General features: G+C 41.0%; 17 protein-coding genes and 2 tRNA genes (2 of these 19 running past the window's edge). 17 read left to right on the top strand and 2 right to left on the bottom strand.

The features are described 5' to 3' along the window. On the top strand, positions 1-171 hold the final stretch of the coding sequence (locus tag HN014_RS02485; RefSeq protein ID WP_176027324.1) for a Gfo/Idh/MocA family protein. Its footprint begins 1197 nt before the window's first position; only the last 171 of its 1368 coding nucleotides appear in the window; the start codon falls outside the window, past its left edge; it ends in the stop codon at positions 169-171. A 57-nt stretch (positions 172-228) separates the two neighbouring features. Here HN014_RS02485 and HN014_RS02480 read toward each other — a convergent pair whose 3' ends face one another. After that, positions 229-1371: an acyl-CoA dehydrogenase gene (locus HN014_RS02480; RefSeq protein WP_176027323.1), complete on the bottom strand. Its 1143-nt coding sequence runs from the start codon at positions 1369-1371 to the stop codon at positions 229-231. A gap of 476 nt (positions 1372-1847) precedes the next feature. On the opposite strand from HN014_RS02480, the gene HN014_RS02475 reads away from it, so the two are divergent. The 16 genes from HN014_RS02475 to HN014_RS02400 all read left to right on the top strand — a co-directional run bounded on the left by HN014_RS02475 (position 1848) and on the right by HN014_RS02400 (position 45348). Beyond that, positions 1848-3074, top strand: a complete 1227-nt coding sequence (locus HN014_RS02475) for a Glu/Leu/Phe/Val dehydrogenase dimerization domain-containing protein (protein ID WP_176031018.1) — start codon at positions 1848-1850, stop codon at positions 3072-3074. Between the two features lie 64 nt (positions 3075-3138). Beyond that, positions 3139-4611 carry a sodium/proton antiporter NhaB gene (gene nhaB / locus HN014_RS02470; RefSeq protein ID WP_176027322.1) on the top strand — a complete coding sequence of 491 codons (1473 nt, stop codon included), beginning with the start codon at positions 3139-3141 and terminating at the stop codon, positions 4609-4611. Between the two features lie 85 nt (positions 4612-4696). Next, positions 4697-5383, top strand: a complete 687-nt coding sequence (locus tag HN014_RS02465; RefSeq protein ID WP_176031017.1) for a MotA/TolQ/ExbB proton channel family protein — start codon at positions 4697-4699, stop codon at positions 5381-5383. A gap of 3 nt (positions 5384-5386) precedes the next feature. Next, positions 5387-5779 carry a biopolymer transporter ExbD gene (locus HN014_RS02460; RefSeq protein ID WP_176027321.1) on the top strand — a complete coding sequence of 131 codons (393 nt, stop codon included), beginning with the start codon at positions 5387-5389 and terminating at the stop codon, positions 5777-5779. A gap of 9 nt (positions 5780-5788) precedes the next feature. Continuing rightward, complete coding sequence (locus tag HN014_RS02455; RefSeq protein WP_176027320.1) at positions 5789-6637, top strand: energy transducer TonB; 849 nt, start codon at positions 5789-5791, stop codon at positions 6635-6637. Between the two features lie 29 nt (positions 6638-6666). After that, the gene (locus HN014_RS02450; RefSeq protein ID WP_176027319.1) at positions 6667-7884 is read left to right on the top strand and encodes a folylpolyglutamate synthase/dihydrofolate synthase family protein; all 1218 of its coding nucleotides are present in this window, start codon (positions 6667-6669) and stop codon (positions 7882-7884) included. Between the two features lie 70 nt (positions 7885-7954). Beyond that, positions 7955-8029 (top strand) — tRNA-Val (locus tag HN014_RS02445). Between the two features lie 51 nt (positions 8030-8080). Then, positions 8081-8155 (top strand) — tRNA-Val (locus HN014_RS02440). Positions 8156-8665: 510 nt separating this feature from the next. Then, positions 8666-18685: an Ig-like domain-containing protein gene (locus tag HN014_RS02435; RefSeq protein ID WP_176027318.1), complete on the top strand. Its 10020-nt coding sequence runs from the start codon at positions 8666-8668 to the stop codon at positions 18683-18685. Positions 18686-18778: 93 nt separating this feature from the next. Continuing rightward, a complete protein-coding gene (locus tag HN014_RS02430) occupies positions 18779-19732 on the top strand; it encodes a type IX secretion system membrane protein PorP/SprF (protein ID WP_176027316.1) in 954 nt (317 codons plus the stop codon). A gap of 411 nt (positions 19733-20143) precedes the next feature. Continuing rightward, entirely contained in the window at positions 20144-34864 is a 14721-nt protein-coding gene (locus HN014_RS02425) for an Ig-like domain-containing protein (protein WP_176027317.1), read from the top strand. Positions 34865-34957: 93 nt separating this feature from the next. Then, positions 34958-35911 (top strand): type IX secretion system membrane protein PorP/SprF, encoded by a 954-nt coding sequence (locus tag HN014_RS02420; RefSeq protein ID WP_176027316.1) that lies wholly within the window; start codon positions 34958-34960, stop codon positions 35909-35911. Positions 35912-36443: 532 nt separating this feature from the next. Further along, positions 36444-39599, top strand: a complete 3156-nt coding sequence (locus HN014_RS02415) for a TonB-dependent receptor (protein ID WP_176027315.1) — start codon at positions 36444-36446, stop codon at positions 39597-39599. Positions 39600-39758: 159 nt separating this feature from the next. Continuing rightward, positions 39759-41435, top strand: coding sequence for a RagB/SusD family nutrient uptake outer membrane protein (locus tag HN014_RS02410; RefSeq protein WP_176027314.1), 1677 nt, complete (start codon positions 39759-39761; stop codon positions 41433-41435). Between the two features lie 200 nt (positions 41436-41635). Then, complete coding sequence (locus HN014_RS02405) at positions 41636-44602, top strand: GH92 family glycosyl hydrolase (protein WP_176027313.1); 2967 nt, start codon at positions 41636-41638, stop codon at positions 44600-44602. 122 nt (positions 44603-44724) lie between these two features. Then, a complete protein-coding gene (locus HN014_RS02400) occupies positions 44725-45348 on the top strand; it encodes an alpha-ketoglutarate-dependent dioxygenase AlkB (RefSeq protein WP_176027312.1) in 624 nt (207 codons plus the stop codon). Here HN014_RS02400 and murF read toward each other — a convergent pair. Continuing rightward, a protein-coding gene (gene murF / locus HN014_RS02395) for a UDP-N-acetylmuramoyl-tripeptide--D-alanyl-D-alanine ligase (RefSeq protein ID WP_176027311.1) crosses the window boundary here: on the bottom strand, positions 45341-45784 show its end. The gene runs 834 nt beyond the window's last position; only the last 444 of its 1278 coding nucleotides appear in the window; the start codon falls outside the window, past its right edge; it ends in the stop codon at positions 45341-45343. The two genes, HN014_RS02400 and murF, sit on opposite strands and share 8 nt — an antisense overlap.

Raw genomic sequence — 45784 nt, 5'->3', positions numbered from 1 at the left:
CAAAATATCGCACCCCCGTTAGATGTGTATGATGCTGCTGCATGGAGTGCGATCACTCCTTTGTCAGAAGTCTCGATAGAAAATAATGGGGAACCGCAGAATTTTCCGGATTTTACCCGAGGGATGTGGGTGAAAAGGAAGCCTTATGATTGGATAAAAGACACCTATTAAGTATAAAAAAGCCATTGTAAAACTACAATGGCTTTTTGTTTAAGAGAGTCTGGATATTTAATCCTTTAAAATGCTTCTGGAGATTACTATTTTCTGAATCTCAGAAGTACCTTCATATATCTGCGTGATTTTAGCATCTCGCATTAAACGTTCTACGTGGTATTCTTTTACAAACCCATTTCCTCCGTGAATTTGAACAGCTTCAACAGAAACATCCATGGCTGCCTGTGATGCATATAGTTTTGCCATCGCTCCAGAAAGGTCGTAGTTTTCGTGATTGTCTTTATCTTTTGCCGCTTTGTAAACCAGCATTCTAGCGGCCTCTATCTGTGTATGCATATCTGCTAGTTTAAAAGCAATGGCCTGATGATTCATGATTTCTGTACCAAAAGCTTTTCTTTCTTTAGCGTACTTTTTTGCCAGTTCATATGCTCCGGCAGCAATTCCCAATGCCTGAGCGGCGATTCCAATTCTTCCTCCTGACAGGGTTTTCATAGCAAACTTAAAACCAAATCCATCTTCACCTATTCTATTTTCTTTAGGGACTTTTACATCATTAAAAATAAGAGAGTGTGTGTCACTACCTCTGATTCCTAATTTATCTTCTTTAGGCCCTATCTCAAAACCTTCCCATCCTTTTTCTACAATAAAAGCGTTAATTCCTCGGTGCTTTTTTTCTTTATCGGTTTGAGCAATAACTAAATAATAATCTGCGGATGCTCCATTGGTGATCCAGTTTTTAGTACCGTTTAATACATAGTGATCTCCTTTATCGATAGCGGTTGTACGCTGAGAGGTTGCGTCACTTCCTGCTTCTGGTTCAGATAAGCAAAAAGCACCAATTGATTCCCCTGTTGTAAGCTTGGATAAATATTTTTCTTTTTGTTCCGGAGATCCATAGGTGTCCAGTCCCCAACATACTAAAGAATTATTAACTGATACGATAACAGAGCAGGAAGCATCTACTTTTGATAGCTCTTCCATGGCAAGAACATAAGAAATTGTATCCATTCCTCCTCCTCCATATTCTGGAGAAGCCATCATCCCAAGAAAGCCAAGTTCTCCCATTTTTTTTACCTGTTCGGTAGGGAATTCTTGTTTGTTATCTCGATCAATGACACCAGGAAGTAATTCTGTTCTGGCAAAATCACGAGCTGCATCTCGTATCATTATTTGTTCTTCCGTAAGTTTAAAATCCATATTTTCCTGTTTGTTGCTATGCGTGCATAATATACTATTTTGAGATTTAATGAGAAAAAATAGATATATAGCCCATATTTTTATTAATACTACAAATATAAGTTTAAAAATGATAGTTTTAATGTTTTATTTGTTTTTTGCGTCTTTCTTTATTTTTTGACTTTTTTTCTGCGAAATCTGCTTTTTTTTGATGTGTTTATACAAATAGAATGCGATGTCTACGAATGCGGTAATTTGTTACATAAATTTGATTTTATTTTAGTGTTGACCATACTTAGTTTTTTTATATTTGTGAAATTGCATTTTAAGCAGAAATAATTCATTGTATTAATAGTATAAATTATGACACAGCTCTAACCTCCGTAAGGGGGAATATGAAACAAAGACTTTGAAAAGACAGATGATGATTGCTAATATAGATATAGCAATTAAACCTAATGTAACAATGAATTAAAGTTTAAAAGAAAATGAAAGACATAAAAGAACTATTATATACTTACGAGAATAAATCACCTGAAATTGTTTTTAACTGGAAAGACTCTGAGACAGATGCAGAGGGTTGGACGGTTATTAATTCACTTAGAGGAGGTGCTGCTGGGGGAGGAACCAGGATGAGAAAAGGACTGGATATGAATGAAGTACTTTCACTGGCAAAAACAATGGAGGTAAAATTTACAGTTTCAGGTCCTGCCATAGGGGGTGCAAAATCAGGGATTAACTTTGATCCGAATGACCCTCGAAAAGAAGAAGTGCTAAAACGATGGTATAAAGCAGTTTCTCCATTGCTAAAAAGCTATTATGGAACTGGGGGAGATCTTAATGTAGATGAAATTCATGAGGTAATTCCCATTACAGAAGGATGTGGAGTCTGGCATCCGCAAGAAGGAGTGTTTAATGGTCATTTTCAGCCTACCGAAGCAGATAAGATTAATAGAATAGGGCAATTAAGGCAAGGAGTTATAAAGGTGTTGGAAAACACAACTTTTTCTCCTGATGTAAATAGAAAGTATACGGTGGCAGATATGATTACCGGATATGGAGTAGCAGAAGCTGTAAAACATTATTACGAGGTATACGGAGGCGAAGTAAAAGGAAAAAGAGCTGTGGTTCAGGGATTCGGAAATGTAGGGTCTGCTGCTGCGTACTATTTAACAGCAATGGGAGCCAAAGTAGTTGGGATTATCGATCACGTAGGAGGGTTGATAAAAGAAGAAGGATTTACAGTTGCAGAGATGAAGGAGCTGTATTTAAACAAAAAAGGAAATAAATTATATGCAGAATCTCTTATTCCTTTCGAAGAAATGAATGAAAAAGTTTGGTCATTGCAAACTGAGATTTTTGCACCTTGTGCAGCTTCCAGGCTGATAACAAAGGATCAAATAACCCAAATGATTGATTCAGGTTTAGAGGTCATCTCATGTGGGGCAAATGTACCGTTTGCAGATAAAGAGATCTTCTTTGGACCTATTATGGAATATACAGATAGTAAAGTAAGCTTAATCCCGGATTTTATTTCCAATTGCGGGATGGCCAGAGTATTTGCGTATTTTATGGAAAGAAAAGTTCAGATGACTGATGAAGCCATTTTTAAAGATACATCAGAAACGATTAAAAAGGCAATTCAGGATACATTTAATCATAATAACAAAAAAACAAATATAAGTAAAACTGCCTTTGAGATTGCCTTGCAACAGTTGGTGTGATAGACACAGTTTAGTAAGATTAAGTGCAATCGAAAGGTTAGTGTAATCAGTTAATTTTTTAAGTATGTTCAGATATTTTTTAGGTAGTAGTCCGAAGTGGTTTAAGATGGTAATGATCGGATTCCTTATTTTTAATGTTTTCTCCTATTTTGTACTAGGAGCAAAAGTAACCTCATGGTTATTTATCGGGGAGTTTATTTTTACATTAGCAATGGCACTAAAGTGCTATCCGTTACAATCAGGAGGGTTGCTGGCTATAGAAATTCTGGCACTTAATCTTACAACTCCAAAGAATGCTTATCACGAGGTAGAACACAATTTGGAAGTAGTATTGTTACTGGTGTTTATGGTAGCCGGGATTTATTTTATGAAACCATTATTGATGTATATTTTTAGTAAAGTTTTTACCAAAATTAAATCAAAATTGGTGATTTCGTTACTGTTTGTATTTCTATCAGCAGTATTATCAGCCTTTTTGGATGCCTTAACAGTAACTGCGGTTTTAATCAGTGTAGCAGTAGGGTTCTATGGAGTATATCACAAGATTCATTCAACACCAACGGCTGACTATGACCAGGATGGTTCTTTGGATACTAAAGAATTAAGTGGTGAAACACTGGAAAAATTCAGAGGATTTCTTAGAAGTTTGATTATGCATGGAGTAGTAGGAACTGCTTTAGGAGGGGTTTGTACACTGGTTGGAGAGCCTCAAAACCTGTTGATCGGGGACAGAATGGGATGGGATTTTATCACATTCTTTATTCAGATGGCTCCTATAACGATTCCGGTTTTATTTGCAGGAATGTTGACGACTGCATTGTTAGAAACTACAGGATGGTTCGGATTTGGGGATAAATTACCAAATGTGGCCAGACAAATTATAGAAAACTATACAGAGCAGGAAGATGCAAAACGCTCTGAAAAATCTAAATACGGATTGATTGTTCAGGCAGTTTCGGCAATTCTTTTGATTATTGGATTGGCTACACATGCAGCTCCTGTAGGATTTATAGGGTTGGCATTGATTATCGTGCAAACGGCTTTTATGGGGATTACAGAAGAACATCAGTTAGGAAAGTCCTTTGAAGAAGCCTTACCTTTTACTGGGTTATTGGTTGTTTTCTTTGTGATTGTAGCAATGATTCATGATCAGCACTTGTTTTCTCCGGTAATAGACTGGGTGTTGTCTTTACCATTAAAAGATCAACCGGCAATGTTTTATGCTGCGAATGGAATTTTATCCATGATTAGTGATAATGTGTTTGTGGCTACCGTATATATAGGAGAGGTAGAGGCAGCTTTTAAATCGGGAGCAATAACAAGAGAGCATTTCGAGAAATTAGCGATTGCTATTAATACAGGAACAAACTTACCAAGTGTGGCGACTCCAAATGGACAAGCAGCTTTCTTATTTTTATTAACCTCTTCTTTGGCTCCGTTAATCGGATTGTCATATGGAAGAATGGTAAAAATGGCATTGCCTTATACAATTGTGCTTGGAGGGGTAGGATTAATAGGGATACTAATGATGCTTTAATAGTAAGTAAAAATATACTTATACGTTATAATTCACGTTATATAATAGAAATAAAAACCAAAGACAATTTATGATGAACTTATTTATGCTTGGATCTTTAGCCCAGAAGACCAAAGAAGTTGAACCGGAAATTGAGGAAAAATCACTTTCCATTATAGAATTGTTACTTAGTGGAGGAACAGGTGGAGTAGTGATCATAGCCATTCTGTTTATCCTTCTTTTTGTAGCAGTATACATATATTTCGAACGATTATTCGCTATAAAAGCAGCTTCCAAGTTTGATGATAATTTTATGAATCAAATTAGAGAAAAGGTCTCAAGTGGTAAAATTGAGGCAGCTAAGATTTTGTGTGCTCAAACGAATAATCCGGTTTCTAGATTAACAGAAAAAGGAATCTCAAGAATAGGAAGTCCTTTGGATGATATTAATACCGCTATTGAAAATGCAGGTCGTCTAGAAGTATATAAACTGGAAAAGAATGTCAGTATTCTAGCGACTGTTGCAGGAGCTGCGCCCATGATTGGTTTTCTTGGAACTGTTATTGGTATGATTTTGGCATTCCATAATTTAGCATCAAGTTCAGGAAGTGCAGATATGGGATCATTAGCAGAAGGGATATATACTGCAATGACCACCACTGTTGCGGGATTAGTTGTCGGGATTGTTGCTTATATAGGATATAATCACCTGGTTGTAAAAACGGATAAGGTAGTGCACCAAATGGAAGCGACTGCAGTTGATTTCTTAGATTTACTTAACGAACCTGCTTAACAGATGAACTTAAGAGGAAGAAATAAAGTAAGTCCGGAATTTAGCATGTCTTCAATGACAGATATTGTATTTCTGTTATTGGTATTCTTTTTGCTGACATCCCCGGCAGTAACACCAGAAGCCCTGGATTTAATTTTGCCAAAGGCTAAGGGAAAGAGCTCTAATGTTCAGAATATATCGGTAAGCATAACGAATAAGCTTCAATATTATGTAGATAATGAACGAATCAGTCAGAGCAGGCTGGAAAGTACATTAAAATCAAGATTGGCAGGACAACATGAACCTACTGTGATTCTAAGGGCAGAAGAAGGAGTGCCTATTGAAAAAGCAGTAAGCGTTATGGATATAGCGAATAGAAATAAATTTAAAGTTATTCTGGCGGTAAAACCCGATTGAGAATAGTATATGTTAAAATTAGATACAAAACATAAAAAAAGGTCTATGATTCTCACTGTGATTGTACATGTGGGAATCATCCTTTTGTTGTTTTACTTAAGTCTTTCATACCTGGATCCAGCTCCCGAAAGTGGAATTGCTGTAAATTTTGGGACAACAGAAACCGGAAGAGGAAGGCAGCAGCCGACAAAACCGATTAAGTCAGCCCCCAAAGAAACGGTGGAAGAAGAAGTAGAAGAAGTACAAGAAAAAACTCCTGAGGTTTCAGAAAAAGTCATTACTCAAGATTCAGAAGATGCTCCGGTGATTACTGAGAAACCTGAGAAAAAAACGAGTGTAAAAAAAGAAGAAAAGAAAAAGCCTGAAAAAAAACCGGCAAAGAAAAAACCTGTAGAGAAAAAACCAGATCCTAAGCCGGACAAATCAACCTTGGATATTCTTAATAGTTTTTCTAAAGGACCTAAGAGTGATGGAACAGCTAAAGGAGGAGAAGGAGATGATAATAATCCGGGAGATAAGGGGAATCCGAATGGAGATCCTAATGCTCGCTCCTATTATGGAAATGGAAAAGGATTGGATGGAGATGGAAATTATAGATTAGGTGGGAGAAAAGCACTTAATAAAGAAAAGTTTAGACAAGATTGTAATGAATCGGGGATTGTGGTGGTAAAAATACAAGTAGATCAAAATGGTAGAGTTGTCAAAGCTACTCCAGGAGTAAAAGGGACAACGAATAGTGCCTCTTGTTTATTAGCACCTGCAAAAAAAGCAGCCTTGGCGACACGATTCAATAGTGATTCAAAAGCTCCTGTGAAGCAGGTAGGAACAATTGTATACGAGTTTAAGCTATCGGAATAGGCTTGTAGGATTATATTTTATTATATACAATGAATTATAAAGAAACGCTGGATTGGTTGTATGTCCAGTTACCTGTCTACCAAAAACAGGGAAAAAGTGCATATAAGGCTAACTTAGATAATATTGAGCAATTAACTTCTTTTCTGCAACATCCTGAAAAGAAATTCAGAAGTATTCATGTAGGAGGAACCAATGGAAAAGGTTCCACAAGTCACTTATTAGCTTCTGTTTTTCAAGAAGCAGGATATAAAGTAGGTTTGTATACTTCTCCACACTTAAAAGATTTTAGAGAACGTATTCGTGTTGATGGGGATTGTGTCAGGGAGGAGTATGTAGTTGATTTTGTGACAACCCATAAAGCATATTTTGAAAGCCATCAGTTGTCTTTTTTTGAAATGACAGTAGGAATGGCATTTCAGTATTTCTCGGATCAAAAAGTGGATGTGGCAATAATAGAAGTAGGGTTAGGAGGGAGATTAGATGCTACGAATGTTATTACCCCGGAAATCTCTGTGATTACAAATATAGGAATAGATCATACCCAGTTTTTAGGAAATACAATTACTAGTATTGCAAGAGAAAAAGCAGGAATTATAAAAACGGGAGTACCAGTTGTAATTGGAAGAAAACAGGAAGCATCCAGTGTGGTTTTCGAGGCTGTAGCGAAAGAAAAAAAAGCGCCATTAATTTTTGCAGAAACATTTGAAGGAGAACAATGTATATCTTCACTTAAGGGAGGCTATCAAAGAGAAAATGAACGCACGGTTCTTCAGGTTTTAGCGATATTAAGAGAAAGAGGATGGGAACTTCCGACTAAATGTATAAAAGAAGGCTTTTCTAGAGTAGTAGAAAATACAGGACTACTGGGGAGATGGCAAATACTGAATGAGGCACCTAAAGTAATTTGTGATACGGCTCATAATGAAGATGGACTCCGGGAGGTAATGAAGCAATTGGTTAAGGAATCATTTAGAGATTTGCATATTGTAGTAGGAGTAGTGGATGATAAAAAATTAGAAACAATTCTTCCTCTTTTCCCCAAAAAAGCACGTTATTATTTTTCGTCTCCTGATATTTCAAGGGGGTTGGATGCAGGGCTACTCAAAGAAGAAGCTGCTAAGTTTGATTTACATGGTGAGAAATATGACGCTGTAAAAGAGGCTTATATGTCTGCATTACAGTATGCAAGAAAAGAAGATGTGATTTATGTAGGAGGGAGTACTTTTGTTGTAGCGGAAATTATTTGATTTTTTTGTTGAAATATTTTGCTGAAGAATAAAACTATCTTATATTTGCACCCGCAATCACAATGATAGCGGGCGCGTAGCTCAGTTGGTTCAGAGCACTTGGTTTACACCCAAGGGGTCAGGGGTTCGAATCCCTTCGCGCCCACAATGTGTAAAAATTGTATAATAAGTTCTTTTTACATACAGTAAGTTATTAGGGCGCGTAGCTCAGTTGGTTCAGAGCACTTGGTTTACACCCAAGGGGTCAGGGGTTCGAATCCCTTCGCGCCCACATCCTAATAAAAAAAGCCAGATCATATATGATCTGGCTTTTTTTATTTTTAATAGGTTCAATATTTCCCTCTGTTTTTTTAGAAGTTAGGCTTTTTGAAAGTGTATAATTCTCATTTTTGTCCTTCATTTTTTTATTGCACGATAAAAAAACAAGCAAAATATCATTAAAAAACCTCGCTGGGGTAACCGTTTTTTAGATAAAATGCATTTTATCTGGTTTTGATGTTTTTAATCGATTTGTTTATGGTTAATCCGTAAAATATATTTTTTACTTCTGTTTTTATAAGCATCTTTGAATCATAAACTTAACGAAACAAAACTTAAAAGAATTATTTATACGATATAAAATTACATTATTTATTTACGAAATTTTATGAAGTCCTTTCCTTCAAAAGGAGTCATAAGAAGTTTTATGTTCTTATAAGATAGTACCTTTAAAGGGTGTTTATTTTATGAGGGTAACTAGCTGTATATAATATTGTTTTTTTAGTCGTTAACCCCGCGAATTATGAGAACAATTTTACTTCCCAGAATTTTCCTCATTAGTATTTTTTTGTTTTTTACATCGATACTATCTGCGCAATATATAGATATTGCCATCACAGGAGGACCAACAGGTACAAACCCACAAATATTCCCAGCTACATCAACTGCGAATCCAGTAATTACGCAGGTAAGGGTGAATATAATAAGTGGTACGGGATCATTTGCACAATCAGGAGACAACTTAACATTTGCACATCAGAATGCAACAGACGTGGTTGTAGAAATTGAATTCCTGGATGCTAGTAATACTCCGGTTGCAGGGAATTATTCTTTTGTGATTAACGATATTGATGGCCCTTCATTTGAAAGTGTTTCTATTCCTTGTACGGATCGGATAGCATTTATTAGGGGAGAACCTAATATTGCATTATCAGAAACCGGAGGAGAGATTTTGGCAGACGGACAAGCACAATCAGATAATGATGCGCAGTTTACCTATTTAAATGTAAATAAGGTAAATGTAACACTTCGAGCGACATCATCTGGATGGGTTAAAAACCTGGATTTAAATCTCAATGACTTTCCGGTAACCAATGGTTCAGTGATTCAATGTTCTAATTCGGATATAGACAATGATAATGTGGTAGATTTAGATGATGAAGATGATGATAATGATGGAATTTTAGATATAAATGAAGCGAATGGGAATAATCCTAATGGGGATGAAGATGGAGATTCCATTCCTAACTGGTTAGATCTGGTAGATAATGGAAATGGGGGAGATGGTTCTACTACTGATTATACAGATGCCAATGCAGATGGGGTTCCAGATGTATATGATACTGATGGAGATGGAGTTCCTAACCATTATGATTCTGATTCCGATAATGATGGGTGTGGAGATGCTATAGAAGCGGGGCATACAGATCCTGATAATGATGGTTTTTTAGGAAGTTCTCCTGTGACAGTAAATGTTACTAATGGTCGGGTGACTGGTCAGGGAGGTTATACAGGAGGAAATGTGAATGCGGTTACAGCTGGGACAGCTCCTGCTTTTACAACTCAGCCTTCTGATCAAACAGTGTGTTTGGGAGATTCAGCTAATTTTTCGGTTGCTGTTTCTGGTTCAGGCTTGCAATTTCAATGGCAAGAGAATACAGGAAGTGGCTGGAGCGATATTTCGAATGGAGGAAGTTACTCAGGTGCTACTACAGCTTCTTTAACAATTAATCCTGCAAATACACAAGATGGAAATGAGTATAGAGTAGAAGTGTCAAAAACGGATTATTTATGCCCGGAAACTTCTAATGAAGTGGCACTTACAGTTAATAATTTTACAACAGAAGGAGTTGTTAGTTCAGATCAAACGGTATGTACAGGAGGAGATCCTAGTGTGTTAACGGTTACGACTTCTACTGTAGCAGATGGAACATTGACACATCAGTGGCAAAGTAGTGTTACTAACGAAACTACTGGTTTTTCGAATATATCAGGGGCTACAGGGACTACATTTGATCCGGGAGTATTGACGCAAGATACTTGGTTTAAAAGAATAGATACATCGGTATTAAATGGAGTAAGTTGTACAGATGAGACGAATGTGATAAAAGTAACTGTGAATGCTCCACCTATTTTGAGTATTGATGATATCACTGCAGATAATATAGTAAATGAAACAGAAGCCGGAGGTACGATTGCGGTAACAGGAACTGTTGGAGGAGGATTTACTGCTGGAAACACAGTAACCTTGACAGTCAATGGTAATACATATACAGGAACAGTAAATGCCAGTGGTAATTACAGTATTAATGTGCCGGGAAGTGATTTGGAAAATGATGCAGATGCTACTGTTGATGGTAGTATTACTATAGCAGGACAGGATAATTGTGCTGATTCGGATACACAAGTATATAGTGTTGATACAACGGATCCAAGTGCTCCTACAGTTGCGATCACAGAAGATGCAAACAATGACGGTTTGATAAGTGAGGATGAATTAAGTGGTGATGTTGATGTTAGTGTAGGGCTACCAGCAGATGCTGTAGCTGGTGATATAGTTACAGTTACCGATGGTAATGGGAATACAGAAACGATTACTTTAACAGCAGGCGATATTACCAATGGAAGTGTTAGTACAAGTTTCCCAAGTCCGGGAGATGGAGGTAGTGTGAATGTTACTGCTACAGTTACCGATGCTGCGGGTAATGTAAGTCCAGATGCTACCGATAGTGCTACGTTGGATCTTACCGATCCAAGTGCTCCTACAGTTGCGATCACAGAAGATGCAAACAATGACGGTTTGATAAGTGAAGATGAATTAAGTGGTGATGTTGATGTTAGTGTAGGGCTACCAGCAGATGCTGTAGCCGGTGATATAGTTACAGTTACCGATGGTAATGGGAATACAGAAACGATTACTTTAACAGCAGGCGATATTACCAATGGAAGTGTTAGTACAAGTTTCCCAAGTCCGGGAGATGGCGGTAGTGTGAATGTTACTGCTACAGTTACCGATGCTGCGGGTAATGTAAGTCCAGATGCTACCGATAGTGCTACGTTGGATCTTACCGATCCAAGTGCTCCTACAGTTGTGATCACAGAAGATGCAAACAATGACGGTTTGATAAGTGAGGATGAATTAAGTGGTGATGTTGATGTTAGTGTAGGGCTACCAGCAGATGCTGTAGCCGGTGATATAGTTACAGTTACCGATGGTAATGGGAATACAGAAACGATTACTTTAACAGCAGGCGATATTACCAATGGAAGTGTTAGTACGAGTTTCCCAAGTCCGGGAGATGGTGGTAGTGTGAATGTTACTGCTACAGTTACCGATGCTGCGGGTAATGTAAGTCCAGATGCTACCGATAGTGCTACGTTGGATCTTACCGATCCAAGTGCTCCTACAGTTGCGATCACAGAAGATGCAAACAATGACGGTTTGATAAGTGAGGATGAATTAAGTGGTGATGTTGATGTTAGTGTAGGGCTACCAGCAGATGCTGTAGCCGGTGATATAGTTACAGTTACCGATGGTAATGGGAATACAGAAACGATTACTTTAACAGCAGGCGATATTACCAATGGAAGTGTTAGTACAAGTTTCCCGAGTCCGGGAGATGGCGGTAGTGTGAATGTTACTGCTACAGTTACCGATGCTGCGGGTAATGTAAGTCCAGATGCTACCGATAGTGCTACGTTAGATCTTACCGATCCAAGTGCTCCTACAGTTGCGATCACAGAAGATGCAAACAATGACGGTTTGATAAGTGAAGATGAATTAAGTGGTGATGTTGATGTTAGTGTAGGATTACCAGCAGATGCTGTAGCTGGTGATATAGTTACAGTTACCGATGGTAATGGGAATACAGAAACGATTACTTTAACAGCAGGCGATATTACCAATGGAAGTGTTAGTACAAGTTTCCCAAGTCCGGGAGATGGCGGTAGTGTGAATGTTACCGCTACAGTTACCGATGCTGCGGGTAATGTAAGTCCAGATGCTACCGATAGTGCTACGTTGGATCTTACTGATCCAAGTGCTCCTACAGTTGCGATCACAGAAGATGCAAACAATGACGGTTTGATAAGTGAAGATGAATTAAGTGGTGATGTTGATGTTAGTGTAGGATTACCAGCAGATGCTGTAGCTGGTGATATAGTTACAGTTACCGATGGTAATGGGAATACAGAAACGATTACTTTAACAGCAGGCGATATTACCAATGGAAGTGTTAGTACGAGTTTCCCAAGTCCGGGAGATGGCGGTAGTGTGAATGTTACCGCTACAGTTACCGATGCTGCGGGTAATGTAAGTCCAGATGCTACCGATAGTGCTACGTTGGATCTTACTGATCCAAGTGCTCCTACAGTTGCGATCACAGAAGATGCAAACAATGACGGTTTGATAAGTGAGGATGAATTAAGTGGTGATGTTGATGTTAGTGTAGGGCTACCAGCAGATGCTGTAGCCGGTGATATAGTTACAGTTACCGATGGTAATGGGAATACAGAAACGATTACTTTAACAGCAGGCGATATTACCAATGGAAGTGTTAGTACAAGTTTCCCAAGTCCGGGAGATGGAGGTAGTGTGAATGTTACTGCTACAGTTACCGATGCTGCGGGTAATGTAAGTCCAGATGCTACCGATAGTGCTACGTTGGATCTTACCGATCCAAGTGCTCCTACAGTTGCGATCACAGAAGATGCAAACAATGACGGTTTGATAAGTGAAGATGAATTAAGTGGTGATGTTGATGTTAGTGTAGGGCTACCAGCAGATGCTGTAGCCGGTGATATAGTTACAGTTACCGATGGTAATGGGAATACAGAAACGATTACTTTAACAGCAGGCGATATTACCAATGGAAGTGTTAGTACAAGTTTCCCAAGTCCGGGAGATGGCGGTAGTGTGAATGTTACTGCTACAGTTACCGATGCTGCGGGTAATGTAAGTCCAGATGCTACCGATAGTGCTACGTTGGATCTTACCGATCCAAGTGCTCCTACAGTTGTGATCACAGAAGATGCAAACAATGACGGTTTGATAAGTGAGGATGAATTAAGTGGTGATGTTGATGTTAGTGTAGGGCTACCAGCAGATGCTGTAGCCGGTGATATAGTTACAGTTACCGATGGTAATGGGAATACAGAAACGATTACTTTAACAGCAGGCGATATTACCAATGGAAGTGTTAGTACGAGTTTCCCAAGTCCGGGAGATGGTGGTAGTGTGAATGTTACTGCTACAGTTACCGATGCTGCGGGTAATGTAAGTCCAGATGCTACCGATAGTGCTACGTTGGATCTTACCGATCCAAGTGCTCCTACAGTTGCGATCACAGAAGATGCAAACAATGACGGTTTGATAAGTGAGGATGAATTAAGTGGTGATGTTGATGTTAGTGTAGGGCTACCAGCAGATGCTGTAGCCGGTGATATAGTTACAGTTACCGATGGTAATGGGAATACAGAAACGATTACTTTAACAGCAGGCGATATTACCAATGGAAGTGTTAGTACAAGTTTCCCAAGTCCGGGAGATGGCGGTAGTGTGAATGTTACCGCTACAGTTACCGATGCTGCGGGTAATGTAAGTCCAGATGCTACCGATAGTGCTACGTTGGATCTTACTGATCCAAGTGCTCCTACAGTTGCGATCACAGAAGATGCAAACAATGACGGTTTGATAAGTGAGGATGAATTAAGTGGTGATGTTGATGTTAGTGTAGGGCTACCAGCAGATGCTGTAGCCGGTGATATAGTTACAGTTACTGATGGTAATGGGAATACAGAAACGATTACTTTAACAGCAGGCGATATTACTAATGGAAGTGTTAGTACAAGTTTCCCGAGTCCGGGAGATGGTGGTAGTGTGAATGTTACTGCTACAGTTACCGATGCTGCGGGTAATGTAAGTCCAGATGCTACCGATAGTGCTACGTTGGATCTTACCGATCCAAGTGCTCCTACAGTTGCGATCACAGAAGATGCAAACAATGACGGTTTGATAAGTGAGGATGAATTAAGTGGTGATGTTGATGTTAGTGTAGGGTTGCCAGCAGATGCTGTAGCCGGTGATATAGTTACAGTTACCGATGGTAATGGGAATACAGAAACGATTACTTTAACAGCAGGCGATATTACCAATGGAAGTGTTAGTACGAGTTTCCCGAGTCCGGGAGATGGTGGTAGTGTGAATGTTACTGCTACAGTTACCGATGCTGCGGGTAATGTAAGTCCAGATGCTACCGATAGTGCTACGTTGGATCTTACCGATCCAAGTGCTCCTACAGTTGCGATCACAGAAGATGCAAACAATGACGGTTTGATAAGTGAAGATGAATTAAGTGGTGATGTTGATGTTAGTGTAGGGCTACCAGCAGATGCTGTAGCCGGTGATATAGTTACAGTTACCGATGGTAATGGGAATACAGAAACGATTACTTTAACAGCAGGCGATATTACCAATGGAAGTGTTAGTACAAGTTTCCCAAGTCCGGGAGATGGCGGTAGTGTGAATGTTACTGCTACAGTTACCGATGCTGCGGGTAATGTAAGTCCAGATGCTACCGATAGTGCTACGTTGGATCTTACCGATCCAAGTGCTCCTACAGTTGTGATCACAGAAGATGCAAACAATGACGGTTTGATAAGTGAGGATGAATTAAGTGGTGATGTTGATGTTAGTGTAGGGCTACCAGCAGATGCTGTAGCCGGTGATATAGTTACAGTTACCGATGGTAATGGGAATACAGAAACGATTACTTTAACAGCAGGCGATATTACCAATGGAAGTGTTAGTACGAGTTTCCCAAGTCCGGGAGATGGTGGTAGTGTGAATGTTACTGCTACAGTTACCGATGCTGCGGGTAATGTAAGTCCAGATGCTACCGATAGTGCTACGTTGGATCTTACCGATCCAAGTGCTCCTACAGTTGTGATCACAGAAGATGCAAACAATGACGGTTTGATAAGTGAGGATGAATTAAGTGGTGATGTTGATGTTAGTGTAGGGCTACCAGCAGATGCTGTAGCCGGTGATATAGTTACAGTTACCGATGGTAATGGGAATACAGAAACGATTACTTTAACAGCAGGCGATATTACCAATGGAAGTGTTAGTACGAGTTTCCCAAGTCCGGGAGATGGTGGTAGTGTGAATGTTACTGCTACAGTTACCGATGCTGCGGGTAATGTAAGTCCAGATGCTACCGATAGTGCTACGTTGGATCTTACCGATCCAAGTGCTCCTACAGTTGCGATCACAGAAGATGCAAACAATGACGGTTTGATAAGTGAGGATGAATTAAGTGGTGATGTTGATGTTAGTGTAGGGCTACCAGCAGATGCTGTAGCTGGTGATATAGTTACAGTTACCGATGGTAATGGGAATACAGAAACGATTACTTTAACAGCAGGCGATATTACCAATGGAAGTGTTAGTACAAGTTTCCCAAGTCCGGGAGATGGTGGTAGTGTGAATGTTACTGCTACAGTTACCGATGCTGCGGGTAATGTAAGTCCAGATGCTACCGATAGTGCTACGTTGGATCTTACCGATCCAAGTGCTCCTACAGTTGCGATCACAGAAGATGCAAACAATGACGGTTTGATAAGTGAGGATGAATTAAGTGGTGATGTTGATGTTAGTGTAGGGTTACCAGCAGATGCTGTAGCCGGTGATGTGGTTACAGTTACCGATGGTAATGGGAATACAGAAACGATTACTTTAACAGCAGGCGATATTACCAATGGAAGTGTTAGTACAAGTTTCCCGAGTCCGGGAGATGGCGGTAGTGTGAATGTTACTGCTACAGTTACCGATGCTGCGGGTAATGTAAGTCCAGATGCTACCGATAGTGCTACGTTGGATCTTACCGATCCAAGTGCTCCTACAGTTGCGATCACAGAAGATGCAAACAATGACGGTTTGATAAGTGAAGATGAATTAAGTGGTGATGTTGATGTTAGTGTAGGGCTACCAGCAGATGCTGTAGCCGGTGATATAGTTACAGTTACCGATGGTAATGGGAATACAGAAACGATTACTTTAACAGCAGGCGATATTACCAATGGAAGTGTTAGTACAAGTTTCCCAAGTCCGGGAGATGGTGGTAGTGTGAATGTTACCGCTACAGTTACCGATGCTGCGGGTAATGTAAGTCCAGATGCTACCGATAGTGCTACGTTAGATCTTACCGATCCAAGTGCTCCTACAGTTGCGATCACAGAAGATGCAAACAATGACGGTTTGATAAGTGAAGATGAATTAAGTGGTGATGTTGATGTTAGTGTAGGGCTACCAGCAGATGCTGTAGCTGGTGATGTAGTTACAGTTACCGATGGTAATGGGAATACAGAAACGATTACTTTAACAGCAGGCGATATTACCAATGGAAGTGTTAGTACAAGTTTCCCAAGTCCGGGAGATGGCGGTAGTGTGAATGTTACTGCTACAGTTACCGATGCTGCGGGTAATGTAAGTCCAGATGCTACCGATAGTGCTACGTTGGATCTTACTGATCCAAGTGCTCCTACAGTTGCGATCACAGAAGATGCAAACAATGACGGTTTGATAAGTGAGGATGAATTAAGTGGTGATGTTGATGTTAGTGTAGGGCTACCAGCAGATGCTGTAGCTGGTGATATAGTTACAGTTACCGATGGTAATGGGAATACAGAAACGATTACTTTAACAGCAGGCGATATTACCAATGGAAGTGTTAGTACAAGTTTCCCGAGTCCGGGAGATGGCGGTAGTGTGAATGTTACTGCTACAGTTACCGATGCTGCGGGTAATGTAAGTCCAGATGCTACCGATAGTGCTACGTTGGATCTTACCGATCCAAGTGCTCCTACAGTTGCGATCACAGAAGATGCAAACAATGACGGTTTGATAAGTGAGGATGAATTAAGTGGTGATGTTGATGTTAGTGTAGGGCTACCAGCAGATGCTGTAGCTGGTGATATAGTTACAGTTACCGATGGTAATGGGAATACAGAAACGATTACTTTAACAGCAGGCGATATTACCAATGGAAGTGTTAGTACAAGTTTCCCGAGTCCGGGAGATGGCGGTAGTGTGAATGTTACTGCTACAGTTACCGATGCTGCGGGTAATGTAAGTCCAGATGCTACCGATAGTGCTACGTTGGATCTTACCGATCCAAGTGCTCCTACAGTTGCGATCACAGAAGATGCAAACAATGACGGTTTGATAAGTGAGGATGAATTAAGTGGTGATGTTGATGTTAGTGTAGGGCTACCAGCAGATGCTGTAGCTGGTGATGTGGTTACAGTTACCGATGGTAATGGGAATACAGAAACGATTACTTTAACAGCAGGCGATATTACCAATGGAAGTGTTAGTACGAGTTTCCCAAGTCCGGGAGATGGTGGTAGTGTGAATGTTACTGCTACAGTTACCGATGCTGCGGGTAATGTAAGTCCAGATGCTACCGATAGTGCTACGTTGGATCTTACTGATCCTACAGCTACATTATCGATAGATGATATTACGACAGATAATATTGTTACAGGGGAGGAAGCAGAAGGAGTTATAGCTATTACGGGAGTTGTAACAGGAGAATTTAGTGAAGGAGATATTGTTACTTTGGTTATTGACGGTTTTGTTTATACGGGTACAGTTGATGGTTCAGGGTTATTTTCTATAGAAGTTCCGGGACCGGTTTTACTAAGTGATCCAGATGTAACAATAGAAGGAAGTGTTTCCGTTACAGATGTAGCAGGAAATGTTACCGAAGTAATTTCGGAGAAGGAGTATATGCTTGATCAGGATGGAGATGGTTTAACAGATGAGGAAGAGGAAGATCTTGGTACAGATCCGACAAATCCAGATACAGACGGAGATGGTTATACAGATGGTGAAGAAGTTTTAGTAGAAGATGATCCGGATACCTCAGTAGTTCCATTAGTAGAGAGTGACCCGCTAAATGCATGTGATCCAAATGGAGTTCCTACAGGAGATTGTGATGGCGATGGTATAGAGAACCAGTACGAGGATATTGATGGTGATGGTGATTATACGAATGATGATTCTGATAATGATGGTATTCCGGACTATTTAGATGAAGATGATGATGGAGATGGTATTGCTACCATTGATGAACGTCCAGATCCTAATGGAGATGGAAATCCAGATGATGCTGTAGATTCAGATGGCAATGGTATTCCAGATTATTTACAGCCTAATTCAGTAGATCCTACAGCGGAGGATGGTATAGAAGTTTATACAGGATTTTCTCCCAATGGAGATGGGATTAATGATGTTTTTGTGATTCGAGGTTTGGAGAATATAACCAATACTGTCACGATTTATAATCGTTGGGGGGTCAAGGTGTATGAGGCAGAATCTTATGGTAAAGATGGAGCGTTTTTCCGAGGTCAAAGTAATGGTCGAGTTACGGTTCAAAAAGGTGATAACCTCCCAGTTGGAACTTATTATTATGTAATCGAATATACATTGCCTACAGGAGAACATAAGAGTAAGACAGGTTACTTATACATAAACAATTAATAGTAAGTCCCTCCTTTTTGTAGCAAACAGATAGGAGGGTTGTTTTTTAAAAAAGTAATATTTTTGACAAGTAAAATATTTTAAATCAGACAGATGAGATTTCAATATAGTATAAGTATTCTTTTCTTAATGCTTCATATTGTGTTAGGGTATTCTCAGCAAGATGCTCAGTATACCCAATACATGTATAATACGATAAGTGTCAACCCTGCATATGCGGGTAGTCGGGGAGTGATGAGCATCAGTGGTCTTCACCGGAGTCAATGGGTAGGATTGGATGGAGCACCCCGTACTCAGACCTTATCGATGAATACGCCTATAGGAGAGAGTAACCGGGTAGGTTTGGGAGTTTCTATCGTCAATGATGAGATAGGTCCTACTCAGGAGACCTATTTTGATATTGATTTTTCATATACAATACCTACTTCAGATGTTGGGAAGTTAAGTTTTGGATTAAAAGCAGGAGGTCATTTACTGAATGTAGATTTTCAGCGATTGAGCAAATTTGATGTTAATGATCCGAGTTTCGAAAATAATATAGACAATAAATTTAGTCCTAATGTTGGGATTGGTTTGTATTATCATACCCCTCGTTTTTATTTAGGATTGAGTGCTCCAAACTTATTGGAGACGGAGCATTTTGATGAGAGTGCTACGGTTGGGGGTAATGATTCTTCAGCCTTTGTAGCTAAGGAGCGTATTAATTATTATTTAATTACAGGTCATACGTTTGATCTCAGTAGTGATGTTAAATTTAAACCAGCTTTGCTGACAAAATTGGTCTTGGGAGCCCCTTTACAGGTAGATTTATCCGCAAGTTTTTTATTGTATGAGCGATTGAGTTTTGGAGTTGGTTACCGTTGGGATGCAGCATTGAGTGGTATGGTTGGCTTTCAGGTCTCAGATGGTTTGATGGTTGGTTTTGCTTATGATCGAGAGACTACTGAACTAGGTAAGGCAGTGTTTAATGATGGTAGTTATGAAGTATTGCTTCGATTTGAACTCTTTAAGAAATACAACAGAATGTTAACCCCTCGTTTCTTTTAAAAGAAAGAGAAAAAAGATCTCAATGATTTTTTGGGTAAAATTTACTAAAAATGCTTTTTAAACATAAAACCTTAATTTTTCTGAGGTTATGTTAATTTTTTTAACATTTATGTTTATTTTTGCTTTTACTAGTTGGAATACAGAATTAAAGAACTTAACTTGTTAGTGAATGAAATACAATTACTTATGATAAACCTAGTTATTAAAAGCCCCGAATAGATCAATTTATGTTGAAAATAAAGAATATCTCTTTTTTAGGATATTTTACTTATTAAGAATTTTATCTAATTATTTTTTCGGTCTTTAAAGACCCTTAAATTTTTTAAGGGAAGCTTTCTATATGCGTATATGTGAAAGTTTAAGGTTGTTGTTCGGTATGTAATTCAATTTCTCACAAGAAAAAATGTGATTATGAACAGTAAGCTTTTAAAAAAAACAGGAAGAGGGATACAAAGTATTGTACCATTACTTTTTTTTATTGTTACGAGTATTTCAAATGCTCAGATAACAGGAACCTGGAGTCAATATGGTGGAGCTAATGAATGGGAAGCTTCAACAGGCACAATAAAAGTTAGAACCACTACTACAGGATCTATGGGAGGGTTCGGAACAGATACATTTGGATGTGCTGGTGCATATTCTACGACTTCGGTAGATAATATTTCTTCGCTAAGATTTTACCATGATGTTTTAAATCAAACAGGAACCATTACTTTTTCGTTTGTAGATACCTCAAACAATCCAATTGTAGTTAGAAACCCGATCATTCATGTGGATAGGTTAGGAGGGTTTAGTGGGACAACTTCAGTTGCAACGCTATTTACTTTACAAGGAGGGCTAACATGGAATGAATTATCTGAAAATGGAAATCATTTTGTTTCTACGACCAATACATTAGTTAGAACTATTAATCAGGCTTTAACTGCTCCTGTAGGAGAATGCGGACCTTCAAACTCAGGCACAGCAGCAGGAACTTTACAGATTATAGGAGATATCTCTTCATTTACACTACAAGCTACAATGCCTTCAGGATCTATTGGGACTTTAGGGGATGAGATCGAAGTGGTTTTTTCCGGTTTGATGCAGCTTGTCGATACTGATGGTGACGGCGTATTAGATGTTACCGATTTGGATGATGATAATGATGGTATATTAGATGTCGTTGAATGCCCTTCTACGAACTCATTAACCAATGGAGATTTTGCTTCGGGAAATTTGTCAGGATGGACAGAAGGAGGAGCAGGGAATTGGTTTTATACAGGAGCCAATGGAGGTAGTGGAATGGTTAATAGTGATAGTAATGGGACGAATACGCTTTCTCAAACTATTTCTGTAGATGCGGGATATGTGAACGAACTCACTTTTGATGTAGGGGCCTATTTTGCACATGCAGTCCCCATGGTATTAAATGTGTATGTTGATGGAGATTTATTATATACGGAGACATCTGATCAAATTGGAGCGACAAATGGCGGTCCTTCTCATACGTTGGGTGGAAGATCGATAAGCTTTCTTCCTTCAGCCTCTACAGCAACAATAACTTTTGAAACAGTTAAAGCTACAAGCGGTACAGGAGACGATATCTCTATAGATAACGTATTTGTACAAGGGCAAAGACAAAATACAGATGGAAATGGATTACCAAATTGTCTAGATCTAGATAGTGATGGAGATGGTATTCCTGACAATATAGAAGCCCAATCGACAACAGGATATATCGCGCCTAATGGGGATAGTGCGGCAACATACACAGCAAATAATGGGGTGAATTCTGCTTATTTAGGAGGATTAACTCCTGTTAATACGGATGGTACAGATGAACCGGATTATCTCGATTTAGATTCGGATAACGGTGGCGCAAATGATACAGTAGAAGCAGGGCTAACCTTAAGTGGTACCGTTGGAGCTAATGGATTAGATAATAATTATGATAATGGTGATGATTATGCAGATGTCAACGGTAGTTTTGATAACACCCAAACAGATAACTTTCCTGATGAAGATGGTGATGTAAATTCAGGAGGTGATGTAGATTATAGAGATGGTTTAGATGATACAGATACAGATGGAGATAGTGTTCCGGATCGAGTAGATTTAGATGATGATAATGATGGGATTTTAGATACAGAAGAATGTACCCAATCTTTATTACTGGACTTAGGAGCTTTTGATGGTTTATCTGCCACAGCGGGGACTTCTGTGAATAATGCGGTTTCACAACCTGGAGTTACTGCAGGAAATACAATAACATTAAATCTTGATGCAACTACTGCTACTGGAACAATTGCGGCAATAGCTACTGGAGGAGTGTTTAGTGGTAGAGACCCATCTGGAGATGGAAGTATTATTCAGATTGGAACAATGAATTTGACCAATAGTCAGGAAGCAAAAGCAATCTTTGTATTTGATGTCGCTGTTACGGATCTTACATTTCATATGACAGATATTGATGGAGGAAACTTAAGTGGTCCTGAACAAGCTGATATTGTAGGTAGTTTGGGAGGAACTCCAGTTATTCTCACAGAAGCTAATATAGAGGTTGTAGCAGGACCTCCAGCACCAACACAGACGAATAATCAATTTGTAGGAGGAGGATCTTCCAATGTGATTAAAGTTTCTTTTAAAACAGCAATTGATCGGTTAGAAATAACGGCCAAAGGAACGCAAAGTTCTGCGGTAAGTTTAACGCAGAGTATTTTTAATTTGTCATGGAGTTGTGATACCGATGGAGATTTAATTCCGGATGCTAAAGATTTAGATAGTGACGGAGATGGTATTCCTGATAATATAGAAGCCCAATCGACAACAGGGTATATTGCCCCTAATGGGGATAGTGCTGCAACGTACACAGCAAATAATGGGGTGAATTCTGCTTATTTGGGAGGATTGACTCCTGTCAATACAGATGGTACAGATGAAGTGGATTATCTGGATTTAGATTCGGATAATGATGGAGTAACAGATACGACTGAAGCAGGGCTCACTTTAAGTGGTACCGTTGGAGTTAATGGGTTAGATAATAGTTATGATAATGGAGATAGTTATGCCGATGTCAATGGTAGTTTTGATAATACGCAGACAGATAATTTTCCTGATGCAGATGGAGATGTAAATTCAGGAGGCGATGTGGATTATCGTGATATTGTAACTCCTACCGTGGTTAGTCAGACCACCAATGATACAACCCCGGTGATCACGGGTACACATGATTCGTCTACAACTTTAACAGTGACAGTAGATGGGGTTACTTATACCGAAGGAGATGGGAATTTAGTAGATAACGGGGATGATACCTGGAGTTTAACGATTCCTGCGGGTAATGAGATCAGCCCTGACGGCACCTATGATGTGACGGCTACTTCAACTTCTGGAAGTATTTCTGTTTCAGATACCACTTCCGGAGAACTGATCATCGATACAGTCGCCCCTACAGTTCCAACAGTAGTTAGTCAGACCACCAATGATACAACTCCGGTGATCACAGGTACAGCGGATTCTTCAGATAGTTTAACAGTAACAGTAGATGGGGTTACCTATAGCGAAGGAGACGGGAACCTGGTAGACAATGGCGACAATACCTGGAGTTTAACAATTCCTGCGGGTAATGAGATCAGTCCTGACGGGACCTATGATGTAACCGCTACAGCTACCGATACAGCTGGTAATACGGCTACGGATACCACTTCCGGGGAACTGATCATCGATACAGTCGCCCCTACAGTTCCAACAGTGGTTAGTCAGACCACCAATGATACCACCCCGGTGATCACAGGTACAGCGGATTCTTCAGATAGTTTAACAGTAACAGTAGATGGAGTTACCTATAGCGAAGGAGACGGGAATCTGGTAGACAATGGCGACAATACCTGGAGCTTAACGATTCCTGCAGGCAATGAGATCAGTCCTGACGGGACCTATGATGTAACCGCTACAGCTACTGATACAGCTGGTAATACGGCTACGGATACCACTTCCGGGGAATTAACAATTGATACAGTAGCGCCTACAGTTCCAACAGTAGTTAGTCAGACCACCAATGATACAACTCCGGTGATCACAGGTACAGCGGATTCTTCAGACAGTTTAACAGTAACGGTAGATGGAGTTACCTATAGCGAAGGAGACGGGAACCTGGTAGACAATGGCGACAATACCTGGAGTTTAACGATTCCTGCGGGTAATGAGATCAGCCCTGACGGGACCTATGATGTAACCGCTATAGCTACTGATACAGCTGGTAATACGGCTACGGATACCACTTCCGGGGAACTGATCATCGATACAGTCGCGCCTACAGTTCCAACAGTGGTTAGTCAGACCACCAATGATACAACTCCGGTGATCACAGGTACAGCGGATTCTTCAGACAGTTTAACAGTAACGGTAGATGGAGTTACCTATAGCGAAGGAGACGGGAATCTGGTAGACAATGGCGACAATACCTGGAGCTTAACGATTCCGGCAGGTAATGAACTAACTACAGATGGCACCTATGATGTAACGGCTACAGCCACTGATACAGCTGGTAATACGGCTACGGATACCACTTCCGGGGAATTAACAATCGATACAGTCGCGCCTACAGTTCCAACAGTGGTTAGTCAGACCACCAATGATACCACCCCGGTGATCACAGGTACAGCGGATTCTTCAGATAGCTTAACAGTAACGGTAGATGGGGTTACCTATAGCGAAGGAGACGGAAACCTGGTAGACAATGGCGACAATACCTGGAGCTTAACGATTCCAGCGGGTAATGAGATCAGTCCTGACGGGACCTATGATGTAACCGCTACAGCTACCGATACAGCTGGTAATACGGCTACGGATACCACTTCCGGGGAACTGATCATCGATACAGTCGCCCCTACAGTTCCAACAGTGGTTAGTCAGACCACCAATGATACAACTCCGGTGATCACAGGTACAGCGGATTCTTCAGACAGTTTAACAGTAACGGTAGATGGAGTTACCTATAGCGAAGGAGACGGGAATCTGGTAGACAATGGCGACAATACCTGGAGTTTAACAATTCCTGCGGGTAATGAGATCAGTCCTGACGGGACCTATGATGTAACCGCTACAGCCACCGATACAGCTGGTAATACGGCTACGGATACCACTTCCGGGGAACTGATCATCGATACAGTCGCGCCTACAGTTCCAACAGTGGTTAGTCAGACCACCAATGATACCACCCCGGTGATCACAGGTACAGCGGATTCTTCAGATAGCTTAACAGTAACGGTAGATGGAGTTACCTATAGCGAAGGAGACGGGAATCTGGTAGACAATGGCGACAATACCTGGAGTTTAACAATTCCTGCGGGCAATGAGATCAGTCCTGACGGGACCTATGATGTAACCGCTACAGCTACTGATACAGCTGGTAATACGGCTACGGATACCACTTCCGGGGAATTAACAATCGATACAGTCGCCCCTACAGTTCCAACAGTGGTTAGTCAGACCACCAATGATACAACTCCGGTGATCACAGGTACAGCGGATTCTTCAGACAGTTTAACAGTAACGGTAGATGGAGTTACCTATAGCGAAGGAGACGGGAATCTGGTAGACAATGGCGATAATACCTGGAGTTTAACAATTCCTGCGGGTAATGAGATCAGTCCTGACGGGACCTATGATGTAACCGCTACAGCCACCGATACAGCTGGTAATACGGCTACGGATACCACTTCCGGGGAATTAACAATCGATACAGTCGCCCCTACAGTTCCAACAGTGGTTAGTCAGACCACCAATGATACCACCCCGGTGATCACAGGTACAGCGGATTCTTCAGATAGTTTAACAGTAACAGTAGATGGGGTTACCTATAGCGAAGGAGACGGGAACCTGGTAGACAATGGCGATAATACCTGGAGTTTAACAATTCCTGCGGGTAATGAGATCAGTCCTGACGGGACCTATGATGTAACCGCTACAGCCACCGATACAGCTGGTAATACGGCTACGGATACCACTTCCGGGGAATTAACAATCGATACAGTCGCCCCTACAGTTCCAACAGTGGTTAGTCAGACCACCAATGATACCACCCCGGTGATCACAGGTACAGCGGATTCTTCAGATAGTTTAACAGTAACAGTAGATGGGGTTACCTATAGCGAAGGAGACGGGAACCTGGTAGACAATGGCGACAATACCTGGAGTTTAACAATTCCTGCGGGTAATGAGATCAGTCCTGACGGCAGCTATGATGTAACCGCTACAGCTACCGATACAGCTGGTAATACGGCTACGGATACCACTTCCGGGGAACTGATCATCGATACAGTCGCCCCTACAGTTCCAACAGTGGTTAGTCAGACCACCAATGATACCACCCCGGTGATCACAGGTACAGCGGATTCTTCAGATAGTTTAACAGTAACAGTAGATGGGGTTACCTATAGCGAAGGAGACGGGAACCTGGTAGACAATGGCGACAATACCTGGAGTTTAACAATTCCTGCGGGCAATGAGATCAGTCCTGACGGGACCTATGATGTAACCGCTACAGCTACTGATACAGCTGGTAATACGGCTACGGATACCACTTCCGGGGAATTAACAATTGATACAGTCGCGCCTACAGTTCCAACAGTGGTTAGTCAGACCACCAATGATACAACTCCGGTGATCACAGGTACAGCGGATTCTTCAGACAGTTTAACAGTAACGGTAGATGGAGTTACCTATAGCGAAGGAGACGGGAACCTGGTAGACAATGGCGACAATACCTGGAGTTTAACGATTCCGGCAGGTAATGAGATCAGCCCTGACGGGACCTATGATGTAACCGCTACAGCCACCGATACAGCTGGTAATACGGCTACGGATACCACTTCCGGGGAACTGATCATCGATACAGTCGCGCCTACAGTTCCAACAGTGGTTAGTCAGACCACCAATGATACAACCCCGGTGATCACAGGTACAGCGGATTCTTCAGACAGTTTAACAGTAACGGTAGATGGAGTTACCTATAGCGAAGGAGACGGGAACCTGGTAGACAATGGCGACAATACCTGGAGCTTAACGATTCCTGCGGGCAATGAGATCAGTCCTGACGGAACCTATGATGTAACGGCTACAGCCACTGATACAGCTGGTAATACGGCTACGGATACCACTTCCGGAGAATTAACAATCGATACAGTAGCGCCTACAGTTCCAACAGTGGTTAGTCAGACCACCAATGATACAACCCCGTTGATCACAGGTACAGCGGATTCTTCAGACAGCTTAACAGTAACGGTAGATGGAGTTACCTATAGCGAAGGAGACGGGAATCTGGTAGACAATGGCGACAATACCTGGAGTTTAACAATTCCAGCGGGTAATGAGATCAGCCCTGACGGGACCTATGATGTAACGGCTACAGCTACTGATACAGCTGGTAATACGGCTACGGATACCACTTCCGGGGAATTAACAATCGATACAGTCGCGCCTACAGTTCCAACAGTGGTTAGTCAGACCACCAATGATACAACCCCGGTGATCACAGGTACAGCGGATTCTTCAGACAGTTTAACAGTAACGGTAGATGGAGTTACCTATAGCGAAGGAGACGGGAACCTGGTAGACAATGGCGACAATACCTGGAGCTTAACGATTCCGGCAGGCAATGAGATCAGCCCTGACGGAACCTATGATGTAACGGCTACAGCCACTGATACAGCTGGTAATACGGCTACGGATACCACTTCCGGAGAACTGATCATCGATACAGTCGCGCCTACAGTTCCAACAGTGGTTAGTCAGACCACCAATGATACCACCCCGGTGATCACAGGTACAGCGGATTCTTCAGATAGCTTAACAGTAACGGTAGATGGAGCTACCTATAGCGAAGGAGACGGGAACCTGGTAGACAATGGCGACAATACCTGGAGCTTAACGATTCCTGCGGGCAATGAGATCAGCCCTGACGGCACCTATGATGTAACGGCTACAGCCACTGATACAGCTGGTAATACGGCTACGGATACCACTTCCGGAGAATTAACAATCGATACAGTAGCGCCTACAGTTCCAACAGTGGTTAGTCAGACCACCAATGATACCACTCCGGTGATCACAGGTACAGCAGATTCTTCAGACAGTTTAACAGTAACGGTAGATGGAGTTACCTATAGCGAAGGAGACGGGAATCTGGTAGACAATGGCGACAATACCTGGAGCTTAACGATTCCTGCGGGCAATGAGATCAGCCCTGACGGCAGCTATGATGTAACGGCTACAGCCACTGATACAGCTGGTAATACGGCTACGGATACCACTTCCGGAGAACTGATCATCGATACAGTCGCGCCTACAGTTCCAACAGTGGTTAGTCAGACCACCAATGATACAACCCCGGTGATCACAGGTACAGCAGGTTCTTCAGACAGTTTAACAGTAACAGTAGATGGAGTTACCTATAGCGAAGGAGACGGGAACCTGGTAGACAATGGCGACAATACCTGGAGCTTAACGATTCCTGCGGGCAATGAGATCAGCCCTGACGGCAGCTATGATGTAACGGCTACAGCCACTGATACAGCTGGTAATACGGCTACGGATACCACTTCCGGAGAACTGATCATCGATACAGTAGCGCCTACAGTTCCAACAGTGGTTAGTCAGACCACCAATGATACCACTCCGGTGATCACAGGTACAGCAGATTCTTCAGACAGTTTAACAGTAACGGTAGATGGAGTTACCTATAGCGAAGGAGACGGGAACCTGGTAGACAATGGCGACAATACCTGGAGCTTAACGATTCCTGCGGGCAATGAGATCAGCCCTGACGGAACCTATGATGTAACGGCTACAGCCACTGATACAGCTGGTAATACGGCTACGGATACCACTTCCGGAGAACTGATCATCGATACAGTCGCGCCTACAGTTCCAACAGTGGTTAGTCAGACCACCAATGATACAACCCCGGTGATCACAGGTACAGCAGATTCTTCAGACAGTTTAACAGTAACAGTAGATGGAGTTACCTATAGCGAAGGAGACGGGAACCTGGTAGACAATGGCGACAATACCTGGAGTTTAACAATTCCTGCGGGTAATGAGATCAGTCCTGACGGGACCTATGATGTAACGGCTACAGCCACTGATACAGCTGGTAATACAGCTACGGATACCACTTCCGGAGAATTAACAATCGATACAGTAGCGCCTACAGTTCCAACAGTGGTTAGTCAGACCACCAATGATACCACTCCGGTGATCACAGGTACAGCGGATTCTTCAGATAGTTTAACAGTAACGGTAGATGGAGTTACTTATAGCGAAGGAGACGGGAACCTGGTAGACAATGGCGACAATACCTGGAGTTTAACAATTCCGGCAGGCAATGAGATCAGCCCTGACGGCAGCTATGATGTAACGGCTACAGCCACTGATACAGCTGGTAATACAGCTACGGATACCACTTCCGGAGAATTAACAATCGATACAGTCGCGCCTACAGTTCCAACAGTGGTTAGTCAGACCACCAATGATACCACCCCGTTGATCACAGGTACAGCGGATTCTTCAGACAGCTTAACAGTAACGGTAGATGGAGTTACCTATAGCGAAGGAGACGGGAATCTGGTAGACAATGGCGACAATACCTGGAGCTTAACGATTCCTGCGGGTAATGAGATCAGTCCTGACGGGACCTATGATGTAACGGCTACAGCCACGGATACAGCTGGTAATACGGCTACGGATACCACTTCCGGGGAATTAACAATTGATACAGTAGCGCCTACAGTTCCAACAGTGGTTAGTCAGACCACCAATGATACAACTCCGGTGATCACAGGTACAGCGGATTCTTCAGACAGCTTAACAGTAACGGTAGATGGAGTTACCTATAGCGAAGGAGACGGGAACCTGGTAGACAATGGCGACAATACCTGGAGTTTAACGATTCCTGCGGGTAATGAGATCAGCCCTGACGGCACCTATGATGTAACCGCTACAGCCACTGATACAGCTGGTAATACGGCTACGGATACCACTTCCGGAGAATTAACAATCGATACAGTAGCGCCTACAGTTCCAACAGTGGTTAGTCAGACCACCAATGATACCACCCCGGTGATCACAGGTACAGCGGATTCTTCAGACAGTTTAACAGTAACGGTAGATGGAGTTACCTATAGCGAAGGAGACGGGAACCTGGTAGACAATGGCGACAATACCTGGAGTTTAACAATTCCTGCGGGCAATGAGATCAATCCTGACGGGACCTATGATGTAACGGCTACAGCCACGGATACAGCTGGTAATACGGCTACGGATACCACTTCCGGAGAACTGATCATCGATACAGTCGCGCCTACAGTTCCAACAGTGGTTAGTCAGACCACGAATGATACCACCCCGGTGATCACAGGTACAGCGGATTCTTCAGACAGCTTAACAGTAACGGTAGATGGAGTTACCTATAGCGAAGGAGACGGGAACCTGGTAGACAATGGCGACAATACCTGGAGTTTAACGATTCCTGCGGGTAATGAGATCAGCCCTGACGGCACCTATGATGTAACCGCTACAGCCACTGATACAGCTGGTAATACGGCTACGGATACCACTTCCGGAGAATTAACAATCGATACAGTAGCGCCTACAGTTCCAACAGTGGTTAGTCAGACCACCAATGATACCACCCCGGTGATCACAGGTACAGCGGATTCTTCAGACAGTTTAACAGTAACGGTAGATGGAGTTACCTATAGCGAAGGAGACGGGAACCTGGTAGACAATGGCGACAATACCTGGAGTTTAACAATTCCTGCGGGTAATGAGATCAGTCCTGACGGGACCTATGATGTAACCGCTACAGCCACCGATACAGCTGGTAATACGGCTACGGATACCACTTCCGGGGAACTGATCATCGATACAGTCGCGCCTACAGTTCCAACAGTGGTTAGTCAGACCACCAATGATACAACTCCGGTGATCACAGGTACAGCGGATTCTTCAGACAGTTTAACAGTAACGGTAGATGGAGTTACCTATAGCGAAGGAGACGGGAATCTGGTAGACAATGGCGACAATACCTGGAGTTTAACAATTCCTGCGGGTAATGAGATCAGTCCTGACGGGACCTATGATGTAACCGCTACAGCCACGGATACAGCTGGTAATACGGCTACGGATACCACTTCCGGAGAACTGATCATCGATACAGTCGCGCCTACAGTTCCAACAGTAGTTAGTCAGACCACCAATGATACCACCCCGGTGATCACAGGTACAGCGGATTCTTCAGACAGTTTAACAGTAACAGTAGATGGGGTTACCTATAGCGAAGGCGACGGAAACCTGGTAGACAATGGCGACAATACCTGGAGCTTAACAATTCCTGCGGGTAATGAGATCAGTCCTGACGGGACCTATGATGTAACCGCTACAGCCACTGATACAGCTGGTAATACGGCTACGGATACCACTTCCGGGGAATTAACAATTGATACAGTCGCGCCTACAGTTCCAACAGTGGTTAGTCAGACCACCAATGATACCACCCCGGTGATCACAGGTACAGCGGATTCTTCAGACAGTTTAACAGTAACGGTAGATGGAGTTACCTATAGCGAAGGAGACGGGAACCTGGTAGACAATGGCGACAATACCTGGAGCTTAACAATTCCTGCGGGTAATGAGATCAGTCCTGACGGGACCTATGATGTAACGGCTACAGCCACTGATACAGCTGGTAATACAGCTACGGATACCACTTCCGGAGAATTAACAATCGATACAGTAGCGCCTACAGTTCCAACAGTGGTTAGTCAGACCACCAATGATACCACTCCGGTGATCACAGGTACAGCGGATTCTTCAGATAGTTTAACAGTAACGGTAGATGGAGTTACTTATAGCGAAGGAGACGGGAACCTGGTAGACAATGGCGACAATACCTGGAGTTTAACAATTCCGGCAGGCAATGAGATCAGCCCTGACGGCAGCTATGATGTAACGGCTACAGCCACTGATACAGCTGGTAATACAGCTACGGATACCACTTCCGGAGAATTAACAATCGATACAGTCGCGCCTACAGTTCCAACAGTGGTTAGTCAGACCACCAATGATACCACCCCGTTGATCACAGGTACAGCGGATTCTTCAGACAGCTTAACAGTAACGGTAGATGGAGTTACCTATAGCGAAGGAGACGGGAATCTGGTAGACAATGGCGACAATACCTGGAGCTTAACGATTCCTGCGGGTAATGAGATCAGTCCTGACGGGACCTATGATGTAACGGCTACAGCCACGGATACAGCTGGTAATACGGCTACGGATACCACTTCCGGGGAATTAACAATTGATACAGTAGCGCCTACAGTTCCAACAGTGGTTAGTCAGACCACCAATGATACAACTCCGGTGATCACAGGTACAGCGGATTCTTCAGACAGTTTAACAGTAACAGTAGATGGGGTTACCTATAGCGAAGGAGATGGGAACCTGGTAGACAATGGCGACAATACCTGGAGTTTAACGATTCCGGCAGGTAATGAGATCAGCCCTGACGGCACCTATGATGTAACGGCTACAGCCACGGATACAGCTGGTAATACGGCTACGGATACCACTTCCGGGGAATTAACAATTGATACAGTCGCGCCTACAGTTCCAACAGTGGTTAGTCAGACCACCAATGATACCACCCCGGTGATCACAGGTACAGCGGATTCTTCAGACAGTTTAACAGTAACGGTAGATGGAGTTACCTATAGCGAAGGAGACGGGAATCTGGTAGACAATGGCGATAATACCTGGAGCTTAACAATTCCTGCGGGCAATGAGATCAGTCCTGACGGGACCTATGATGTAACGGCTACAGCCACTGATACAGCTGGTAATACGGCTACGGATACCACTTCCGGGGAACTGATCATCGATACAGTCGCGCCTACAGTTCCAACAGTGGTTAGTCAGACCACCAATGATACAACTCCGGTGATCACAGGTACAGCGGATTCTTCAGACAGCTTAACAGTAACGGTAGATGGAGTTACCTATAGCGAAGGAGACGGGAATCTGGTAGACAATGGCGACAATACCTGGAGTTTAACAATTCCTGCGGGTAATGAGATCAGTCCTGACGGGACCTATGATGTAACCGCTACAGCCACGGATACAGCTGGTAATACGGCTACGGATACCACTTCCGGGGAACTGATCATCGATACAGTCGCGCCTACAGTTCCAACAGTGGTTAGTCAGACCACCAATGATACAACCCCGGTGATCACAGGTACAGCGGATTCTTCAGACAGTTTAACAGTAACGGTAGATGGAGTTACCTATAGCGAAGGAGACGGGAACCTGGTAGACAATGGCGACAATACCTGGAGCTTAACGATTCCTGCGGGCAATGAGATCAGTCCTGACGGAACCTATGATGTAACGGCTACAGCCACTGATACAGCTGGTAATACGGCTACGGATACCACTTCCGGAGAATTAACAATCGATACAGTAGCGCCTACAGTTCCAACAGTGGTTAGTCAGACCACCAATGATACAACCCCGTTGATCACAGGTACAGCGGATTCTTCAGACAGCTTAACAGTAACGGTAGATGGAGTTACCTATAGCGAAGGAGACGGGAATCTGGTAGACAATGGCGACAATACCTGGAGTTTAACAATTCCAGCGGGTAATGAGATCAGCCCTGACGGGACCTATGATGTAACCGCTACAGCTACTGATACAGCTGGTAATACGGCTACGGATACCACTTCCGGGGAATTAACAATCGATACAGTCGCCCCTACAGTTCCAACAGTGGTTAGTCAGACCACCAATGATACAACTCCGGTGATCACAGGTACAGCGGATTCTTCAGATAGTTTAACAGTAACGGTAGATGGAGTTACCTATAGTGAAGGAGACGGAAACCTGGTAGACAATGGCGACAATACCTGGAGCTTAACAATTCCTGCGGGCAATGAGATCAGTCCTGACGGGACCTATGATGTAACCGCTACAGCTATGGATACAGCTGGTAATACGGCTACGGATACCACTTCCGGGGAACTGATCATCGATACAGTAGCGCCTACAGCTACATTATCGATAGATGATATTACGACAGATAATATTGTTACAGGGGAGGAAGCAGAAGGAGTTATAGCTATTACGGGAGTTGTAACAGGAGAATTTAGTGAAGGAGATATTGTTACTTTGGTTATTGACGGTTTTGTTTATACGGGTACAGTTGATGGTTCAGGGTTATTTTCTATAGAAGTTCCGGGACCGGTTTTACTAAGTGATCCAGATGTAACAATAGAAGGAAGTGTTTCCGTTACAGATGTAGCAGGAAATGTTACCGAAGTAATTTCGGAGAAGGAGTATATGCTTGATCAGGATGGAGATGGTTTAACAGATGAGGAAGAGGAAGATCTTGGTACAGATCCGACAAATCCAGATACAGACGGAGATGGTTATACAGATGGTGAAGAAGTTTTAGTAGAAGATGATCCGGATACCTCAGTAGTTCCATTAGTAGAGAGTGACCCGCTAAATGCATGTGATCCAAATGGAGTTCCTACAGGAGATTGTGATGGCGATGGTATAGAGAACCAGTACGAGGATATTGATGGTGATGGTGATTATACGAATGATGATTCTGATAATGATGGTATTCCGGACTATTTAGATGAAGATGATGATGGAGATGGTATTGCTACCATTGATGAACGTCCAGATCCTAATGGAGATGGAAATCCAGATGATGCTGTAGATTCAGATGGCAATGGTATTCCAGATTATTTACAGCCTAATTCAGTAGATCCTACAGCGGAGGATGGTATAGAAGTTTATACAGGATTTTCTCCCAATGGAGATGGGATTAATGATGTTTTTGTGATTCGAGGTTTGGAGAATATAACCAATACTGTCACGATTTATAATCGTTGGGGGGTCAAGGTGTATGAGGCAGAATCTTATGGTAAAGATGGAGCGTTTTTCCGAGGTCAAAGTAATGGTCGAGTTACGGTTCAAAAAGGTGATAACCTCCCAGTTGGAACTTATTATTATGTAATCGAATATACATTGCCTACAGGAGAACATAAGAGTAAGACAGGTTACTTATACATAAACAATTAATAGTAAGTCCCTCCTTTTTGTAGCAAACAGATAGGAGGGTTGTTTTTTAAAAAAGTAATATTTTTGACAAGTAAAATATTTTAAATCAGACAGATGAGATTTCAATATAGTATAAGTATTCTTTTCTTAATGCTTCATATTGTGTTAGGGTATTCTCAGCAAGATGCTCAGTATACCCAATACATGTATAATACGATAAGTGTCAACCCTGCATATGCGGGTAGTCGGGGAGTGATGAGCATCAGTGGTCTTCACCGGAGTCAATGGGTAGGATTGGATGGAGCACCCCGTACTCAGACCTTATCGATGAATACGCCTATAGGAGAGAGTAACCGGGTAGGTTTGGGAGTTTCTATCGTCAATGATGAGATAGGTCCTACTCAGGAGACCTATTTTGATATTGATTTTTCATATACAATACCTACTTCAGATGTTGGGAAGTTAAGTTTTGGATTAAAAGCAGGAGGTCATTTACTGAATGTAGATTTTCAGCGATTGAGCAAATTTGATGTTAATGATCCGAGTTTCGAAAATAATATAGACAATAAATTTAGTCCTAATGTTGGGATTGGTTTGTATTATCATACCCCTCGTTTTTATTTAGGATTGAGTGCTCCAAACTTATTGGAGACGGAGCATTTTGATGAGAGTGCTACGGTTGGGGGTAATGATTCTTCAGCCTTTGTAGCTAAGGAGCGTATTAATTATTATTTAATTACAGGTCATACGTTTGATCTCAGTAGTGATGTTAAATTTAAACCAGCTTTGCTGACAAAATTGGTCTTGGGAGCTCCTTTACAGGTAGATTTATCCGCAAGTTTTTTATTGTATGAGCGATTGAGTTTTGGAGTTGGTTACCGTTGGGATGCAGCATTGAGTGGTATGGTTGGCTTTCAGGTCTCAGATGGTTTGATGGTTGGTTTTGCTTATGATCGAGAGACTACTGAACTAGGTAAGGCAGTGTTTAATGATGGTAGTTATGAAGTATTGCTTCGATTTGAACTCTTTAAGAAATACAACAGAATGTTAACCCCTCGTTTCTTTTAAAAAAATAAGGGCGTATCAAATACCATAAAAAGGGGAGAAAAAAATGTTTTTCTCCCCTTTTACTTTTTATAAAACCAGGAGATATTTTAAGGAATAGTTGTCCTGGAGTGGGGTACTTTTTTAATTTGAAAAACGATTTTTTGTAAGAAAATCTTCATCTTTTAAGAAAAATATTTGTTGTGTTTTTTTTGTTGTTTTAACTAAAAAGCATCATTTAATTTACTGTTTTTGGGTAATTTATGATGTTTTTGTGTCTTTTTTGTCTGTTTTTTTGTCATTTTTTGGGTGAAAAAAAACGGAATCTACTTTGTTTCTTCTTTATAAAACGGAATAAAAATGCCTAGAAACTTATTCTGAAATAAAATTCACTGAAATTTCCGGATAAATAAAAAAAATAATCTTCATAATATAAATTTGGTAACAAAGAATTCTTATTGATGATAGCGTCATCAAATTTAGTGAGCTAGCGAACCTTATAAAAAGGTTATTAGGGGGAACTAATAATCAAATTATTAATCAATCCAATTTTGAAATGAAGAAAAAAATAAACAATATTTTTTTTGTAGTTCCTTTTCTGTTTTTTGTCAATATGGCATGGGCGCAGGAAATTGTACTTACAGGAAAAGTAATGGATGGTGATGGAATGCTGTTACCAGGTGTTAATGTGATTATAGAAGGCTCTTCTAAAGGGACACAAACAGATTTTGACGGGAAGTATACATTACAAGTACATAAAGGAGAAGTTGTCTTGTATAGCTATTTAGGAATGGAAACCCAAAAATATATTGTAGGAGAATCGATAGTGTATGATGTCGTATTAGTCGAAGCTTCAAGTCAGTTAGGGGAGGTTGTTGTAACGGGATATTCTAAGCAATCTGTAAGGAATATTACAGGTTCTGTAAGTGTTGTTAAGGCAGAAGATATAGCTGCGACCTCACCGGTGGATATAGAACAATCATTGCAAGGACTAGCGTCAGGAGTTACAGTAGGATCAGAAGGAGGTCCGGGAGGAGCTGCAATGGTTCGAATCCGGGGATTCGGAACGATTAACAATAATGACCCGCTATATGTAATTGATGGAACACCAACTACAACAGGAATTAACCAGTTAAATCCTGCGGATATAGAATCTGTGCAAATCCTGAAAGATGCCTCTTCGGCAGCTATATATGGATTTAGAGCAGCAAACGGAGTTATTCTCATAACGACAAAAGGAGGAAAATACAATGGAGGAGCTACTATAACATTTAATTCTAGTTTTGGAGTAGATAGTGTCCCTGAATCAGCATTTCCAGACTTATTATCTCCGCAGGAAATAGCTAATGTAATCTGGACACGATTTAAAAATGATGGATTCGCTCCTTCTCATCCACAATACGGTAGTGGAGAAACTCCGGTGTTACCTAATTATCTGACACCAACAGGTGCCGATGTAGCGGATGAATCTACCTATGATCCAAGGACAAATAAGATAACGAAGGCTAATAAAGAAGGAACTGATTGGTTTGATGCCTATTTTAATGATGCTTTTGTACAAAACTACAATTTAGGAATGTCAGGAGGGTCTGAAAATGTGAGATTTCATGTCGGTTTAGGAGCGTTAAAACAAGAAGGAGTTGCGCTAAAAACATTTTATGATAGATATACATTACGAGTAAATTCAGAATTTAAGGCATCTAAATCTTTTAGGATAGGAGAATCATTTAATATTTCATATTCAGATAGAGTGGGGTCTATTGGTAATCAGTCTACAGGAGGAGATATTTCTTTCCTGTATAGAGCCCAACCGATTATTCCTGTACATGATATAGCAGGGAATTATGCGGGACCTCAAAGTGTGGGATTAGGAAATGGAATTAATCCGGTAGCAAGTGCTATCCGTAATAAAGATAATTTATCCCGTAGATTTAGAGCGATTGGAAATGTATATGCAGAAGCAGATTTGATAGAAGGGCTTACTTTTAAAACTAATATGGGACTAAATTATGATACAACACATAGTTCCTTTTATGTTTTTCTCAATCCGGAAGTGGCAGAACCTAATTCTGTTAATAGACTGATCGAAAGCAATGGGTATACAATATCTTCGACCTGGTATAACACACTTAGTTATTCCAAAGCATTAGGTGATCATACAATTGATGCAATGCTAGGAACAGAATATCATAAAACTCAAAGTAAGTTTCTAAGTGCTTCCAGAACAGATTTTTTTACAGATGATCTGGATTACAGATACCTTGATAGAGGGACAGGAACCAGAGATAATAACGGAGGAGGAGTAAAAAGTGCTTACTTTTCAGCCTTCGGAAAATTGGATTACAATTATGATAATCGATATTTAGCATCTTTTTCTTTGAGAAGAGACGCTACCTCTAAATTTTCTAAAAGTAAAAGATCCGATTATTTTCCATCGTATAGTGTCGCATGGAGATTGTCTAATGAAGCTTTTATGGAAGATGTTTCTTTTATAAACGATCTTAAAATTAAAGCAGGATATGGAGAGTTAGGAAATGAAAGTATTCCGCAAGGACGAATTTTTAGTCAGTATCTTAATGATGACAATACCAATTATGATATTGGTGGAAGTAATTCCAGTGTAGTTCCAGGATATAGCCTGTTTATTCACGGGAATAAAGACCTGGAATGGGAAACTACCAAAACAAAAAATATAGGAATTGACGGGGCATTTTTAGATAACAAAGTTAGTTTTGGGATAGAATATTATCAGGCACTTACTGATAGGTTACTGGTACAGGACCAGGCAGATATTACCTTGATAGGATATGCGCAATCAAAATTTATAAATGCTGGTTCTGTAGAGAATAAAGGATTTGATATTTCTTTAGGATATAATGATAAACTCAATGAAAATTTCTCATATAATCTGGCACTTAATGTCTCTTCATATAAAAATACAGTAAAGAGTTTGTCTGATAATCCAGATTACTTTTTAGTAGGAAGTGTAGCAAGAGAAACAAGACCTTCCAGAACACAAGCAGGGCAACCGATCGCTTCTTTTCATGGGTTTGTTATTGATGGGATTATCCAGGATCAGGCAGATTTGGATCAGACTGGAGATTATTTAGGAAAGGGAATAGGGACCTTTAAATATCGAGATCTTAATGGAGATGGTATTATTAATGATGAAGATCGTGATTTTATAGGGAGTCCGCATCCTGATTTTACTTATAGTCTTAATATGGGAGCAGCGTATAAAAATTTCGATTTTAGCCTGTTTTTTCAAGGAAGTCAAGGGAATGACATCTATAATTTTACAAAATTCTTTACGGATTTTAACAGTTTTCCGGGAGCTAAGAGCCGCGATTATTTAAATTCCTGGAGTCCGACAAACAGAGGAGGGCGATTGCCACTGTTGTCTAATAATCCTGCAGAACACTATTCGAGTGCGAGTAGTTATTATATAGAAGATGGATCGTATCTACGATTAAAGAATGTTCAATTGGGGTATACATTACCAGAAGACGTTACTTCTAAACTAAAAATCGATAAACTAAGGTTGTATTTGCAGGCTAAAAACTTATTCACCTGGACTAAATATACAGGTCTAGATCCTGAAATTAATTTACAACGTTATGGAGGAGATTCTGTAAATCTCGATATAGGAATTGACAGAGGAGCTTATCCAGTTACACAGTCTTTTTTATTGGGAGTTAACCTTACGTTATAGAATACATAAAGTATTAGATGGTATACTAAAAGCGTAAAATGGATTAGCGAATTAAGAATAATACGAAAAGAAATGAAACGAACCATGAAAAAAATAAGACAGATTGAAAATAATTTTCTGGTGCGTTCCATGTGATTTCTAAAACAATATTATAAACACATGAAAAGAATAATAATACTAGCATGGGCGAGTCTATTGACTATTTCATGCGATCATGAGCTGGATATAGCTCCGCAAGCCTCTCTGGTAGAAGGGGTGATTACATTCGATAAAGAATGGGTAGGACAGCAATTAATCAGTTCCTACGCTATGTTAGATGGAAACCCTGGATATTTTTGGGCTCCGGCTTCTAACTGGGCACTTGGTGATGTAGCATCTGATGATTTTTATAAAGGATCCTCTATTGATGATCAACCACAGTTAAATGATGTAGAACGATATACTCCGGGAACTACAAATATCTATTTGTCTAGAAAATGGAAAGCCATGTATGAAGGAATTTCCAGAGCGAATCAAACGCTAAGCTCTATTGCTATTGCTATTGAAAATGGGGAGTCAGAAGAAGCCTTATCAGTATTGGGGGGAGAAGCCAAGTTTCTGAGAGCGTATTATCATTTCGAGATCAAAAAAATATGGAATAATATTCCGTATATGACAGAAGCGTTAACTACTACGCCTCCTAATGATGTGGATGTTTGGCCGTTGATAGAAGAAGATCTACTGGCAGCAATTGCAGTATTGCCGGAAATGCAGGATGATGCAGGAAGAGCTACCTCATGGATTGCCAAAGCGTATTTGGCAAAAGCGCATATGTTTCAAAATGACTTTGCAGCTGCTAAGCCAGTATTGGATGATATTATAAGTGGCGGACCGTTTCAATTAGTCCCTTATTATCACGATAATTTTAATGGAGAAAAAGACAATAATTCAGAATCTGTTTTTGCTGTTCAGAATTCTGTAAATGATGGAGGAGACGGATTTATTAATGGTAACAGAGGAAACCGACTAAATCACCCGTATGCATCAGATGCTCCGGGAGGAGGATGCTGCGGGTTTTTTCAACCAAGTCAAAACCTTGTCAATGCCTTTAAAACAGATGCAGATGGCCTCCCTTTATTAGATACATTTAATGATGAAGATGTTCATAGTGACCAGGGAGTGAGTTCTGAAGAACCCTTTACTCCATACGCAGGGAATTTGGACCCAAGATTAGATTGGACAGTAGGACGAAGAGGGATTGAATACCTAGGATGGGGAGCAATGCCAGGATCCAGATGGGTACGTGATCAATCCAATGGAGGACCGTATGTAGGTAAGAAGCATGAGGTGTTAAAATCACAGGAAGGAACCATCTCTGCTGCAGGAGCGCCACAGTATAATGCAATTAATACTCCATTGATTCGATATGCGGATGTGTTGTTGTGGAGGGCAGAAATTCATGCAGATGAAGGACAATTAACAGAAGCGATGAATCTGGTAAATATGATTCGAGCAAGAGCAGCAAATCCCGAAGGTTTTGTGAAAAATGAAGGAGGAACTCCCGCTGCGAATTACGTGATTAGCGAGTATACATCATTTCCGGATAGAGACTATGCTATAAAAGCAGTACGGTTTGAAAGAAGGTTAGAACTCGCTTCAGAAGGACACCGTTTCTTTGATATGGTACGATGGGGAATTGCCTCTCAGGTACTCAATGAATATGTAAGCGAAGAAGCAACCAAACGGGTATATCTTAACGGAGCAAGTTTTACATCGGGGAAAAATGAATATTACCCGATACCATTAGACGCTATTAATGCCGCTAAAGGTGCTTTGAAGCAAAATCCGGGTTATTAATTTATAAAGAATACCTCTTAATAGCTTATTTTGTTTTAATTAGAGAAAGGCAGCTTCTATATATAGATGCTGTCTTTCATGATTATGTTATTTTAGAGAACAGCAACGTATCTGAGAGAGAGAAACATCGGAATAGATTTCGGAAACTGATAAGCACATTTAGCGAATTGATAAAAGAATATACAATCAAAATCTGTAATATGAATAAGGCAAAAAAAATACTACTACTTTTTTTACTGGGAATTATCGGGGGAAGATGTACCCAAACTGAATCTAAAAAAGCAGTAGACTATGTAGATGTCTTTATAGGAACCAAATCCCCAGGGCATACCTTTCCCGGGGCTATGCTCCCTTTTGGGATGGTACAGTTAAGCCCGGATACAAGAAATGATCATACCAGTTGGCCAGCTTGTGCTGGATACGACTATATGGACCCTTCCATTATTGGTTTTACACATACGCACCTTTCAGGGACAGGAGTTCCTGATCTTGGAGATATTCTATTGATGCCTACTACCGGAGCAATAAAACTACAAGCAGGAGCAGTAACCAATCCTGATGAAGGGTATCGATCGAGATATCATCATGAAAACGAATCAGCAAGTCCGGGATATTACTCGGTGATGCTGGAGGATTATGCCGTTACAGCAGAGTTAACAGCCACTAAACGAGTAGGAGTACATCGGTATACGTTTTCTTCAGGAGAAGAAGAAAAACATATCATTATTGACCTGGAACATCGAGATCCGGTTGTAGAGGCGGAATTCGAAATTATCAGTGATACAGAGATTGCCGGATATAGAAGGTCTAAAGCCTGGGCAGGAAATCAGCGCCAATATTTTGTAGCGCGTTTTTCCAAACCAATACAATCTTATGAGGTGCTTTGTGGAGATAAAAAAGAAACAAAAGAAAAGCAATTTCGCAATAAGAAAATAATCGCAGCACTGACATTTGACCCTAAAGAAAAAGAAGTAATGGCAAAAGTAGCTCTTTCTGCAGTTAGTATCGAGGGAGCGAAAAAAAATCTGGATGCTGAGATGTCTCATTGGGATTTTGAGAAAGTGAGAGAAGAAGCAAGAACTATCTGGAATACGATGCTGAGTAAGATAGAAGTAACGGATGCTGATGAAACAAAAAAAGAAATCTTTTATACTGCATTATACCATAGTTTACTGACTCCGAATTTATACAATGATGTAGATGGAAAATACAGGGGAATGGATGACCAGATACACACAGCAAAAGGTTTTACCAATTACACAGTTTTTTCGTTATGGGATACTTTTAGAGGATTACACCCCCTATTAACCATATTAGAACCGGAAATAACCAGAGATATCGTAGTTACCTTACAAAAAAAGCATGAACAGTTCGGAGAAATTCCTATGTGGGAACTGGCAGCAAATGACACAAGATGTATGATAGGATATCATGGGGTATCAGTAATGACTGATGCCTATCTCAAAGGGATTACGGAAGTAGATACAGAAAAAGTGCTACAAGCGATGATCGAAAGTGCTAATGTCAAAAAACGGGGGATTAATTATTATACCGAATTAGGATTTGTCCCATCGAATAAAAGCAGTCAGTCGGTTTCAAAAACATTGGAGTATGCATATGACGATTGGTGTATTGCTCAGATGGCAAAAGCGATAGGGAAAACAGAAATTTATGAAGAATATGCTAAAAGAGCTCGGTTTTTTATGAATGTGTTTGATAAAGAAACAGGATTTATGCGACCGAGATATTCAGACAGGAGCTGGTACGAAAATTTTGACCCGGCATCCGTAGAAAAGACCTATAATTTTAATTTTACAGAAGGAAATTCTTATCAGTATAGTTTGTTTGTCCCCCATGATATTGCTACCATGGTTAATTTGGTAGGAGGGGATCGGGCTTTTGAACAATGGCTAGATACACTTTTTAAAGCAAATGTGCAGGAAGAAATAAGCGAAGATTCGGATGTGTCAGGGTTGATAGGGCAATACTCCCACGGGAATGAGCCGAGTCATCATATTGCATATTTGTATAATTATGCAGGAAAACCTTGGAAATCACAACGGATTATACATCAGATATTAAATAGTTTATATACAGCAGAGCCAGATGGTTTATGTGGGAATGATGATTGTGGTCAGATGTCTGCCTGGTATGTGCTAAGTAGCCTGGGATTTTATTCAGTGACTCCCGGAGCTCCGGAATATGTCATAGGAAGTCCGGCTTTTGAAAAAGTAACCCTACACCTGGATAATGGAAAGCAATTTGTAATTAAAGGAAATAATGCCGGTAAACAGCGTATTCATTTTTCATCGGTGCACCTAAATGGAAAAGAATACCCGTATTCATATCTGAAGCATGCAGATATAATGAAAGGGGGAGAATTAGTTTTTGAAATGACAAATGTCCCTAATAAAGAATGGGGACAAGAAAAAAAATACCGACCTTTCTCAGATACTCAGAAAACGGTACATATCCCTTACCTAAAATCAGATCATAAGCTTTTCTTGACAACAAAAGAAGTTGCCCTGGGCTGTGATACAAAAGGCGCTAGTATTTATTACACCACAGATGGGAGTGAACCTACACTTTCAGCTACTAAATATGAAGCGCCTTTTACAATAGATACGACGACTCGTGTCAAAGCCAAAGCTTTTAGAGAAGGAATGCAGTCCAGTTATACCGCAAACATTTATTTGGAAAAACAGCAAGAAAAAGAGATCGCTAATACAAAAGCGTTAACTTCTGGGCTTTCATATACGTATTATGAAGGGATTTTTAGGTCTGTATATGACTTTTCGAATGTAATACCTACAGAGAAAGGAACTGTGGATACAGTCGATATTTCCAAAAGATTGAGGGATGAATGGATTGGTTTTGATTTTGAAGGGTATATTAAGATACCAGAATCGGGGGTGTATACTTTTGAAATTGCTGCTAATGATGGAGCACAGTTGTTGATTGACGGAGTAGAGCTTTTCGAAAGTGACGGAAGGAAGTCCTTTAGCTTTACACAGAAAAACGATATTGTTCTGTCTCGGGGTTTTCACTCTTTTCAGGTAAAGTATTTCCAGTGTTCTGATAATATTGGATTATCGGCATTTTGGAGTGGTCCTAAGATAGAAAGGCAGCAAATCCCAGCCACTGTTTTGTTCAGGGGTACTGATTGATAATAACACAATGTTAATTGAGTTCTTACGTTTAGCACGGAGTCGTTGTAAGACACTTCGTGCTTTTTTTTATGGAATTGTTTTAATTTTGTAATGATCAAACTTTCTCAATCGATATAAGGATGGACTTGTTTAATGAATCTTCCAGAGATGTTAATATTTTGCCGTACGATGGAATCGTATTGTATCATGGAGTGGTATTGGGACAACAAAAAGAAATAGCACTTTTCGATACCTTGCTTAAAACGGTTCCCTGGAAATCAGATGAAGTTATGTTATTTGGGAAACGAATTATTACCAAAAGAAAAGTTGCCTGGTATGGGGATCAGGATTATCGGTATACCTATTCTAATATGGAGAAGCGGGCTATTCCATGGTCTAAGGAGTTGTTAGTGATTAAAACCCTGGTTGAACATGAGACGAAAGAGCGCTTTAATTCATGTTTGCTGAATCTGTACCATGATGGGGGAGAAGGTATGGGCTGGCATAGTGATGATGAGAAAGAATTGGGAGAGGTCAATACAATTGCTTCTGTAAGTTTGGGAGCTGCGAGAAAGTTTTCTTTTAAACATAAAAAAACAAAAGATACTACTTCTTTGATGTTGGAAAGAGGAAGCTTACTGGAAATGAAAGGAAGTACACAACGACATTGGTTACATGCGTTGCCTAAAACTAAAAAAATCCTAAATCCCAGAATCAACCTGACATTCAGGACCATTATATCGGAAAGATCAAGAACTAAATAAGATCTAGAATTCGTTCCAGTTTCATTCCTCTCGATCCTTTGATTAAAACCCCTTCCTTAATCATTTGAGAATTCCAATCATTTTGTAAAGCTTCAAAAGAAGAGAATTTTTTCACTCGATCATCCATATTATCAGTTGCATAGAAATGTGTTCCGACCAGATATATTTGATCAATATCAGATGCAATGAGTTGATCCGTAATTCTTTGATGCTCCTGAGGAGCCTCAGTGCCCAGTTCGAACATATCTCCGAGAAAGGCTGTTTTTTTAGAAAATGAAAGTTGGTTAAAATTCTTGATAGCTGCGCTCATACTGGTTGGGTTGGCATTATATGCATCAAGAATAATAGTAGTGGTCCCTTTTTTTATAATTTGCGACCGATTATTGTCAGGAATATAGGATTCGATCGATTTTTGAATGCTTTCTGGAGAAATTTT

The sequence above is a fragment of the Aquimarina sp. TRL1 genome (genome assembly GCF_013365535.1).
GTDB lineage: Bacteria > Bacteroidota > Bacteroidia > Flavobacteriales > Flavobacteriaceae > Aquimarina > Aquimarina hainanensis.
The sequence above is the reverse complement of the archived record's forward strand: the minus strand, read 5'-3'. Positions and strand labels throughout refer to the sequence as shown.

Coding starts and splice junctions, on each gene's coding strand:
- HN014_RS02430 (WP_176027316.1), top strand. CDS start 18,779: ATGAGATTTCAATATAGTATAAGTATTCTTTTCTTAATGCTTCATATT.
- HN014_RS02410 (WP_176027314.1), top strand. CDS start 39,759: ATGAAAAGAATAATAATACTAGCATGGGCGAGTCTATTGACTATTTCA.
- HN014_RS02425 (WP_176027317.1), top strand. CDS start 20,144: ATGAACAGTAAGCTTTTAAAAAAAACAGGAAGAGGGATACAAAGTATT.
- HN014_RS02400 (WP_176027312.1), top strand. CDS start 44,725: ATGGACTTGTTTAATGAATCTTCCAGAGATGTTAATATTTTGCCGTAC.
- HN014_RS02460 (WP_176027321.1), top strand. CDS start 5,387: ATGAACTTAAGAGGAAGAAATAAAGTAAGTCCGGAATTTAGCATGTCT.
- nhaB (WP_176027322.1), top strand. CDS start 3,139: ATGTTCAGATATTTTTTAGGTAGTAGTCCGAAGTGGTTTAAGATGGTA.
- HN014_RS02480 (WP_176027323.1), bottom strand. CDS start 1,371: ATGGATTTTAAACTTACGGAAGAACAAATAATGATACGAGATGCAGCT.
- HN014_RS02465 (WP_176031017.1), top strand. CDS start 4,697: ATGCTTGGATCTTTAGCCCAGAAGACCAAAGAAGTTGAACCGGAAATT.
- HN014_RS02455 (WP_176027320.1), top strand. CDS start 5,789: ATGTTAAAATTAGATACAAAACATAAAAAAAGGTCTATGATTCTCACT.
- HN014_RS02415 (WP_176027315.1), top strand. CDS start 36,444: ATGAAGAAAAAAATAAACAATATTTTTTTTGTAGTTCCTTTTCTGTTT.
- HN014_RS02435 (WP_176027318.1), top strand. CDS start 8,666: ATGAGAACAATTTTACTTCCCAGAATTTTCCTCATTAGTATTTTTTTG.
- HN014_RS02405 (WP_176027313.1), top strand. CDS start 41,636: ATGAATAAGGCAAAAAAAATACTACTACTTTTTTTACTGGGAATTATC.
- HN014_RS02420 (WP_176027316.1), top strand. CDS start 34,958: ATGAGATTTCAATATAGTATAAGTATTCTTTTCTTAATGCTTCATATT.
- HN014_RS02450 (WP_176027319.1), top strand. CDS start 6,667: ATGAATTATAAAGAAACGCTGGATTGGTTGTATGTCCAGTTACCTGTC.